This window comes from Janthinobacterium sp. PC23-8 (assembly GCF_002250505.1).
GTDB lineage: Bacteria > Pseudomonadota > Gammaproteobacteria > Burkholderiales > Burkholderiaceae_D > Janthinobacterium.
The window spans coordinates 772,078-829,050 of sequence record NZ_NJGY01000002.1; the positions used below are offsets into that span (position 1 = coordinate 772,078).

The following is a 56,973-nucleotide window of genomic DNA, read 5'->3' on the forward strand; positions in this document are numbered from 1 at the left end:
AGACCTTGATTGCGGCCGGCGCCCTGGCCGCCCTGGCGCTGTACCTGACCTTCTCGCCCGGCGAGGTGCCGCCGCCGGTCCGGAAGGAAGACCCCGACCTGTTCGCGTTCGTGCGCTCGATGGAAGGCACGCGGCCCGACGGCAATGTGACCGCATCTGCCGCCGACACCCTGGTGGTCGATGCGGAACTGGGCCATTTGTTCGACTACTACCTGGCGGGCCTCGGCGAAAAGCCGCTGGCCGCCATCCGCAGCCAGATCGAGCTGGAACTGGACCGACGCCTGGCGCCGGCGCCGGCGCGCGAAGCCAAGCGCCTGCTGGGCGCTTATCTGGCCTACAAGCAGGCGCTGGCCGGCATCGAGCAAGGCCTGGCGCCGTCCGGCAATGCGCTGCAAGCGGCGCAAGCGAGGCTGCAGGCGATGCGCGCGCTGCGCCCCAGTTACTTCACGACGCAGGAAAGCGCCGGCCTGTTCGGCGCAGACGACGCGCGCGACGACGATGCCCTGGCGCGCCTGGCGGTGCTGGCAGACAGCCAGCTGGGCGAACAGGAACGCCAGCGCAAGCTGGCCGCCCTCGACGCGGCACTGACACCAGCCCAGCGCATCGAACGCGACGCGCCGCTGAAGGTCAGCGCGCTCGACGAAGCGGTACGCACCCTGCGCGCGCAAGGCGGCGGCGACAATGAAGTCTACCAGTTGCGCGCGGCCACCTTCACCCCTGAAGCGGCGGCCCGCCTGGCCGACCTCGATCGCGAAGAAGCACAGTGGCAGCAGCGCATCAACGCCTGGCGCGCGCAAAAGGCCAGCCTGGGCGCAGGCGCGCAAGACCCGGCCAAGGTGCAGCAAGTGACCAACACCCTGTTTTCGCCGGAAGAGCAAAGGCGGCTGAGGGCATACGAGTGAAGCACGCTGCGCAAAGCCCGGGGGGGGCAGTCAGCGTCAACTGGGCCACGACGTACTGGCCGCCTCGCCCAACAGCGACACCGGCAGGCCACCGTGCTCGCTGACCGTCTGGCTCCCGTAGCCGGGCAAGCCGCGCGCCGCCACGTATGGCGAGGCAGCCCGCAATGCCGTTCTGTCAAGGCGGTGTCATGCCAACGCCGCCAGCAATTGCGCCGCTGCCGTCACGTCAAAGCTGGCATGGCCCTGCGTGTAGCGCCCATGCACGGGCAGCAGCAACGCGCGCGCTTCGTCTGGCCGCCCCTGTTCGTGCAGGACGGTCGCCAGGCTGGTGGCGCAGCGCAGCTCCCAGCCGAGCGCGCGCTGGGCGCCGGCGAGACCCAGTGCCTCTTCCAGCAGCCGGCGCACCATTTCCTGCCCTTGCGCATCGCCAGGGCGCAATGCCTGCCAGCGGCGCAGCGCGGCGCGGCGCATTACCTCCGGCGCACTCCATGGCGCGTCGCCGGCACGGGCGCGGCGTAGCGCTTCGCCATTGGCCGCCGCATCGAGCAAGGTCGCCATCAGGTCGATTTGCAGCGACCAGCCATGCGCTGCCGGCCAGGCAAAAACGCCTGGCTGGTCCACGCCGCCCAACGCAGCCCTGTAGCTGGCACCCCATTCCTGCCAGTGCGGCAAGCCGTGGCGCGCCGCATGCTCGCACAGGGAATCGATCCAGCCGCGCGCCATGTCGAGCCGGCCGCACCACAAGGCCACGGGAATCGCGCTAACGGCCAGCGCCACGCACAGCGACACGCCGTTGTGCGCGAAGCCCTCCTCGACGACCTGGCAGGCAATCGCCAGCGCATCGTCGGGGCGGCCCATCAGCCATACGCAGCGCGCCAGGTTGCCGCGCAGGCAGACCTGGTGGTCGGCCAGCAAGCCGTGGTTCAGGCTGCGCTGGCCGGTGCCATCGGGGTGGTCCATCACCAGGCGCGACAGCACGGCCGATTCTGCATGCCGTCCCTGCAGGTGTTCGCCGACGGCCAGCATACCCGCGTGTAACAACCGCATCGCGGTATCTCCTTCGGTCTCGCACAGCGCCGCAAACTGCGCCGCGCAGGCGTCAGCGGCGCGATAGTCGGCCATCACCATGCGCGCGATCCACATGCCGCAAATGGCTTCGGCGCAGCCGCCCGCCGCGCCGCGCGTGATGGCCAGGACGCAGGCGCGCTGAAATCGCGCCAGCATGGCGCCGCTCACGCCCTCGGTATGCAGCAGCAGATGTCCCAGCGAGACGCACAGCCGCATTTCACTATCGGCATCATCGACGCCATGCGCGGCCATGCGCGCCAGCGCATGTTCGAGCCGCACCCGGTATTCGTCCATCAGCGATGGCCGGTAAAACAGAATATGGCTGGACAGGGTCAGCGCCACCCCCAGCGCCAGGTCGCCGTGTGCGCCAAAAGCCCAGTCGATGGCGGCGCGCATGTCGTCCACATGGCGGCGATACGAGACGCCCCGGCTGGCCGCCGGCAAACGCTGCCAGTCGGCGGCGATACGGCGCGCCAGGGCCAGGCAATGGAGCGCATGGCGGCGGCATACCGCATCCTGCTCGCCGCTCTCGGCCAGCAGCGCGGCGGCATACGCGCGCGTGGTTTCCGGCAAACGATAATACACGCGCTCGCAGCCGGCCTCGACGCTGAGCAGCGACTTCGACGCCAGGTCGGCCACGGCGTCATACACGTCGCGGCCGGCCACGGCGATCGCCGATTCGAGCCGGAAGCGGCTCTTGAACACGCTCAGCGCCTGCAACACACAGCGCTCTTCAGCGTCGAGCAGGCCATAGCTCCAATCGAGGCTCGCGCGCAGGCTCTGGTGGCGCGGCGGCGCATTGCGCGGTCCGCGCACCAGCAGGCGGAAACGGTCATCGAGCTGGCGCCGCAAGCCGTGCAAGCCAAAATGGCCGATGCGCCCGGCCGCCAGCTCCAGCGCCAGCGGCACACCATCGAGGCGGCGGCAGATTTCGGCCACCACCGGCACGTCGGCATCGGCCAGCACGAAGCTGGCGTCGATGGCGGTGCAACGCTCACAAAACAGCTGCACCGCCGGGTGGTAGCGCAGCGCCGTATCGGGTGCCGTATCGGGTGCCGTATCGGGTGCCGCGTCCAGCGGCGGCAGCTCCAGCGCGGGCAAGCGCAGCAATTGCTCGCCCGAGATGCGCAGCGGTTCGCGGCTGGTGGCCAGCACCTGCAGCGCCGGCGCGCCCTTGAGCAGCACATCGGCCAGGACGGCGGCGGCGGCGATCACATGTTCGCAGTTATCAAACACCACCAGCATCTGACGCTGGTGCAGATAGGCCAGCAAAGCCGGCATCGGTTCGTGCGACGGCACCGCCACGCCCAGCGCCGTGGCCAGCGCCAGCGGCACCAGATGGCCTTCGGCCACGGCAGCCAGGTCGACAAAGCAGATGCCGTCGGCATGGCGGCGCAGCACGCGCATGGCCAGCGCCACGGCAACCGAGGTCTTGCCAATACCGCCGGGGCCGACGATGCTGAGCAGGCGTACATGCAGCAAGTGGCCGGCCATGGCATGCAAGATGTCGGCACGCCCCATCATGCGAGTGAGCAGTACCGGCAGGTTGTAGCGCACCTCGGTGATGGCGCTGCCCGCCGCACCGGTGGCGGCCGTTTCGCCGACGCGCGACACGGGCGCGAGAAAACCGTAACCGCGCCCCGCCACGGTGGTGATATAGCGCTGACCATCGCGTCCGTCGCCCAGCACCTTGCGCAGCGCGGCCAGATGCACGCGCAAGGTGGCGTCGTCGACCACCGCGTTGGGCCAGACAAGGGCCAGCAATTCATGTTTGTCGACGATATCGCCAGCGCGTTCCAGCAAGGCCAGCAACACGTCCATGGCGCGACTTCCCAGGCGCAAGGCCCGTTCGCCTTCCAGCAGCCGGCGTTCAAGCGGCAATAGGCGAAACGGGCCGAAAACAAAGGCCGGGACGGTGCTGTTCATCATGGGGGTGTGGAAGAGAATGGTCTCAGGACATGCGGTGTGCCAGGCATTTTACGGAAAATCCGCTTTCCCCCGGCACGCACTACTACATGTTGCACTCCGGCGACGCGCACGCATTATCGAGCAAAACCCGGACGGACGCAGCCGGCGCCGGGCGGTGCAGATAGTAGCCCTGTACCTGCTGGCAACCCAGGCTGCGCAGCATGGCCAGCTGGACGCCATCCTCGACGCCCTCGGCCAGCACCTGCAGCTCCAGGCTGCGCGCCAGCGCGATGGTCGACGCGACGATGATGGCATCCCTGGAGTCGCTGCCAATGTCGGTGATGAAACAGCGGTCGATCTTGACGGTATGGACAGGCAACATCTTGAGGTGATGCAGGCCTGCATAGCCGGTGCCATAGTCGTCGAGCGCAATGCGCACGCCCAGCGTGCGCAGCCGCGACAGCACGGCGCACGCTTGCACCATGTCGACGATCTGGCCGCTTTCCGTCACTTCCAGTTCCAGCAAGGTGGCCGGCAAATCATGCTGGCGCAGGCAAGCCTGCACCGTGTAAAACAGTTGCGGATCGCTCAGTTGCCGTACTGACAGGTTGACCGCGACCGGCACCAGCGGCAGGCCTGCCGCGCGCCACTGCGCCAGTTGCCGGCAGGCGGTGGCAATACCCCAATTGCCCAGCTCGACGATGGTGCCGCTCTGCTCGCACAGGGCGATGAACTGCTGCGGGAACCCCAGGCCACGGCCGGGCTGGCGCCACCGCAACAGCGCTTCCAGGCCCACCAGGCGCAAGTGCGAGGTATCGAACTTGCCCTGATAGTGAAAGCAGAATTCATCGTTGTGCAGGGCGCAGGCCAGGCCAGCCACTAGGCGGGCAGCCGCAGCACCGCGCGCGCCGGCGTCAAGCTGGCGTGCTCCTGCTGCAGCCGAAAGACACTGACGACCTGCTGCAGCCGCGCCGCTTCGCTTTGCAGCGACTGCGAAGCGGCCGCCGCTTCTTCCACCAGCGCCGCATTTTGCTGCGTCACTTCATCCATCTGCACCACCGCTTCGCTGACCTGGCCGATGCCCGTACTCTGCTCGGCGCTGGCGGTGGTGATGTCGCTCACCATGCGGCTGACCTTTTCCACCGCCTGCACCACGTCGGCCATGGTGGCGCCAGCCTGCGTGACGAGCGCCGAACCGTTGGACACCTGCAAGCTGGAGGCGGCGATCAGGGCGCGGATGTCGCGCGCGGCCGAGGCGCTGCGCTGGGCAAGGTTACGCACCTCGGTGGCCACCACCGCAAAACCGCGCCCCTGCTCGCCGGCGCGCGCCGCTTCCACCGCCGCATTCAAGGCCAGGATATTGGTCTGGAAGGCGATGCCGTCGATTACGCCGATGATCTCGGCGATCTGCGCCGAGGAGCTGCTGATCGCCTGCATGGTGTTGACCACCTGCCCGACCGCCTCGCCGCCACGGTTGGCGACCTGCGCCGCTGCCAAAGCCAGGGCGCTCGCTTCACGCGCATTGTCGACATTCTGCCGCACCGTGGAACTGAGTTCCTCCATCGCCGACGCCGTCTGTTCGAGCGAGCTGGCCTGCTCCTCGGTACGTGCCGACAGGTCGATATTGCCGGCCGCGATCTCGGTCGACGCGGTGGCGATGGTATCGGTGCCAGTGCGCACCTGCCGCACGATATCTTGCAGGTTGCCATTCATGGTCGACAGCGCGTCGAGCAGCTTGCCCGTTTCATCGGTGCCGTGGTGGCCAAAGGTGGAGCTGAGGTCGCCGGCAGCTACCGTCTGCGCCACGCCCAGCGCACGCTGCAGGGGACGCACGATGCTGCGCGTGACGAGCCAGGCCGTGACGACGGCAAACAAGATGGCCGCCGCGCTCAGGGCCAGCACCATCGCCCGCGCCGTCAGGTATTCGTCGTGCACGCGCTGTCCCGATTCCACCATGCGCTCGTGCTGGTGCGTGATCAGGGCTTCGAGCGCGGCCATGTAGCGCAGCTGGTCGGCGCGCACGGTTTGCAGCAGCAAGGCGCTCGCTTCGTCACGCGCTCCGTCATGGAGCAGCGCCAGCACCTTGTCACGCCCCACATTGTAGACGCTGCGCGCATCCTTCACGCCCTCGATCAATTGCTTGCCCTTGCCGGAGTCGACCAATTTGTCCAGTTCGCCCAGCTTCTGCTCGGTCACCGCGCTGGCCTTGGCAATGACGTCGCGCTCCTGCGCCACTTGTTCCAATTCGTACATCAGGAACAAATTGCGCGAGGAGCGCGCAATCACGTTGACCTGCTTGATGATGTCATTGGCCAGCACGGTTTTCGGATATTCGCGTTCGACCACGCCACGCATGCGCTCGTCCAGCAAGGACAAGCGCACCAGGCCCAGCGCGGCGACAGCCAGCAACAACACGGTCAGCACCGCGAACGACCAGCGCAAGCGCGTTCCTATATTCATATTCGCCATATTTTTGCATTCTTCAAGGTGAGGCAGATCGCCGTGGCCGCCACCACCGGCCATGGCGCATGTGTCATGGCAGAGCGAAACAGACAGCAGGATCGGCCGGCAGTGGACTAAAGCAGGAGCGAAGATGGCGTGCGCCGTCATCCGCGCCAGGGCGCATGATGCTACCGCAGCCAGTGTGAGTTATCCGACAGGCAATGTCGCGTTAAGTTTTGCAAAATTTTGCTTAGATAACAAAACGTATATTTTCGTAACGATGTTTTTTCGGCAAAACCAACCATCATCAGGCCTACCCGCCGCCATGCAAAACGGCCGCACGAGGCGGCCGTCCCGGCAGATAGTCAAATGATGGCGACCGATTGACAGTCTTCCGATTCCTGGTGCGACGCCCTGGCCTTGCGCGCCAGCTGATTGGCCTGTGCCGAGAAAATGGTTTTGACAAGCAAGGAATCGAGAGCGAACGGAGATCATCCTTGGCTGCGCCGTTGAACCTCGTATAAGATGGTCGCAAAGCACACACCGAAAGCACCATGGCCTATCTTATCGAACAAAAACTGGTGATTGGCGTCGCCTCGAGCGCGCTGTTCGACCTGTCCGACTCGCACCAGGTCTACCTCGACAGCGGCCCCGAGGAATACCGCAAGCACCAGGAAGCGCACCTCGACACGGTGCTGGGGCGCGGCGTGGCCTTTCCCTTTATCCGCCGCTTTTTAAATATCAACAAGCACCATCCGCACGAAGCGCCGGTGGAAGTGGTGCTGTTCTCGCGCAATTCGCCGGAAACGGGCTTGCGCGTGATGCGCTCGATCGCCCACTATGGGCTCGATATTTCGCGCGCCGCCTTCATGACCGGCAAGACACCCTACCCTTATCTGCCCGCCTTCAACGCCTCGCTGTTCCTGAGCGCCAATGAAGACGACGTGCGCAGCGCCCTGGCCTGCAACTACCCGGCCGGGCTGGTGCTGCCTTCGCGCACCGAGGACGACGAGGCCGACGACGAACTGCGCGTGGCCTTCGACTTCGATGGCGTGATCGCCGACGACGAGGCGGAAACCGTTTTCAAGCGCCATAACGACGTCGATGAATTCCACGCCCACGAAACGCTGAACGTGGGCAAGCCGCACCGCCCCGGCCCGCTGGCCGATTTGTTCCAGAAACTGGCGGCCATGCAGCGCCTGGAAGAGCAGGCGCAGCAGCGCGACCCGGCCTACAAAAAGATCCTGCGCATCGCCATCATCACGGCGCGCAACGCGCCTTCGCACGAACGGGTGGTGACGACCCTGAAAAGCTGGGGCGTGGCGGCCGATGAAACGTTTTTCCTCGGCGGCATGGACAAGTCGCGCGTGCTGGCCGTATTCAGGCCGCATATCTTTTTCGACGACCAACTGAGCCACTTGAAATCCAGCGGCGGCACCATCCCGATGGTGCACGTTCCCTTCGGCGTGGCCAATGTACGGGCGGGCGATGGTCTATAATCGTACCTGGCTGCCCAGCCATCCCCGTCAACTGCCTCTGCCACCTGCGCCATCGCCTGCATGTCCTTAGCCCTGAAAAAATCGCTCCCCAAGCCCGGCAACCGCTACGCGCTGCCCGCCCTGTATGGTTCATCCGACGCCTATGCGCTGGCGCTGGCCGCCTTGGCACTGAAGTCGCGCGGCCAGATGCTGGCCGTGGTGGTGGCGCAGGCCAGCGACGGCCAGCGCCTGCTCGATGAAATACCGTGGTTTGGCGGCCAGGAACTGCGCTGCCATCTGCTGCCGGACTGGGAGACCCTGCCCTACGACGCTTTTTCGCCGCACCAGGACCTGGTGTCAGAGCGCCTGGCCACCCTGCACGAAATCCAGAACCGCCAGTGCGACGTCCTGATTGTGCCGGCCACCACCGCGCTGGTGCGCCTGGCGCCGCCGTCGTTTCTGGCGGCCTACACCTTCTTTTTCAAGAAGGGCGAAACGCTGGACGAAGCGCGCCTGAAGTCGCAGCTGACCCTGGCCGGCTACAGCCATGTATCGCAAGTGATGTCGCCCGGCGAATACTCGGTGCGCGGCGGCCTGCTCGACCTGTTCCCCATGGGTTCAGCCCTGCCCTACCGGCTCGACCTGTTCGGCGACACCATCGAGACCATCCGTACCTTTGACGCCGACACCCAGCGCTCGCTGTACCCGGTGCACGAAGTGCGGCTGCTGCCGGGCCGTGAATTTCCCATGGACGAAGCGGCGCGCACCACCTTCCGCAGCCGCTGGCGCGAGCAGTTCGAAGGCGATCCGTCGCGCTCGGTGGTCTACAAGGACATCAGCAGCGGCATCGCCTCGGCCGGCATCGAATACTATCTGCCGCTGTTTTTTGAACAAACCGCCACCCTGTTCGACTACCTGCCGCCCGACGCCTCGCTGGCCCTGGTGGGCGAAATCGACGCGGCAATCGGCCGCTTCTGGACCGACACGCAGTCGCGCTACCGCTTCCTGAAAGCCGACCGCGAACGCCCGATCCTGCCGCCCGAATCGCTGTTTTTGGGCGACGAGCAGTTCTTTGCGCTGGCCAAGCCCTACGGGCGCCTGGCGATTGCCAAGTCGAACGATGCGCTGGCCTCCGAACTGTCGGCGCCGCTGCCCAATATTGCGGTGAACCGCCGCGCCGATGATCCGCTGGCCAATCTGCGCAGCTTCCTGCTGCAACCGGGGCGCAGGGTGATGGTCTGCGCCGAGTCGAACGGCCGGCGCGAAACCTTGCAGCAGTACTTTTCCGAATACGATTTGCAGCTGACGCCGGTGGAAGGCAGCGACGGCTTTTTGCAATCAAGCGCCAAGCTGATGCTGGGCGTGGCGCCGCTGCATGCCGGTTTCGAGCTGTACACGGACGCCGGCAACCTGGCGTTCATCACCGAGACCGAGCTGTATGCAGGTTCGGGCCGGCGCGTCGGCAAGAAAAAACAGGAAGGCGTCACCCAGGTCGAATCGATGGTGCGCGACCTGTCGGAGCTGAAAATCGGCGATCCGGTAGTGCATATCAACCATGGCATCGGGCGCTACATGGGCTTGACCAGCATGGACCTGGGCGAAGGCGAAACGGAGTTTCTGCACCTCGAATACGCAAAAGACACCAAGCTGTATGTGCCGGTGTCGCAGCTGCACGTGATCTCGCGCTATTCGGGCGCCTCGCCGGAAGACGCGCCGCTGCATTCGCTCGGTTCGGGCCAGTGGGAAAAAGCGAAAAAGCGCGCGGCAGACCAGGTGCGCGACACGGCCGCCGAGCTGCTCAACCTGTATGCGCGCCGCGCGCTGCGCCAGGGCCATGCCTTCGAATACTCGTCGCACGATTACGAGCGCTTTGCCGACAGCTTCGGCTTCGACGAGACGCCCGACCAGGCCGAGGCGATCCACAATGTGATCCGCGACATGACATCGGGCAAACCGATGGACCGCCTGGTGTGCGGCGATGTGGGTTTTGGCAAGACGGAAGTGGCGCTGCGCGCGGCGTTTATCGCCGTCATGGGCGGCAAGCAGGTGGCCATCCTGGCGCCGACCACCCTGCTGGCCGAGCAGCACGCGCAGACCTTTGCCGACCGCTTCGCCGACTGGCCGGTGCGCATCGCCGAACTGTCGCGCTTTCGCAGCGGCAAGGAGATCACGCAGGCCTTCAAGGGCATGGCCGACGGCACGCTCGATATCATTATCGGCACGCATAAACTGCTGTCCGATGACGTGAAGTTCACGCGCCTGGGGCTGGTCATTATCGACGAGGAACACAGATTCGGCGTGCGCCAGAAAGAAGCGTTGAAAGCGCTGCGCGCCGAAGTCGACGTGCTGACCCTGACGGCCACGCCGATCCCGCGCACCCTGGGCATGGCGCTGGAGGGTTTGCGCGACTTTTCGATCATCGCCACGGCGCCGCAAAAGCGCCTGGCCATCAAGACGTTCGTGCGCAGCGAAGGCGAAGCGATCATCCGCGAAGCGTGCCTGCGCGAGCTCAAACGCGGTGGCCAGATCTACTTCCTGCACAACGAGGTGGAAACCATCCAGAACCGCCTGGCCATGCTGACCGAACTGCTGCCCGAGGCGCGCATCGCCGTGGCGCACGGCCAGATGCACGAGCGCGACCTGGAAAAAGTGATGCGCGACTTCGTCGCCCAGCGCTACAATATTTTGCTGTGCACCACCATCATCGAGACCGGCATCGACGTGCCGACCGCGAATACCATCATCATGCACCGCGCCGACAAATTTGGTCTCGCGCAGCTGCACCAGTTGCGCGGCCGGGTCGGCCGTTCGCATCACCAGGCTTACGCCTATCTGCTGGTGAATGACGTGCAGGGTCTCACGAAACTGGCGCAGCGCCGGCTGGACGCCATTCAGCAGATGGAAGAACTGGGCAGCGGCTTTTACCTGGCCATGCACGACCTGGAAATTCGCGGCGCCGGCGAAGTGCTGGGCGAGAGCCAGTCCGGCGAGATGACGGAAATCGGCTTCCAGCTGTATTCGGACATGCTCAACGAAGCCGTGCGCTCGCTCAAAGCCGGCAAGGAGCCGGACCTGGCCGCGCCGCTGGCGTCGACCACCGAGATCAACCTGCATGTGCCGGCGCTGCTGCCGGCCGACTTCTGCGGCGATGTGCATGAACGCCTGTCGATCTACAAGCGCCTGGCCAACTGCGCCACGCAGGACAAGATCGACGATATCCAGGAAGAGCTGATCGACCGCTTCGGCAAGCTGCCCGACCCGGTGAAAGCGCTGATCGAGACGCACCGCCTGCGCATCGCCGCCAAGACTGTGGGCATCGTCAAGATCGACGTGCATGGCGAAGCGGCCACCCTGCAATTCATGGCCCAGCCACCGATCGATCCGATGCGCATCATCGACCTGATACAGAAGAACCGCCATATCAAGCTGCATGGCCAGGACAAGCTGAAAATCAGCGCCACCATGCCGGACCTGGCGGCGCGCGTGACGCAAATCAAGACCACCATCAAGCAATTGACCGTTTAGACTTTAACCGCAGGCTGACCATGACCAATACCTCCTCCGTGACCATGAACTTGATACTGCAGGGCGCCGATGGCGACCCGGCGCGCCTCGAGCGCATCGCCGCGCTGGCCGCACCCACCAGTATCACGCGCCTGGGGCCGCTTGCGCTGCGCTGCGAAAAAATCAGCTACTCGCAAGCGCTGCTGCCGACCATCGAGATGGCGGCGCAGGCGGCCCAGATCGACGCCACCTACCTCATGGGACGGCGCGCGCTGAGTGAATTCAAGCTCGTCGCCATGGACATGGATTCGACCTTGATCACCATCGAGTGCATCGATGAAATCGCCGACATGCAGGGCCTGAAACCGCAGGTGGCGGCCATTACGGAAGCGGCCATGCGCGGCGAACTCGATTTTACCGCCAGCCTCCGGCAACGCGTGGCCCTGCTCGAAGGCCTGGACGCGTCGGCGCTGCAGCGCGTCTACGACGAACGCCTGAAACTGTCGCCGGGCGCCGAAAAAATGCTGGCGGCCGTGCAAGCGGCCGGCCTGAAAACCCTGCTCGTGTCGGGCGGCTTTACCTTCTTCACCGAACGCCTGAAAGAGCGCCTGGGCCTCGATTACACCCACGCCAATGCACTGGAAATCGTCGACGGCAAGCTGACCGGCAAGGTGTTGGGCGGCATCGTCGACGCCGAGGAAAAGCAGCGCACGGTCGAACGGGTATGCAAGGAGCTGGGCATCTCGCCGTCGCAGGCGATCGTCATGGGCGACGGCGCCAACGACCTGAAAATGATGGGCATTGCGGGCCTGTCGGTGGCCTTCCGCGCCAAGCCCGTGGTGCGCGCCCAGGCCGACGTGGCGCTCAATTTCGCGGGGCTGGACGGCGTGCTGAACGTGCTGGCCTGACTATTTCGCCAGCCTGAAAAACTCGCGGATGCGCTCGATCATGCCTGGCGATTGCGGCGCGCCCGCAGCCTGGCCCGCCGGGCGCAGCAAGGCGTCTTCGTTGACGCTGCGGCGCCGCTCGATCAGTTCGGCGATGCGCCCGACCAGCATCGGGTTGCGCTCGAAAATCGCGGCCATGGTGTGCTTGGCCACTTCCAGGGTCACGCTGGCCACGCGGGCGCGCACATGGGCCGAGCGCGGCGCCCCCGTAAACAGCGACATCTCGCCGAAACAGTCGCCGGGCCACAGCCGCGCCACCTCCAGCGGGCCGTGCGGGCCGTCGATGATCACCTCGAAACTGCCCTCCAGCACCACGAACATGGTCTCGCCAGCGTCGCCGGCGTTCAGCAGCGCCTGCCCGGCGGCGGTATGCACCGTCACTGTCTCGGCCGCGATCACGGCCAGTTCCTGGGCCGACAGCGCCGACAGATAGCGCGCGCTGCCCAGCACACTGGCGCGCACCTCGGGCAGCTCCAGGTGATGCTGTCCATGGCCGCCATGGCGGCGCCATTCCACCTGCGTTCTGCTGGTCAGCGGCACGCCGGCGGCGCGCAGGAATTGCGCGCCATACTGCAGCGCCACGTGGCTGTAAGTACCTGGCGACCTGGCGCCCACCTCGACGAAATACACCAGGCGATACGTGGCCAGGCCGTCCTTCAGGGCCGCCACCTGCACGTAAGGCGCAGGCTGGGCGGCCAGCAGGCCGTCCATTACCGCGCGCGCCAGGGCGTTGTCGAGAATGGCCAGGACGCGCGCCGTATCGTGTTCGGCATCCAGTTCCAGCACGCACTCGTATTTGGACAAGGGACTCGGGCGCGAGCGGTTGGTCACCATCACGCCGGCAAATTCGCCATTCGGTATCAGCACCAGATTGTCGGCGCGGTCGGCCAGCACCACGGTGCGCCAGGCGAAATCGAGCACCTTGCCAGACAGGTCGCGGCCACGGTATTGCAGGTCGACCCAGTCGCCCACGCTGATCGAGGCGTCCAGGTGCAGCGCAATGCCGGAAAATACGTCGGCCACCAGGCCGCGCAAACCAAAACCGAGGATCAGGCCGATCACGCCGGAGGCGCCCAGCATGGCCGTCATCGACAGGCCGAAGACCTGGTTCAATATGCCGCAAAAAGACAGCGCGTAAATCAGGAAGGTGACGATCTGCAGCGCCAGCCGCGGCACCCGCATGTCGGGTGTGCGGCCGCGCGCGGCCAGCGCCCACATCAGCTGGTCCAGCAGCATGGCCAGCAGCAGCAATTGCAGCAGCGGGATGCCGTCGCCGGCCAGCAGGCCCGCCGCCGCGCGCCCGTCGGCCAGCCAGCCGAACGGCCCACCCAATACTTCCAGTGACGCCAAAGCCAGCAAGATGCTGGCCACGGCCAGTAATGCACTCCTGATCCAGTACTTGTTCATGATGCCCCATCTTGCAAAATCGTCGGCATCACTGCCCCAGTGTTCATGATAGCGGGCGATTGTGACGCCGGCATGACAAGCTGACCACGGCGCGCGCGCCGGGCACGATATTTTTGCTATATTGCAATTATGGTCGCGGTAGGGACAGAAGTCTCCTCCTGCCCCCCGCACAGATCCCTGCGAGCGGCACTACCGCACAAGGCTCCTACCTTGGGTGTGTGACGCGAAACCGTTCACTTGGATACGGATGAGTATTACGATAAGGTGGGATGTAGCGCTTCACTAACCGATTGAAACGCTCCCAAGACAGGCAATGTCGTTGGCTGCGACGCATTAATGTGTGCCGCCACGTTCGACAAATTTCCGTGCGAAAGCTGCATAGACGATGCGAGTTTCCGGGTACTGCGAAGTAGTTGAAATAGCCCTGCACGACCCGACCAAGCCATTTTCCAACAGCAGGTACATCATCGTGCATTCTTTTCCTCAACTCCGCCCGGATTGCTTTTAGCGTTGCCCGCATTCGCTTCTTCACCGTCACACGCAGGATCGCAAACCAGCCTTGGCGGGTCTTCCCGCAACAGTGCGTGAAGCCCAGAAAGTCGAATGTTTCCGGCTTTCCTTCCCCCCGCAGCTTGCGCTGCTCCTGAGCATGGCGTCCGAATTCAATGAGTCGCGTCTTGTCTGGATGGAGCGCCAGTCCGAATTTCGCCATGCGTTCCCGCAGTGCGGCCAGAAACTGCCCGGCATCGTCCTTTCGCTCGAACCCGACCACACTGTCATCGGCATACCGGACGATGATGATCCGTCCTGTCGCGTGTCGTTTTCTCCACTGATGCGCCCATAAATCGAGCACATAGTGGAGATAGATATTGGAAAGCAGCGGTGAAATCACCGCCCCTTGCGGACAGCCCTGCAAGGATTCGATACGCCTTCCATCCTCGATCACGCCCGCCTTGAGCCATTTGCCAATCAGCCGAAGTAGGCGCTGGTCAGCAATCCGATGCCCCAGAAATTGCATCATCCACTTGTGGTCGATGGTGTCAAAGAACGCCCGTATGTCCGCGTCCAGTATCCAGTTCACCCGATGGCTCTTGATCCCGACATCAAGCGCATCGAGCGCATCGTGCTGGCTGCGCCCCTGTCGGAATCCGTATGAGAATCCAAGAAATTCCTCTTCATAGATCGCGTTCAAGACCTTAACCACGGCCTGTTGCACGACCTTGTCCTCCAGTGCTGCAATTCCCAGCGGCCGCAACCTGCCGTCCGCCTTCGGGATGTACACGCGCCGCGAGGCTTGCGCACGATAGGCACCGGAATGTATTTCCCGATGCAATTCATGCACCCGTGTGTAAAGTAATTCCTCGTATTCTCCCCACGTCACTCCATCTACGCCTGCCGCCGCGTTCCGCTTCAGATCATAGAAACTTTCCACCAATAACGATGGCGTTACATGGTGGAGGAGTGCTGTGAATTTCATCCGCCCGCCCTTCTTGGCGGCTTCCCGTACGCGCTCAAGTCCCATCAACGCATTTTCCCGACTCTGAGTCCGGCATGCGGGAGGCTCTTGCGCGTTTCCCTCGGTTGCACCCCTTCCCTCCACCGTCTCCGCAGGCTTCCCCTTGTTCGACGGCTTCTTCGGTACTATGGGCATATCCGACTTCTCAACAGCGTCGATGGCGGCATTACGGCCACTGGCCTTTTCCACCCCGTCCGGCAACTTCCCGGGCACTGTTGAGATCTCCCAGCTTCTGTGCAGATTGCTTCCCGACATGCGCAGGTTCTCCGACCGCGCGGGATCAGAACATGACTTGCGATTGTCGCCATGCTCCATATTGCCTTCCGAGACAGTCAACGTCGTCGGCATCCCGATTCCTTGATTTCGCGGCTCAATGGCTGGCCTGTCGGTGTCCCCTGTCAACGCTTCGCCACACGCCTCACGACGTGTAACGCATGACTCGGGGTCAGAGTGATTCGCCATATCTTCCCTGTATTGAACTTTCATCAACTACAATCTGCCAGCTTATGCTGGCGCACTGACTGTTCAGCCGTTATGCGGCTGGCTGGATAGGATTGCCGGCGAAGGCGCGCTGCAGGACGGTGAGCATGCCGTGCCCTTGCTTGCGCAGCGTATCGAGGCAGGAACGAATGACGCAGAAATGCTCGGCGCCAGCGAGCGTGCGGAAGCAGCCGGAGATTTTCTGTTTGACCTTGGGCATGCGCACGGCGCGCTCGCCAACATTGTTGGTGAACGGCACGGCCGGGTCGCTGATGAAGAGCAGAACCGCGTCGGCGTGCTGGCGGAAGCGGCGTAGCAAATTGGCCGCGACGGTTTGTTTGCTGCGGCCGCGTTGTCCGGCTTGTTGCGTGGTTTCGGGATGGATCGCTTCCCCCTCCCGCACCAAGGCGTCGTAGACAGTACGGAAGGCGGCAACCTCATTGGCGTCAAGCGTGCGCTGTTGGTGCCGGGCCGCCGTGCAGACCCGGTTGGCGCCGAGTAGCAACTGCATCATCGACTCGGGCCATTGCTGGCCGGTGACTTCCTTCACATAGACCAGTTCGCGCAACAAGTGGGCATTGCATAAGGCATGGACCGAATCGTCAAGCCGCCAGTATGGCGCCCAGCAATCGTGCACCAGCACGCCAAGGCGGTTCGGCAGGATGCCATGCGCCTCGATGGCCGCCATCCCCCGCTTGGCGTGTACGCCATACCAGGTCAGCGTGTCGTTGGCGGCGATGTGCAACCAGTGCAGTTTGCCAGCCACGCGCAGGCCCGATTCGTCGGCGTTCAGGACCGGCGCTGCATGCAACCGGTCTGCAATGCAGTCCGCCGTCGCTTGCAGGGCCGCGCGCGCTTCGGCCACCCACGCCAGCAGCGTGGCCGGCGAGATCGTCAGGCCATACACATCGTGGATCAGTTCGGCGGCGCGCGCATACGGCAGCATTTGGCCTTGCGTCAAATGCACGCCCAAGGCGCGCACGTTGGGCCCGTATTGCACCAGTTCGGTAACGTCGTCGGGAAAGCTGCTGACATGGACCTGGCCGCAGCGGCAGGTCACTGCCAGCGTGCGGTGCTCGATGACGTCAAACACAGTGGCAGGCACGTCAATGATCTGGCGCCGCGCAGCCACCTCGGCCTGCTCCAGCGGCAGCGCGCTATAGCAACGCATGCACTGCTGCGGCAACGGATGATTGACCGTGTCGGTCGGTTTGGCAACGCGTTTGAGCGTTGTGCCCTTGTGACCGGCCTGACCGCCGGGCGGCTTGCCCGACGGCTCGCGCAACGAACTCGTCTTCTTGACCAAGCCATCGGACGATGGCGGCTTGCTCGAATTCTGGCTGGTCTTGCTGACCTTCGATTCCAGCGCATCGAGCCGTTCCCACAGCGACAACACGACGCTCTCAAGTTCACCGCGCGTGAGCGCAGAGAGGTCGGGAGGGGTGCGTTTTTTTGCCATAGCCAGCATGATGAACTTATCCGCAACTGTTTACAACTTTTTTATTGCTGCCATAGCTGCTGAACAGTCACAAGATTCTTATATTGATGGAGGTGATCGATGAATGAGCACTCAATAACCAACGGACGACGACGGGTCCTCGTGTCGGGTGCGAGCATTGCAGGTCTGACAATCGCCTGTTGGCTGAACCGCTTCGGATTCGACGTCACAGTGGTGGAGCGGGCTGCGACCGTGCGGTCGAGGTCGCCGAGCGGATGGGCATCCTGCCGATGCTGCGGAACGCGCACATTCAGTCCAGGCGCATTACTTTCCTGCATCCGGATGGAAGCGTTGCCGGTGCCATCCGGCCCGAAGAACTGACGGGTGGCGACGAACAGCGCGACATCGAACTGCCGCGTGGCGATCTCACCGATATCCTGTATGGCCTGACGCAGGACGGCTCAATCCGCTACCAGTTCAACGATTCGATTGCGTCCCTCAGCGACGACGGCACGGGCGTGAGCGTGAGCGTCGAAAGCGGCGCGGCCGGATACTACGACGTAGTCGTCGGCGCCGACGGCATCCACTCCCGTGCCCGGCGCGTGGTCTTCGGACCGGAGCAGCCCTTCAGCCATTACCTCGGCTACTGCTACAACGGCTTCTCGACGCCCAACTGGACGGCGCGAAGCAGCACCGCCTGATCACGGAGAAGTTCGCCGGCATCGGATGGGAAGTGCCAAGGCTGGTCGACGCGATGCTGCATACCGACGACCTGTACTACGACGTCGTGAGCCAGATACGACCTATATCCTTTCCGGCGAGCTGGCAACTTGCAGCTGTCCCTCTGATACATTCGCGCGCCACGAATTCTTGATGCGCCCTTATGCCGAGGCCAACCAGGATCTTGCAGCGAAGGAGGGGCATTTCTGCTGCCGCTTGCACTGGGCGATATCGACGTGCGTGATCGGGCGCTGGCCAGCTTGGGTTCGGCCGATGCCTTTCGCGGTGATCGCATTACATCCGGGCTTCCCGTATTGGACAACAGTCCCGATCGAAGCAGCAAGGCTCGGATGAGTGCTCGTGTTCCTGGCAAGCTCTTCAAGATAAGCTCGTAGCGCTTCGCCTGGCGTGAGAGCTGGGTCGCGCGAACGGCTGGTCTCCGCCAGCGACAAGAAACGCTCATTGCCCGTAGCGGCCAAAGGTGCCTCACGTGTGGGAAAGCGACGATAAAGCGTACCGATACCGACGTCTGCGCGCTTGGCAACTCCCTCCAGCGGAACACCCGCTCCTTTTTCCAGGAAAAACTCCTCGGCTATTGGCACAGGTGTATTCGAACAGATGCAAGACCGGCTGCGCGAACAATGGCGTGTACGTATTGGACGAGCAAGTACGCCAAGTGCAGCAGTACCCCGCGTGGCCAATGAAGCCAATGGCATCATTGGCCATGCGCTGCAAAACCTGGAAAAAGTGCTGGCGGCGCTTACCGAAGTCGATTTGCCGCACCGACTGGTATCCGCCGCGCAGGCGCCAGCACGGCCGCAGACGTGTCGACTACCGTGAAGCGACTCACCTGCGCCAGCAACGCCTGCGCCTGTTCGCGCATGCTGGCGGCGGCGGCGGCGGCCTGTTCGACCAGCGCGGCATTCTGCTGGGTCATCTCGTCCATCTGGCCGATGGCCATGTTGACCTGCTCGATGCCCTCGCTTTGCTGCTCGCTGGCGAGCGTGATCTCGCCCATGATCTCGGCCACCTTGCGCACGCTCTCGACCACCTCGCTCATGGTCTGGCCGGCGTGGTCGACCAGCCGGCCGCCCTCGTCAACCTTGTCGACCGAGTCGTTGATCAGCGTCTTGATCTCCTTGGCCGCCGAGGCCGAACGCTGGGCCAGGTTGCGCACCTCGGACGCCACCACCGCGAAACCGCGGCCCTGCTCGCCGGCGCGCGCCGCCTCGACGGCGGCATTGAGTGCCAGGATATTGGTCTGGAAGGCGATGCCGTCGATGACGCCGATGATGTCGGCGATCTTGCCGGAACTGGCCTTGATCGAGCCCATGGTCTCGACCACCTTGCCGACCACGGCCCCGCCGCGCACGGCGATGCCGCTGGCAGTGACCACCAGCTCGTTGGCGTGGCGGGCATTGTCGGCGTTCTGCCGCACGGTACTGGTCAGTTCCTCCATCGAACTGGCCGTTTCCTCGAGCGCGCCGGCCTGCGCTTCGGTGCGGGCCGACAGGTCGGCGTTGCCGCTGGCGATCTCCTGGGCCGCCACGGTGATGGTGTCGGTCGACAGGCGCACGTCGCCAACCAGCTGCGACAGGCTGCCGTTCATCTCGCCCAGCGCGTCGAGCAACTGGCCGGTTTCGTCGCGCGCCCGGTTCTCCACGCGCGAGGTCAGGTCGCCGGCGGCCACGCGGCGCGCCAGCGCCACCGCGCGTTCGAGCGGCTGCACGATCGAGCGGCCCAGCGCGATGGCCAGCGTGCTGCCCAGCAGCAGGATCACTGCGCCAAGTGCGAGCATCAGATTGCGGCTGGCGACGTTGATTTGCTCGATCTCCTCCGTGGCCTCATCGATCTGGCGACGCTGCTCGGCCAGCAGCGCTTCGGCCACGGCCAGGAAGGCGACGCTGACCGGGGTGTAATGGTCGCGCATTTGCCGTTGCGCCTCCTCGACCTTGCCGGCCTTCTTGAGCGCCAGGATGGCATCGCGCGCGCCCAGGAAATCCTTGCGGCGTGCGCCCAGTTCGGCGTACAACTTCTTCTCGACGTCGCTGTCCATCCTCGCCTCGACCTGCTTTTGCAGTACGCTGGAGGCGGCCGACGAAGCCTTTATGGCGGCGGCAAAATAGTCGCCCAAGCTGGCGTCGGTGCTGACGATGATGGCAGTGGTGCGCGGGACCGCCGCGTACATGTAGCGATACCATTCCTGCAGATAGCGCTCGGTGGCCATCGGCTCCTCAATCATGCGGTGGGTAGCAGCCGCCACACCGCTCAGGCGCGTGATGCTGACCGCGATCGCGATCACCGACAGTAACAGAATGCTGGCAAAACCTAAGGCGAGACGCCGTTTGACGCTGATGTTGCTGAATATTTCAATCATGCTGGAACTCCCGGGTAAAACACGCCACGCCCGCGCGGCAAGGCCATCATCTTATCTCGAAAATCAATTAAAATGAGAAATTTGTTAATTATAAATAAAAAAATGATTATTTCGTTAGCTAAAGCTAACAGATGCGGCGAAAATCACTCCGGCTCGACAGCATGCTGGTCACCTTGTTCGTGAACACTTTAGGATTTGGCAGGGGTTCGAAGCCCGGCTATGCGCTCCTCTCCAAATCGCTACGCGAAACCCCGGCCTTCGGGCCGGGCTATTCTCTGCGCTCAAGCCTGAAGGCGGGATGTCAACCGGAGTCAGATTTAAATGTGTGAATGCATATTTTCAGAAACGGGAGAGTTATAAATTAGTTATTATTTTCAACAGCTTACCGAATTTGGAAAGCAATTACGTCAACTGGGATGCAAGGAAAGGAAATGTGCCACTTCCTGGGCGCCGAAAATCGACATCAATTCGCATCGTCAGCGTCTTATCGATACGATCCGAAATACGCAAAATAGCTCCATCGCAGCCGCGTGATAGCGATGCGCGCCTGCTTGTTGAATGGCCGCTTGTGCAGCGGCGAAGCGGGCGGCGATGCGCCGTACAGGTGGCCACTGCTTACGCATCGCTAGGGCGCGTCGAGCAGGGCTACGTTGAGCCGATAGGCCACATTCGCGCCGCACATGCGACAGGCGATTTCCAGTATGTCGCCATCACCGGGCAGCATTTGTTGGCGCCGATCTGATGCACGATGCTGTGCCGCTGACAGCTTGCAATGCATCAGGGATGCACAGAGTCCCAAACCAGCTTGAGCGGTAGACCCGGGGGGAGATGTAGGCGGCACCGGTCGACCTCCGAGCGGCGTGCCGCCACGCCCTCACATGGGTCAATGTCGCACTTGGCCAACTGCGTGGTGATCGCCTGACCGGATAATCGCAAGCCTGAGCGGAATATCGAACAGGCCGCGGCAACGCCGCCAGCCCGGTAAACGCGGACGGCTTTGCGGTTCCGGCGGGATCACCCTGGAAGGGGCGCTTGCCCCTGTAGCATCGCGGCCAGTGCCACGGCTGGGGCGGCGCCGCCCAGCAGCGCGTGCAGTGCGGCCCCTTCAGCCGCAGCTGCGGCACTGCGCGGGAACATGGCTTGCTCGTACGCGGCAAGCGCCGCCTCAACGTCGTCTCGATGGGCCACCAGGGCCAGCCCGAGTTCGGCGCCATCGAGCAAGGCCAGGTTGGCGCCTTCGCCGTTGGGCATAGCCAGGTGGGCGGCGTCGCCGAGCAGCGTGACGCCCGGAACGCGCGCCCAGCGATGCTCTGCCGGCAACGCATAGATCGGGCGAAACAAAGGCGGCGTGTCACTGTCGGTGATCAGCGCCTTGAGAGCCGGTGCCCACCCGGCGAATTCCTGCGCGACGCGCGCGCACCCAGCACCCGCGTCGCTGAAATCGATGGCCGCAAACCAGGCTTCGGGCCGCGTGAGCATGACATATGTGTGCAAGGTCTCGCCACGCTCCCGGTGCGCCGCGATGGTTCCGTGCTGGCCAGGCGCGATCATCGCGCCGTTACCGACCAATGCGGCGCTGGCCGGGTGGCGGATCGCTGCATCGAACAGCCACGTCTCTATATAAGCCAGGCCTGCATAGGCTGGCGTGGCCTCGGACAGCAGCGGTCGCACACGTGACCACGCGCCGTCCGCGCCCACCAGCACGCGAGTCGCGACGGTCATACCATCGGCAAACGTGACTTCGTGTCTGCCGGCGTCGAGCGAGCGTACTGCGGTGACCTTTTGGCCCCACTGGACGGTGCCGGCCGGGAGGGAGTCGAGCAGCATCTGGCGCAGTTCGCCACGCTGCACTTCGGGCCGTCCACCTGCACCGTCGTCTGACTGGTCGAGCAGTACCGTGCCGTCATAGTCCAGCACGTAGCTTGCCTGCCGGCCGGGCAGGATCAAGTCCTGGAACGCGTCCAGCAGCCCGGCGGCCCGGAGCGCCACCTGGCCATTCTCCGCATGGATGTCGAGCATTCCGCCTTGGCTGCGCGCCGAGGGTGAAGATTCTGCTTCATACACCACGGCCACGATGCCGTGCAGGTGCAAAACGCGGGCGAGCAGCAAGCCCCCCAGGCCCGCGCCGATGATGGTGATTGGATCATGCATGTTTTCCTCTTTTATGGAACGTCGTTCCAATATCTTGGAACATTATTCCATATGTGTCAAGATGCGGCATGACTACTCCGCCAACCCGTCCCCCAACCACCCGCGTGCGCCGCACAGCGTCCCTGTCACGCGAACAGATCGTCGACGCCGCCATCCACCTGCTCGACAGGGGCGGCGAAGCCGGGCTGACATTCCGCACGCTGTCCGAGCAACTGGCCACTGGTCCCGGCGCGCTGTACGGGCACATCGCCAACAAGCATGACCTGGTCGCTGCGGCATGCGAAGCTGTGATCGCCCGCACGGTAAACGTGCAGGCAAGCGACGCGTCACCGCAGGACACCGTGCGCGCAGTCGCACTGGCCATGTTCGACGCGCTGGACGCCCACCCGTGGGTCGGCCCGGCCTTGACTTGGTCGGCAGGACAGTTGACGATGGTGCGTATCATCGAGCAAATTGGCCAGCAGGTCGTCGCATTGGGCGTGCCGGCAGCGGCGCGGTGGGCGACGGTGACCGCGCTGCTGAACTACATCCTCGGCGTGGGCGGGCAAAACGCCGGCAACAGCAAGACCGCGCAGAAGCTCGGCGCCAATCGAGAGGATCTGCTGGCGTCCCTGGCGACAGCATGGTCGGCGCTCGATGCGCACGCGTATCCGTTCGTGCGCAGCGTCGTGACGCAGATGCGCGTGCACGACGACCGCGCCGATTTCCTCTTCGGGATCAACTTGATCCTGGCAGGCATCAAGTCCCAACACTGAGCGCACCCATGGCGCCATCTTTGCCAAGCCGGGCCCCCCGGAGCGCTTCAACTTTGGCGCCGATCCAGTCGACGTTGTCTTCTATCGTTCGAGGATTTGATTACTACCTGGAAGTCGACCGGAATTCCAAACGTTGCCGTGTTTGTCAATATCAAGGAGAACTTCTGGCCGGATGCGATAGGCAACCTCGCCCATGCGTTGAGTCCAGCACGTGAACTGGGGAAGGTTTGCACAGATGCCAAGGGAGTGAGCCCCCGATGATGTGCAAGCTGGCGGAGTCCCCGTACTTCCGGGCTAAACGGACAGCAGGCGATCCCGTAGCCTACTCAAAGTGTCAGTGAAAATTTCCGTTTGATCTAAAGCCCTAGCCAAAACCAAGGCACCTTGTATACCGCCAACAACCTCTCTAGAAAGAGCTTTGGCCTCCTGCGGCTTGCGACCCGTCCGCTCCAGCGCAGCGGCAAGCGCATCGATCCAGGCTGCAAAGTAATCACGCACACGATCTGCAAAGCGATCACGCTCGCTGCCGAGCGCGAAAACTCCTACCAAACAGACGCGGCGACCAGAGAGGAAGTACCGGCCTACGTCGTCGAACATTGCCTTGATGCCTTCTACAGCATCCGCACGCTCGATCAGTGGTTCAAAAACATGCTGTTTGAACCACTCATCGACCTGAACCAGCACGGCTTCCGCCATTTCCTCTTTGCCTCCTGGGAAAAAGTGATAAATGCTGCCCTTACCCAGTTTGGTGCCTTCGCTGATGCGAGCCAAGCTCGCCCCCTCGAAGCCGTAGGTTCGGAATATTTCCCCTAGTAGCGGGATCACATCTTCCCGTTCCGCAATTATTCTAGCCATTCATCTTCCTTAAAAACCGAAACTGCTCAGCTCAGGATAATCGGCTGGGCGTGGGCCGCTATTGTCCCACAGGAACTTGCGATCTTCAGGCTTGATAGGATGCTCGTTGATGCAAGCGTGACGGTGATGCATCAGGCCGTTCTCATCGAACTCCCAGTTTTCATTGCCGTAGGCACGATACCACTGACCGGAGTCGTCATGGTATTCGTAAGCGAAACGCACTGCGATGCGCGCCCCGTCAAAGGCCCACAGCTCTTTGACCAGGCGGTAATCCAACTCGCGGGTCCACTTGCGTTTCAGCAGAACGACGATGGCTTCGCGCCCTTGCGCGAACTCGGCGCGGTTACGCCACCAGCTATCTTCGGTGTAAGCGAGGGCGACTTTTTCTGCATCGCGAGTGTTCCAGCCGTTTTCAGCGAGACGGACTTTTTCGATTGCGGTTTCACGGGTGAAGGGCGGCAAGGGTGGACGGATAGACATGTTAGTTCTCCTGGCTGTACTGATCGGAACACAATGTACCTATCAGTAAAGAGACTATAGACGGGCAAATTTTTCTTTGCAAGCTTTTTTCAAAATGAGCGTAAGCGGCCAGCGCCCCCGCCTATGAATCCGTGAAGCCCCAGGCCAAACTCCGAATTTTTACTTGGAGATGAGGATGGTGAACACCGAACGCGAAGCGGTTTGGCAAGAGCGTGTTGAGCACTGGCGAGCAAGCGGACTGTCGCAGCGCGCCTTCGCCCTGCAAGAGGGCTATCCAATACGACAGGTGGGTTACTGGGTTCGCCGACTGACCCGGTCGCCGGCAACGCCTGGGCTTTTGCCGGTGCAGGTAACGCCAGCGCCGCCGGCGCCCGTCGCCACGTTTTTGCAGCAGCCGTAGCAGGGGTAAGGGAACTGGCATCCGCAGTCCAAGCGCCGCGTACACCGATCAAGATGTGCGGTCCCGGACAGCAAATTTTGGGCATGGCGCCGGTGGGATGGCAGCTGCAGCCATGCGGATACTTGATGACGCAAACTCACACCGAGTCGGTTGCAGTATCCGTCCCACCCGGCTACCGAATCGAAGTGGCGGATGTTGGGAAGATGATCACTGCCACGATTGTGGCACCAAACGGCTCGGTTGCCACGAGCGGATTCGCAGCAGAGTATGGTCGTGCTTTCGTGTTCGACCGTATTCACACCCATCCAGCTCATCGGCGACGTGGATTGGGCTGTGCATTGATGTCGGCACTCGGGAAAATACAGTCATCGGCCACGACAAGGGTGCTTGTCACTACCGAGAACGGCCGCGCCTTGTACGCTGCCCTGGACTGTACCATGGCGTCTGTTTACTCGATGATTGTTATTCCTGATTAGATAACCCGTCCTGTGCTCTTTACGATGAGCTAGCGGTTTCCATTACTCATCAGCGCTACCCCAGCCAATACGCGCTGCATTGCGGAGGCGGGCTTTTACGATGATGTGATGAACAGGAACGATGGTGGAAATGTGTGCCCAATCGATATAACCACTCCTTACGTGACGCGGCGAAACGCTCGCCGGAGCGCCGGGGGCGCCCTCAGCGAACACGCTGCAGTCCAGCGGCGCATGGCGCGCGTCGATTCCGCCATCCTGTATTTGTCGAGCCAGCGTTCGGCCCAGACAGAAAACGGCTCCTGTGCCTTGCGCCGCCGGAGGTTCTCTTCTTTCGTGCGCGCTGGCGACACGCCTGCGGCGACGGCCTTGCGCGCCTCGGCAAGCGCTTCGCGCGCTTCACGCAAGCTCATGCCACCCACGCCATACCGGCCCAGCGTAACGGTCTCCTGGCGTCCGTTCACGCGATAGTTGTAGCGGCAGGAAATGCCGCCGGACGCCGCCACCATCGCATACAGTCCGTCCCGGTCCGCCACCTTGTAGGGCTGCCCGGTGCCCTTGATATTTTTGAGCTTTGCATCTGTCAGCATATTTGCCTCCAAACGTATACCATCACGCCAAAGAAATAATCAATAAAATCAGTAATTTGCATGCGATTTTAGACGCTGATTCCATCGCATGAATGGCACTAAAACCGGCAAAAGTACCATCAACGATTCCGGCGTTTCCCAGACTTGGAAAAACCAATAAAAACAAGGACTTATCGCGCTGTATACCATCAGGTATACCATCAAGGCCCAACTGCGCCTGATGGTATACATATCTCCACAGCATCATCCCAGGCACGCCATACCATCTTGAGTACCATCAAAAAAACCTGCTCGGCGTTACCTGAGGTTGCCTGACAATGCGCCTCAAAATGAAAAAACCCCTGAAAAATCAGGGGTTTGTCTTTATCGTCCTACCCGGCTTTGCCAGCGGCTGCCAGACGGGAGATCACTCCCACTCAATCGTCGCCGGTGGCTTGCCCGAAATATCGTACACCACGCGGTTGATGCCCCGCACTTCATTGATGATGCGGTTCGACACCTTGCCCAGCAGCGCGTGCGGCAGGTGGGCCCAGTGCGCCGTCATGAAGTCCTGGGTCTGCACCGCGCGCAGGGCTACTACCCATTCGTAGGTACGGCCGTCGCCCATCACGCCCACCGATTTGACAGGCAGGAACACGGCGAAGGCCTGGCTGGTCGCTTCGTACCAGTTGGCCGGCACGCTATCCTGATCGAAGCCTGGCACCACGACTGGCTCATACGGCGTGTTGCGCAGCTCTTCGATGAAGATGGCGTCGGCGCGGCGCAGCAGATCGGCGTAGTCTTTCTTGACTTCGCCGAGGATGCGCACGCCCAGGCCCGGGCCCGGGAACGGGTGGCGATACACCATGTCATGCGGCAGGCCCAGGGCCACGCCCAGCTTGCGCACTTCGTCCTTGAACAGTTCGCGCAAAGGCTCCAGCAGTTTGAGCTTCATCGTGTCCGGCAAGCCGCCCACATTGTGGTGGCTCTTGATGGTCTGGCCTTTTTTACCTTTGCCGGCCGACTCGATCACATCCGGATAGATGGTGCCTTGCGCCAGCCATTTGGCATTGACCAGCTTGCCGGACTCGACCTGGAACACTTCGACGAATTCGCGGCCGATGATCTTGCGTTTCTGCTCGGGATCGGTAACGCCGGCCAGGTGGCCCATGAACTGGTCTTGCGCATCGACGCGGATCACTTTCACGCCCAGGTTCTTGGCGAACATGTCCATCACCATCTTGCCTTCGTCCAGACGCAGCAGGCCGTGGTCGACGAACACGCAGGTCAGCTGGTCGCCGATGGCGCGGTGGATCAGGGCGGCGGCCACGGACGAATCGACGCCGCCGGACAGGCCCAGGATGACGTCGTCGGTACCGACTTGCGCGCGGATTTTCTCCACCGCTTCGCTGATGTAGTCGGGCATGTTCCAGTCCGATTTGCAGCCGCAGATTTCATGCACGAAACGGCCGATCATGGCCTTGCCCTGCACCGTGTGCGTCACTTCCGGGTGGAACTGCACGCCGTAGAACTGGCGCTCTTCATCAGCCATGGCGGCGATCGGGCAGCTCGGGGTATTGCCCATCAGCTTGAAGCCCGGCGGCATTTCCAGCACCTTGTCGCCGTGGCTCATCCACACTTTCAGCATGCCGTGGCCTTCGTCGGTGACGAAGTCGGCGATGCCGTTCAACAATTTGGTATGGCTGCGGGCACGCACTTCGGCATAGCCGAATTCACGCACCAGGCCGTTTTCAACCTTGCCGCCCAGCTGGGCCGCCATGGTCTGCATGCCGTAGCAGATGCCCAGCACGGGCACGCCCAGCTCGAACACGGCTTGCGGCGCGCGCGGCGAATCGCCTTCCAGGGTGGAATTGTGGCTGCCCGACAGGATCACGCCGGCGGCGCCATAGTTGCGCACGAATTCTTCGCTGACGTCGTACGGGAAGACTTCGGAAAACACGCCGGAATCGCGCACGCGGCGGGCGATCAGCTGGGTCACTTGGGAGCCGAAATCGAGAATAAGGATTTTAGAATGCATGGTGGGGGCTTTATCTGGAGTCATTGCAAAACCGGCGCACTAGGCGCCGGTTAGTCTGTCGCTATTTATTCCGAGCGGTAATTCGGCGCTTCCTTCGTGATCTGCACATCATGCACATGCGACTCGCGCATGCCGGCCGAGGTGATTTCCACGAATTCCGCTTTCTCGCGCAGCTCGTCGATGGTGGCGCAACCGCAGTAGCCCATCGATTGACGCACGCCGCCCACCAGCTGGAAGATGATCGCCAGCACGCTGCCCTTGTAGGCCACGCGGCCTTCGATACCTTCCGGCACGAACTTGTCGGCCTTCATGGTCGCGTCCTGGAAGTAGCGATCCGCCGAGCCGTCGGACATGGCGCCCAGCGAGCCCATGCCGCGATACGATTTGTACGAACGGCCCTGGTACAGGATCACTTCGCCCGGCGCTTCTTCGGTGCCGGCAAACATCGAACCCATCATGACGGTCGAGGCGCCAGCGGCCAGCGCTTTCGAGATGTCGCCCGAGAAGCGGATACCGCCGTCGGCGATACAGGGCACGCCGGTGCCGGCCAGCGCTTCAGCGACGTTCGAAATGGCGGTAATTTGCGGCACGCCGACACCGGCGACGATCCGCGTGGTGCAGATCGAGCCGGGGCCGATGCCGACCTTGACGGCGTCAGCACCGTACTCGACCAGCGCCTTGGCGGCGGCGGCGGTGGCGATATTGCCGCCAATAACATCCACTTGCGGATACTTGGTCTTGATCCAGCGTACGCGATCGAGGATGCCTTGCGAATGGCCGTGGGCGGTATCGACCACCAGCACGTCGACACCGGCGGCGACCAGCAGGTCGATGCGCTCTTCATCCTTGGCGCCCACGCCGACGGCAGCGCCGACCAGCAGTTTGCCCTGGCTGTCTTTCGACGCGAACGGGTGCGAGGTCGACTTCTGGATATCCTTGACGGTAATCAGGCCGCGCAGTTCAAACGCGTCATTGACGACCAGCACACGCTCGAGGCGGTGCTTGTTCATCAGGCGCTTGGCTTCGTCGCGGTCGGCGCCTTCGGTGACGTACACGAGTTTTTCGCGCGGGGTCATCTTGGCGCGCGCTTCGGCGTCAAGTTCCTGTTCAAAACGCAAGTCGCGGTTGGTGATGATGCCGACCACGGTCTTGCCTTCGACCACAGGGAAACCGCTGATGCCGTATTGCTCGGTCAGGGCGATCACGTCGCGGATTTTCATTTCCGGCGGAATCGTGATCGGATCGCGCAGCACGCCGGCTTCGAAACGCTTGACGCGGGCTACTTCACGTGCCTGGTCTTTCGGGTTCAAGTTCTTGTGGATGATACCGATGCCGCCTTCCTGCGCCATCGCGATCGCCAGACGGGCTTCCGTCACCGTGTCCATGGCTGCGGACAGCAGGGGGATATTCAGGGTGATATTGCGGGTCAGGCGGGTTTTGAGGGACGTATCGGCGGGCAGAACGTTGGAGTAGGCTGGGACGAGCAGCACGTCATCGAATGTGAGTGCTTTTTGAAGTAGACGCATAGCATTTCCTATTGGCGCAAAAGTGAATTATACAGAAATTATTGCACTTTGTCTCAGACTTAACTAACCCACTCCAGACCAAGTAAGCACGCGGGCAGGACATCAATATCTTGGTCTGTAGAGGGCTGCAAAGGTCTACGTTTTCGCCCAAATTTCGCCACGAGATTTAGCGAATCTTGGGGTCACAATGAGGAATTTCGTGACGACACTCAATGCAAAAATCTTGTAAATACACCACCATATACCTATTGCTTTAAAGTTGAAATCACGAGGAATTTTGCGATGAGGCATATCGTCAGCACCCTGATTTTACTACTTCTATGTAGTTGTGCTGCCGATAACCCTTCGCAGGCACTTAGCGCTGACCTTGCAGGCCAAGGCAGCCTCGCCCTCGCCGCTCGCTATGGCGCGCCGGTCAGCTACAAGCTCCAAGGCGAGTACCTTCAGCTGAACTATGGAAGCGCAGCCGCTGGCTGCCGCCTCATCGTGCTGGTCGACCAGGATCAGCGCGTGGTCGGCTGGGCCAGCACCGGCAAGGACTGCGGGACTGACCACATTAGCGCTACGGTCGCGCATTGAGGTCTAGGCGCACCAACTCCGCAATAGACGGCTCTTCGTCCAGCTCTGCACGCAACGCCTCGCGGATCATCCCGACCGCGCCGCCAGTTGGCCCGAGGCTGCGCTCAAGCTGATCCGCCCTGGATGCGATCGCGCGCAGGCGCCTGACCTCCCACAGCACGGCGCGCATGTCGGGCGAGTCGCTACGGAGCCGGATCTCCACCAGCTCGACGGTGGTAAGCGGTTTTCGAAAATTGCTCATGATTAACAATGGAATACTGTACGCACATACAGTATATCGACTTGATGCGTGTTGTACAGTAAACAAAAGTGATGACGGTCATGGCCGTTGCGTCGCGCCCGCCGCTGAAGAATTGGCGCAGCGACGACACCCTGGTGCTGGCCGGCGGCAAGAACGGCGCCTGGACGCCGCACGACTTGCGCTGCACGGGTGCGACGATGATGCAGACGCTGGGTATTTCGCTGGAGTTGATCGACCGCTGCCAGAACCACGTGCTATCAGGCAGCAAGGTGCGCCGGCATTACATGCTGCACGACTATGCGGACGAGAAGCGGGCGGCGTGGGCGGCGCTGGGCGAGAAACTGATTTCGGTGGTAGCAGCATAGCCCATCAATGACTATTTTTAAATTGGTTTAGAGTGCTCATTTACCGAGCAATTTCGGTAAATAGTCCAATGCCAATGGGTCGCGAGTCTTGAAGTAAATTGGGGCATTTTTTGGTATCCACTCATCATCAACAAATTGTATAAAAATTGGCAATACTATATTTGGATATTGGCGCGCCTCAAACTCTTGCCCAGAGGGGAATTTATGATTGTACATTTTATGTAAATCATTCATCTCTGGATGATTTTTTTTAAGATAATTTGCGAACAGTTTTCCGACACTCGTATCTGGCCGCATTTCCTTTCCATCAAAGGCTTTGTTTGGTATCTTATACCCAATGTGTTCAAATCTACCATATAACCTTACAAATAATTCACTGATCACAGAAAAGAAGCCCTTGTCCGTGCGATCCCAATTATCATTGAACCGAACAATGAAGTTTGGAGTTTCTATTCTATCAATCCCGAAGCTTCCCTTTTTCCTGATGGAAGGGATGACTTCTTTGGTTACCCATTTCCTAAACTCTTTGGCCGAGGGCTTGTTGCTCTTGAAGACAAGGGCGTACAAACCACTCTCCGAGATAAGGTTTACGCTTCGATTTTGACCTGATATCGGTAATACCGAGGTCAGCTTTTCATCATCATCAAGCCGCGAAACCGCATCAGTTGCATTTTTTATATCCAAAAGTTTGCAGACCTCTACAGCCACGAACCAGATCTCACCTTCGATTTCGATTGTGGTTAAGTTATCCAGATGTGAATCGTCCTCGGCATATTTAAATATTTGCAATTGCATTATCATTCCAATTTATTAACATCGTCCGAGACACATGCATCGGTCTAACAAATCATAGAACGTTGCGCACGAAATTGTCAAATGATATACCAAAATATACAATGCACAGTAAATTTCCAAAGTCTTGGGCCTCAGCGCCTTGATCGCCCCCCCTACGCCCCCCCCAGGAAGGCCGGGTGCCGCCTGATCCGCCGCACTTGCGCCGCGCGCCCAGTTCGCTAACTAAACTCGAGAACTCCTTGAGCGCTCATGAGGCACAGTAACCGCATCAATCGCGCGTCCGGGCCAAGAAACCACCGATCTGTGCGGCGCCATATCTCACCGCGCAGCCAGATTGCAGTTAGCACCCCCTTGCGCCTCAGCCCACGGCATTGCATTACCTCGCACCACCAGATAAGCCGACAATGCAATTTCTAGGCCGATTTATTTCCCCCACTTATTTTCTTTTGCGTGGCACCCTGCAATAGCAACTTCCAGCTCTCCCTCGTATTTCCGTCCACGCGTCCAGTCCCGCGCCAGCGCCAAGATGATCTCGCCATCAGTTGCTGTCGCCGGCAACTTGTCGAACTCGTAGGCCGGGCGCGGCGGCACCTCGCCGATGCACGGCACCATCACCGGCACCTCGACACGAACCGGCGCCGGCGGCGCGGTGGCGCAGCCGGCCAGCAGCGTGGTCAGAATAATTTTTGGAATAATTTGGTGCGCCATTTGGTGTTTCATCGCACGCTCTCCAGCATCTTCCTGACAGCCGGCATCGCCTCGTCGCAGGTCGTGGCGCTCACGCCGGCCAGCTGCGCCTGCGCCGCCTGATACCTCTTGCCAGCGGCAGCCGCGGCGGCCTGCGCTGCCTCGCCGCGCTGCTGGGCCAGCAGGGTTGCTCGGGCCATGCCGTCGACAGCACGGTTCTGCTCAGTGATCGATGCGCGCAACTCGGCGCTGACGCCTTGCTCCTTCTTCAGCGCCGCCAGCGCCAGATCTCGGTCGCCAGCGACCAGCCACCAGCCGGTGCCGACGGCGCCGGTCACCACCAGCAGCACGGCAGCCAGCACGATGGCGGCCGCCCTCCAGATGCCGCCGACTGCCACGCCGGCCAGCGCAGTGACGGCGCTCACGCCCCATTCTCCAGCAAGACCGTATCGAAATCGGGAATATCCACAGTCTGGCCGGCCAGCTCGTGCGTGCAGTCACCCAGGAACTGGATGCGACCATCGACCACGAACGAATGGCACACGAACGGAACAGGCGCTGGTAACGGCGCATCGCCGCGCATCCATGCCGCGTGCGCCTCGTCGGCCAGCGGCTGCGTGCCGCGCACCAGGATCGACGGCGAGAACGTTGGTCGTTCGGCGTTGCCGTTCCAGGTCCAGCGCGGGCCAGCGCCGGCACCAACCCACACCCGGTGCGGCACACCGCAGCCCGGGCACTCGAACATGAGGCCATCGCCCTGCACGCTTCGCAGGATGCACGACAGCGCGCTCACGCCAGCACCTTCAGCGCCGTTTTGAAATACGCCAGGCGCTCGGCCAGGCCATTCGTGCCGCCGTTGATGCGCCGCGTCACCGCCACCTGGTCGCCAGCGTCCGCCAGCGCATTGAGCCCGCGCGACTGCCAGAACCAGCCAGCCGAGCGGCAGGCGTTGACGGTTTGCTCGAGCAGCGCGGGCTGCGCCAGCAGGTCCAGGCCCAAGGCCTTGCCGCAGGCGGCGTAGTTGCTGCGGCCGGTCACCTGGATCAGGCCACGGCCACGGAACCGCACGCCGTCGCCGGGCTGCACATTGCCCAGATCCTTTCGTCCCTCGTAGGCCGCGCCGCTGGCCAGTTCGCGCACATAGACCAGCTGGCCGGATTCGTGCGCCAGCTGGGCCAGGAACGACGCCTGGCGCACCGGCGTGTTGATGCCGAACTCGGCCATGGCTGCATTCAGGGCAGGTAAAAAAATACCCGCTTTGGCGCGGGCATTGGGCATGATGGTAATGAGTTGCTGGAGCGTCAGGTTCATGGAAGGCTTTCAGGTGGAGGTGGAGGACCGCCGAAGCGGCTAAGTTTGGCCAGGCCGGCAGCCAGGTAGGCTTCGAGCACGCGCGCGCCTCCGAAGCCGGCGAGAGGGATCAGGCCCGCCTGCAGCAGGATCGGCACTTCCTGCCAGGCGCACAGGAAATACGTGACCAAGCCGGCCAGCAGCGACAGCAGCAGATCGCTGGTCACTTCCAGCGGCACGGACTTGATGGTGATGGTCGGGCTGGCGATCTTGCGCAGCGTCGCTGCGGCGCCGCCGATCAAGGCCAGCACCACGGCAACGGCAACGGCCGCCGGTGGAATGGTCGACAGGTCACTGCCGAACGTGGCTTGCGCCGCAGCAGCGCCGGCGCTCCAGAAGCAGCCGAGCCATACCCAGCAGATTTTCTTCAATTGCAGACTGTCGAGCATTGGTTGTCCTTGTTGCGTTGGTGGGCGTCGATGAACGCAATGAACATGATCGTGGCGGCATTCCACAGGTAGTAGGCCAGCAGGCCGCCGCTGCGCAGGTTGAAAAACTCGACATAGAGCTGGGCGATGTAGCAAAACGCCAGGGCGGCCAGGATGTAATGCCGCTGGCGCCGGCCAATGCGCCAATGGAAGCGATCAGGCAGGAAGTCGTTAACGACCGCGTCGAGCAACGCGGCGGCGCCGACAGCCATCAGCAGCCAGATCAGCACGGCGCCGTCGCGCGTCGAGGCCACCAGGTACATCAGCGAGCGCGGGTCGGTCATGGCCACATACCAGGTGACGATGGCATTGCCGCCGACGTACATGCGGAAGACTGAGCCGGCGCGGTCGACGCCGTTGTGCGGGGCGCCCATCACACCGCCTTGACCATCACATACGCCCGGCCATCAGGCTCGATCGAGATCACACGCCCGACCGCGCGCAGGTACTGCGGCATGGTGATATCGTCCGCGTGCACGGCGATGCCGGCAATGCCCTCGCCATCATGCACCGGCACAATGTAATCGCCAGGCTGGGCGCCCAGCACATTCACCGGCACGCGGCCGGCGATGGCGATGCGGTCCACTTTCTGGCGCTCGATCTCCAGGGCGGCCTCGAACGTGGCCATAGCCTTGGCATCCTGCTGCACAGCAGCGGCGTGCACGGCCAGCGCTGCAGCATAAGCAGCCTGTTTCACCGCCCACTCGGCGTCGGTGTCGCCAGGCGTCACTACGTCGTGATATTCCTGTGGATTGGTGCCGGGCAGCGGCTGCTGCTCGGTCACATCAAGACGACGCGGCGGCTGGACTGGCGCTGGGCCAGCTTGAGGGTCCGGGCGCGGCCCGATGCTGCTCGCCCATGTATCACCACCGACGAATGATGGCAGCGTCGATTTAATAGCGAACATGACCGCAGGCGCCCACTGATCGGTGATCGTGTTTTCTGCCGTGATTCCGACGATCTGCCCCTTTTCGACAGGGCCGCACGCCGCCGATTTGACGATATATTCGGCGTAGTCGTTGCCCATGGTATTGACGGTGCCCATCACATCAATCCCGCGATCTGTAACGGAATTTTTACCCACAGACAGCACTGTGGCCCCCTGGGATGGAATCACGCCATTCCCAGCCCATGCCACTACAGATGGGTACTCCGGACTGACGCCAGCGCGAATCAGGCGCTGGCCCTGCAGACCACCCGGGAAAAACCCGGCCATCCCCGCGACCTGCAGACGATCAGCACCACTATCGGACGATGTGCCAACGCCCAGATTACCGCTGGGGAATAATTTCATTTTTGCCCCGAAACCACCGGCGCCGAAAATCAATGTATTTTCTGCGCGGATTCCCATGTCAACGTCCACCCCACCGCCTGTAGTGGCCGTGGCCTGCCCTATAAACGCGTACGTAACAGAGCTAAACGCCATCGACAGATATGCATTTCCGGCAGCGTTGCCGTTGTACCGACCGTAAATGCTGGGCGAATTGATGTTCACAGGGCCAGTGACCGTCCCGCCCGTGAGGGGCAGCGCGTTATAGGGTCCGGCCGCAAATGCGTCCCACATCTGGTTAAGTACCTCGACCACGTTTTTCATACCGGCTGTAAATTTCAATGCCATTTTTAAATTCCTTCGATTTGGAGTGGTGCTGCATAGGTTTCGTAGTACGGCGTGCTGACCGCGTCGAGGTTGGCCACGCGCCCGTACAGCATGTGGTCCTGCTCGAGCACCGGATCTGCATGCTCAGGGAACAGGCTGAACAGCAGTGGCCGCACCGGGCCGCACTCGCGCAGGATGCGCATCAGGCGCGCCCGGTCAGGCGCCGTCAGGTGCGCCAGGTTGATTGCCAGTTTGTCGCTGGTGGTGCCCACTGCGGTTTTGGCAGTGCCAGCGGCAGTGCGATAAACCTCGGTCGTGTCCTGCAGCTGCAGGCTGGCGCCGTATTCGGCGTTGTTCTCGGGCGACCAGTAATTGCCGGCAACCAGGCGCGATATCTCGATGTAGCCGGCCGGCAGGTCCGGGCAATACACGTCGATCACCAGGCTGCGCACGAATACCGGCGCGAACCAGGCCACAGCATCGGCGCCACCACCGCGCGCCCAGGTGTTCGTGCCGCCCCATTGGTAGGCATTCCAGCCCAGCGGCAGCTCGCCGAACGGGTAGCTGTCCAGCGCCGCCTCGGGGCAAGGCATCATCCAGCCCGTGTCGATCACCGGCGCCGCATCGCCCGGCTGGCCGTAGCCGCGCACGCGCATGCGCGCGCTGCTGGTTGCGTTGGTGAAAATGAGCGCCACGCAGGCGATGCACTCCTGCGTGGGCCATGCGGCGGTGATGGTTTGCGTCGTACTGGTCGCGCGCAGTACCGCGCCCTTAGCGTCCCGCTGCAGGTTGGTCGGGCCGAGCGTGCCGGCCTGGCTCGATGCCGTCAGCGTCGCACGGTCGGAGGCGTTGTCATGGATGATGCGAAGATTCGGCATGGTGTCCTCATGGTAAAAACTGGCCGTCGACGACAAAAAACGGGGATTTCTCGGTGAATGTCGAGTCCGCCGGCGGCGCGCCACTGCTGCTGCCGGACCGAAACATCAGACCCGGCGAGTAGGCGACGACGTTATCGCTGGATCGCAACGCAAACTGGCGCCGATCTGTTTTTATGTAGCCTGGCTCCAGGTCGGTATAGGTAACGTCGTAATACGGACTGCTGCCAATGACAACTGGGCGCCCAATGCCAGGCGGCACGACTGCGGCAATGGACAAATCGCCTGCTGCGATGGGCAGCGTAATATTTGGCGCCATAAAATCGTGAGTGATAATGCCGGCACTGTTTCTCAGCCTCAGTCCTGAGGTGCTGCCCGTGCTCGCTGCAGTAATCATGGAAAACGCCCAGATATCGACAGGAAACTGCTGGTCGAATCCGAGAGAATTTGGATTGTCGCCACAATAGGCGCCGATTGTGTACACGCCGTTGGCGTAGCCAGTATCGATAATGCCTACACGTCGCCCCACTGGTAGATCGATTGCCCAGATGATCGGGAGGTCGGACGCGAACGTGTGGCGAGAATAGCCGGCAATATTGGCGCCACCGGATGTAGATGGCTGCACCACAGCAACGAGCGACGCGCGGCCGATACAGGCGGTGCCGCGCGCCTCGCTGTGGACAACTAGCTCCCGGGCGCCGTTTCTAATTTTGAGGCCCCTCATTTGAGATAGATTCCTGCGCTGGTTCGTGTGTTCGGCGCAACTGCTGTGGCAGGGAACGTAAATCGCGGATATCCCATTACCTCGTCGTATTGCCAGGTGCTGCGCACCGCACCATCGCTGAACAGCACAATTGGCGTGTGCCCAGTCGAGAACGCTGGGAATGAATACACACTCGCCGTACCTGTTATCGCAACGATGCCGAGGCAGACACCGCCGACAGCCAACGTCGAGTCAAACACCACGCGCCCCGATTTTCTAATTTTCAGTCCCTTGGTCATGTGATGTACTCTCCTAACTCGACACACGGCAGTGCGTTCACGCCATCGTAGAAATACAATCCGGTACCGGTAAGGTCATACCCTGAGCCGCTGCCCGCGTTGCCGGCCGGACCGGAACGAGTAGGGCTGCGAACCAGATGGAACGATCCTGTGACGCCAGACAACTCGCCACCGAATCGAGCAACGCCGTTGGTAATATCAAATCCCGGCGCATGCACATCACCCGACGGATATACCTCGAAATATTTTCCGGTCGGGTAACTCCCCATCCGGAAAACGTCCGGACCCAGGTAAAACCCGCCTCCAGTCGCCGGCCAGTTCACATCGGTAAATGATCCTCCGCGAATCGATACGCCATACATATCGCCAGCATTGACATTGCCCAGGTTCGCAGACAAGGCGGACAGTCGATCGACGGACATCGCTGCGGCGGCAACCGTGCCACTGACCAGCAGTCCGCCATCGATATGCGTACCCATCAGGAGCCAGCTCCCGTTATCGAAAAACTTGGTCAGGGTAAATGTCGGCGCCGAGATGATCGGACCGTACAGCGTGACCACATCTCGATTGATGGGCGCACCGAAGCCGGCGGCGGTCAGTTCAGCGGCGGCCGACGCATCGGACCAGGTCGAGTACCCGCCAGCCACCACCGTCTTGGTGCCGCGCTGTCCCTGCGGGCCGGTGGTGCCAGGAACTCCTTGATCGCCCCGGAATTTCGACCAGACGTAATCTTCCTTGTTGCCGCTTTCTGACTGCACCGCCCGATTTACAGACAGACCGATATACATCGTGGTCGGGCCTGGAATATCGTATAGGCCGGCGCCATCGGCATAATCAGCGTATTTAATCCAGGTATAGAGCGATAGCCCGTCCGCGCCTGGTGCGCCAGGCACTCCATCGACACCCTTGATCAGCGACCAGGTGTACTGCGCAGGATCTGTGCCTTCAATTGCAGTCGTCTGGTTGTAGGCCAGTCCGATGAATGCCTTTCCAGCAGGGTTATCGGTCAGGCCCGCACCAGCGGCGCTGTCCGCGTACTTTACCCACGTGTACAGCGCCGGCGCCGCCGTGCCGGGTACGCCCTGGTCACCCTTGAATTTCGACCACACGTAATCGGCCGGGTTACTGCCCTCGACTTGGCTGGTGCGATTGGTCGAGAGGCCCAAGTACAGCGTATTGGCGTTCGGTGTGTCGTACATGCCGGCACCGTCCGCGACGTCCGCATACTTGATCCACGTGTAGAAGGTCTGGCCGTCGGCACCTTTCACGCCAGGCAGGCCATTTGCACCGTCGGTGCCCGGCACGCCATCAGCGCCACGAATCAGTGACCATGCGTAATCGCCTGCAGACAGGCTCTCCACTGGCGTCAGTTTGTTATAGGCAAGCCCGATCCAGGCCTTGCCGGTAGGATCGTCGACCAGGCCAGCGCCTGCGGCCGTATCGGCATACTTCACCCATGTATAAAGTGTCGGCGCAGCCAAGCCTGGGGTACCAGGCACACCTTGATCGCCCCGGAATTTCGACCAGACGTAGTCCGTCTTCACCAGGCTTTCAACGGCCGTCGGCCGATTGGTTGCCAAGCCGATATACAGCGTGCCGTCGTTTGGCACGTCATACAAGCCGGCGCCATCAGCCTGGTCGGCGTACTTGATCCACGTGTAAAGGGTGGCTCCATCGGCACCCTTGGTGCCGGGAATGCCATCCGTTCCTTTGATCAGCGACCAGGCATAGTCACCAGGCGCTGAACTTTCAACGGGCGTCGTTTTATTGTAGGCCAGACCAATATATGCTTTACCGGATGGATCATCAGATAACCCAGCACCAGCGGCGCCGTCAGCGTATTTGAGCCAAGTGTAATAAGTTGTCGCTGCAGCACCAGGCACGCCTTGGTCGCCCTTGAATTTCGACCAGGTGTAGTCCGCCTTGTTGTCACTCTCCACCGAAGTAGTCTTGTTGGTCGCCAGTCCCAGATACAGCGTGGCGACCGTTGGCACATCGTACAGCCCGGTACCATCCGGAAGATCCGAATATTTGATCCACGTGTAAGTCGTCAGCCCATCGGCGCCTGGCGCACCCGGTACGCCGTCCGTACCTTTGATCAGCGACCAGGTGTAATCCGCTGGGTTCGTCCCCTCGACCGGTGTTGTTTTGTTGTAGGCCAAACCGATAAACGCTTTGCCCGCAGGGCTATCCGACAGTCCTGCGCCTGCTGCGCTGTCGCCGTATTTGACCCAAGTGTAGTACGTTGCGCCATCGACACCGGCGGCGCCATTGACACCGTCGAACACCTTGCTGACCACGGCCGAGCGCAGAAACTCGACGCCGGACTCGGCGTCTTTGACCTTGGCCTGCACGAAGGCCACATCGACCGACATATCCACAAACCGCAAGGTGGCCACTTTGCCGTCGACGGCCAGCGCCGCGCCGGCAGACACGCTGAATTCCACAGTGCCGGTAATGCTCACCAGTTCCGCAGTGATCGTGATCGCTGCCGGCGTAGGGTTGCCGGTCCGGCTGACGGCAAACACCGGTGTACTCGCCTGCAGCAGCAATGTTTTCTCCACCACCGACACAAAATAACGCGGCACCGTATTCATGATCAGGCGGTCGCGCTCGCCCAGCAGCGCGCTCAAACCATCACCCCGACGGTCACGCGGCCGGTCAGCCAGTAGCGCGACAGCAGCACCACCACGCCAGCGGCGCCATCTTGCAGGCCATAGCGCGCATCGGTCAGGGTCACGGCCTGTCCCAGTTCCAGCATCATCATCTCGGGTTCTCCATCAAATTCGTAGATCGTGCGCGGCACGCTGTTCAATGCCAGGCGGCGGGCCGCTTCGGCATGCGCGTCGGCGCGGGTTTTCAGGCAGGTTTCGACCTGCACCGGGTCGTCGCTGATGCGGTACCGCGCACGCACGGCCTCGTCGGTGACGGTCTCGGTCAACCACTCGGTGGCGTACAGGTCGGCGTGCTCTGGCGGGATGCTGGTCGTCAGGCTGGCCTGCACGGTGTAGTTGCGGTCAAAGGCAATTTTCACAGCAGCCGCCACCGGCAGGCGCTGCACCGGGTGCAGGCTGCGCTCGCGCATGTGGTCCGGCCCGATCTGCACCGGCACGCCCAGGCCCGGCAACGCGACCTGCACCAGGCGCAGCTGGCCGGTGCGCGACATGATCGCCTGCGCGCCCACGCTGGCCGCCAGCTGCTGGATGGCCTGCGCCTGGTTGGTCCGGTCAGCCACGTACAGGCCCACCAGCTGCGGGTGCGCCGCGTCGAATGCGGCCAGGTTGGCCAGGTCCAGATCGGTGGCGGTGAAGCGATCAGCCGCCTTGCCGTAGCCGGTGGCGATGCGCTGCACCAGCGGCGCGATGCGCGGCGCGTAGCCGGCCACGTTGTCGCCCTGCACGCTGACGGTGATCACTTGGGCCAGCGGGTTGGTGATCAGCGTGAAGCGGCCTGCCGCATTATTGATCGTCGCGCCCACCGGCTTGCCGTTGGCGCGCACCTCGGCAATCGACTCGACCGCGCCGAGGAATCCGTATTCCAAGGTGGCCGGGTTGGTGGCCAGCGGCGAAACGTTGTGGCATTCGCCGAACGGCACCGGCAACACCGCGTCCTTGTTCTGCGTGGCGCCGCCCAGCTTGGCCTCGGTGATCGGCGTATTGAGGCGCTGGAGCTTGTCGCGCAGCGCCAGGTTGATCGATTCGCGGCCCGACACGCCCACGTCGGCGATGATGCCGTCGAACACCAGGCGGAAGTCGGCGCGCGCCCAGGCCGGATCGCCGACCCAGACTCGGATCGCCCGATTGGACCACACGTCGACCAGCCAGCCGTCCAGCGCGCCGTCGGCGTTGTCCAGCTCGATGTCGCCGCCGGACAACCCGGCCTCACCGGTCAGGCTGACCTGCTCGGTGAAGGCCAGACCGCCGGTGACCAGCGGCTGGTACTCGACGTTGGCCGGCGTGTCGGCCGGGCCGGTGGTGTACAGGCGCGACGCGAGGTAACGCGTTACCTCGACGCCGGCCACGTTCACCTGGGCCTCGATCAGCACCATGCGCGTGGCGGCGCTCTCCTGCAGCCACGCCAAAAACTGTGCATCTGTCATTTTTGATACTCCACTGGTTTTCCCCAGGCCGATGTCTTGGCCGATTTTTCAACGCCAGCAACGACCGTTTTTGCGGCGCTGGCGTTCGACTCGACCGTGGCCTGAATAGTGGCGCCGGTCTGCTTTTTCTGGTCTTCACGCAAGCCCTTGATTTCGACGGTTTGAGCATCGAGACGTGAGTTCAATGCGCGGATCTCAGCGACCAGCGCATCGGAGCCAACATTGGAACCGGCCGAATAGCGCGTGGCATCGAATACCACCGGCACCGGCGCGCTGGTCATGGCGGCCTGCACGGCGACGGCTGGTGCATTCGTGAATTCCACGCCCAGCCCATTCGATACGCCCATCGCCACTTGCAGGTTGGCGATCGCCTGCGCCACCGTCAGCACGCTGTCGTTGATGGTGATCAGACCCAACACCTGAGCCGTCAGCGCATCCAGGCTGGCCTGCGCCACATCGACCTGCGTCGATGCCCAGCGCATGGCCTCGTCGTTGGCAGCCATCACGCGCGCGTAATCGGCCACGTAGCGCGCATCGGATGCATTGACCACCTGCGAGGCCGACAGGAAAGCCTGCTCGGCGGCGGACAGGCCGGACTGCGCCGTGCTGTCACCGGCGTTTGCTGCCGCCAGGGTTTTCTCGAACTGGGCTCGTGCCTCGGCATATTTCTGCTCCGGCGTCAGGGTCGACTGGGCGCCCAAGGCCATGCTGGCGTTCAAGCCGTTGAGGGTGACAACCCACGATTTCGACTTATCCAGTGCAGTCTTGGCAGCCGTCGATTCCGTTTCGTATGCCTTGGCGAGCGCATCCTTGGCTGTCACCACGGCCTTGGCAGCCTGCACCTGGTCGAACAGCGCCCGGTTGACGGAAGCCAGGCCGGCACGCTGGATAGCCAACAGTTCGTTTTCGCTTTTCGTCAGCTGGTTCAACTGCTGCTGCAGGTCACGGTGCTCGCTGGCGATCTCTGAAGCGGTTTTCGCTGCAACGGCGAACTCGCCCGTCGCAGCTGCCAACTCGGCCGCGTAGTCGGCCGCCTTCTTGAACGGCTCGGCGATCGCGATCAGCTGCGCATACATGGACTGGCCCGCCGTCGTGCTGAGGTCCTGCGCCAGCACCAAGGCCTTGAACTGGTCGACCGTGGTCACGCCCGATGCGCCCAACTTGCCCATGGCATCGTTCGCCGATTTGGTGATCGGTGCCATGCGCTCAGCTTCAGTCAGGAAGTTTTCGACAAAGTAGCTGGTACCGCTGGTCAGCTTGTCGAGGCCGCCGGCCGCATTGATCAGCCCCTCGCTCAGCGACACGGCGGCCAGGCCGGTGACGCCGAACGATTTATTCAACACGGAAAGGACATCGCTGACCTGCATATAGTCGTTCGACACGCGCGCCAGCGTTTCAAGATAACCCTCGCCGACGGCCTGGTATTGCTCCAGGCCAGCCACGCCGAAGCTGGCCATGTCATCACCCAATTTGCTGAACGCGGCTTCGAGCGCTTTCTGCAGATCGTCACCACTCAGCCCCTTGAGCGACACATCCAGGCCGACCACAAACGAATTTAATTTCGCGGAGAATGCATCGCCGCCCAGGCCCAGCGCCGACGCCGCAGAACGCACGGTATCGCTCAGACCCATGATGATTTTGGCAAACTGGCCGTTTGCCTCGGCGCCGAGGCCGGACAGTGCGCGATGATATTTATCGCTTGAGAACCAGCCGCCGGAAGTCTTCGTGTCCGTGTACTGGCTGGCCGAGACCCCGCCCGCCTGAATACTGGCCAGCGACGTTTTCCCGAAAGTGACGCCAGTATCGAGCGTCGTCGTTTTCCCGCCGAAAATCGAGCCGATCAGGCCGCCGACGGTTTTGCCCAGCAGCCCACCGATCAGCGGAATTTTCCCGAGCACGCTATCCGCGAATTTCTGCGCGGCACCGAGCGAATCCGGCGCCGTGGCGCCAGTCACGCCCGCATTGCGCACCAGCAGACTGCCCAGCCCGCCGATGCCCTGCACGATCTGGTGCAGCGAGCCGACCATCTGTGCGCCCTGGGCCAGGCCCAGGCCGGAGTTTTTCTCCATGATGGCCAGGCTGTGAGCGATCGATTCGGACTTCGCGGACGAATTGCCCAGCACCGAGCCGGTACCGGTGGCGGCCTGCCGGTCTTTGGCGGTCGTGTCAGCACCCCCACCGCCTCCAGCAACAGCAAAGCCCAACGCCGCCATCACGGCCGCCATCGCTGCCATGCGCGCCCAGGCAGAATACGGATCGCCCTGTGCCTGGGTTGCCACGCCCACGGCTGCGGCGGCAGCGCCCTTGGCCGCAGATGCAGCCAGGTCCGGTGCCACGCTGGCCACCGTCGCCGCTGTTTCAGTTGCTTTAGCAGTCACAAACAGGCCCGTGAATGCCGTAAGCAGTCCGCTTTTGGTGACCATGCTCTGGATGGCCATGGCCATTTCGAACGCGCGGTAAGCTTTCTCTGCGCCTTCCAAAGCCCTGTAGCCGGCGCTGTTTTCCTTGAAAAATCCCTTGGCGGCGCTGGCCATGTCGCCATAGCTCTTGATCTGCGCCTGGGCGCCCTGCTGTGCCGCCATGCCCTGGGCTTTGGCAACCTTGTCGCGATCGCCGTGAGCGTCTTGGATCGATGACTTTAATTGCGCAGCGACGGCCGCTTGCGTGCGCTCGTAGCCCGTCAGTGCAGTAGTCAAACTGCCGATGGCTTTGCCGACGGCTCCGAATGATTCGGCCATGCCGGTGGCAGCAGCCTGCGCCGCCGTGTCGACGGCCGTCAGAATATCCAGCAGTTCCTTGGCCTTGGCGACGTCGGTGCCTGCCTCCTGGGCCTGGGAGATGCCTTGCACGGCACGAAGGCGTTTCAGACCATCAATTTTCAAATTGTTCAGTTCAATGGTTTTTTCAGCGCCGGCGATGCCAGCCAATGCTGCGTTCTTTTCCGCGATATCAGCGATCATCACGGCCGTCTTGGCCGCTGGCAGCATGCCGTAGGTTCGTATCTGCATTTCAACGGCCGCCACTTGGTCATTGATCGACGCGATTTCCTTGTTCGCGGCATCGGTGGCAGCCGTCGCAGTTGCCGCCTGGCGCAGGCGCTCTTCCTCGTCGCGCATAAAGCTCGCGTCGAAAAAGGCCTTCTCGGCCGCGTCGCGTTTGCCCAGGATCTCGTTCAGCTCCTTCTGGTGCTTGGCCGCCTCGGCTTTGGTCGCGCTGTTGTGCCCTTGTAGTGCGCCGATCTCCTGGTCAAAAGCATCGATCTCGGCCTCGTAGGTTTTCAGGGCGTAGTCGCGCTTGTTCTGGTAGGCCTGCTGTACGGACAGCTCGCCACCCTTGAGGTACATGTCATCGAGCTTGCCCAGGGCGTCGTAGTGCGCTTTGGCAGTTGCCGCTTCCTTCGCGTATTGCTTGATTTGATCGGCGAGTTCAGTGTTTTCGACCTGATCAGCTTTCGGTTTGGTCTGCTCTGTGTGCGCCTTCGTTCGGGCAGCGATACCGGCGGCAACAGCTTCAGGCGTGAGTAGTGGCGAATCCGGGTCGACAGCCCTGATTGCCTCGCGATTCTGCTTGTAAGCATCCAGGGCAACCGCCAACTCACTCATTCCCTTCTTCTGCATGCGGATATCTTCGGCGTGGATCATTGCGGCAGCATGAACAGCGCGAGAATTATTTTCCACGGTCTTGCCTTGTGCAATTGCGGCAGCATCGGCTTGATTCAGCCGGTCAACAGCATCAACCAATTTAAGAACAACTTCAGCGCGCTTTTCCTGAAATGCAGGAATAGGGAAATCAGCAGCGCGGCCATATTGTTTATTCTCAATAGCCATTTTCGTATCAAGATCCGCCAGCCATCCGCTATAAGCCTTTACATCACGCCCTGGAGTATCTTTTTTTCCATATTCGCCAATTGCGTCCATCGCCTTGCCAATTGCCGCAGTAATCCCATGCCATGCCTTTGCTACACTGCCGAGATTTTCGATCATTTGATCAGCGCCATCCTTGGTGGCCCTTGCAAATTCGGCGGTGGCTACTGCTGATGCGGCCTTTGCATCGCCATCCTTCTCCAGTGCTCGAATCTGCTCATAAACAGAGAGCGTCAAAAAGTGATACGTATCGTCAAGCTTGACGGTCGCACGAGTGATCACCTCCGTAGCGCGATTGGTGCTACCAGTCGACTGAACGGCCAGGGATTCGAATTCTTTGATGGTTTTTTTGACAGAGGTTCCAGTCGCATATTCAAGAGCGATGACAGCATCGGTGATGTATGCGATCTGGTCGCCGGTAAATTTACCCGTGCCAGTCAACTCCGTAACAACCTTTTTAGCCTCGCCAATACTCCCATGCGCAGCAGTCGCGGCATGCGCCAGTTCATTCAGCTTGTCACTGGTGACGCCTGCATAGTTGTTGGTCGAGATCAGGGCGTTATTCATCTCACGCTGCTCGCTGGCACCTTTGATCATCGCGTACGCTACCGTGCCCAGGGCGGCGGCGAAACCCAGCACGGCCAGGCCGGTGCTGCTGAACAGCAGCCCGGCAGCGCCGGTTTGTTCGCCGAGAACCATCATCGAACCGCCGAAGCGCTGGAATTGGCCCTGGCTCAGTTCGTGGGCCAGTACCAGCAATTCGCGCTTGGCGCTGGCCGACTGGAAGCTGAAGCCTTCCATGTGTCCGCCGGCCTTCTTGGCCCCCTCTCCCGTCTCGGCCAGCTTATTGATCAGCGGCGCTGCAGCGTCGGAAACTCCCAGCTGGGCTGCGCGGTACGTTTGCAGTTGCTGTGTCGTCATGCCCAGCGTGGCCACCTGATCTTGTAAGCTTTTGATAAAGCGATCGCCGGCGGCAGCTGCGCGATCCTGCGCGCCAGCGGCATCACGCGCGGCCCGCTCTTCACGGTGCATCGCATCGATGCTATTGCCCAGAGCTGCCGCTTTGGTCTGGGCTGCACTACCCAGGCCCAGCTCGGCAGCACGATAACGCTCCAGTTCGCCGCGCGCCATGCCGAAGGTGTCAATCTCGCGCTGCAGCTGCACCAGCATCTTGTGATTCGACTCTTCGAGAGTGCGCGCGGCTTCGGCAGCCTGGCGCATGAGGCGGCTCGTGTCGGCCATCGCGCCGTTGTAGTCGGCCTGCTTTTTCCATGTACGCTCCGTAGAGGCACCGAGGCTGTCGATGCCAGCGGCGGCGGCCTCGCTGCTGCGCCAGACGCCCATTGAGGAACCCATGAAGCCATCAAGCGTGTTACTGCCGCCGAGGAAGACAGTTCGAATACGGGTAGCGGTGGCGCCCATAGCGTCAATGGAGGTGGTCGCCGCATCGACTTTTGGCACCAAGCGCGCGCCGGCCTCGCCGATGGCGTCCACGGCCGCAGCGCCTTCGGCAGTTTTCCCCTTCGCGTCAGTACTGGCTTTGCCAAGTTTGTCAATGGCCGTCGTCGCGCTATCAACCTTCTTCTCGACACCCTCACTTGCGGCACCGAGGCGGTCCATAGCCTGGGCGCCTTGCTCCAGTTGGCGCGTATCAATCGAAAGTCTTAGTTCAGCAATGTCTGGCATAGATCGCCCATAAAAAAAGCCACCCGAAGGTGGCTATGCACGAAAAAAAAGCCAGCAAAAGCTGGCTCGGAAAATTATTAGGGCTTTTCTTTGATTCCCCACTCGACTAATGTCCAGTAGTTATGATCACTGCGCTTCATATCGGTTTGCGCTTGCACTGCCGTCGATAGTGAAATTTGCATGACATTGTCTTTCACTTGTAAAACGGTCCATTTCTGATTTGCTTTCAAGTTTCCGCCATGAAAACAGAATGGATCGTTGTTTACGATCGTAGCCCAAGCGGTAAGTTCGCCAGCATCCCGATGCTGCAATGCTTTGGAAAAGGCGGATGGAAATTCACAGCCATACGACGATTCCATCATCGATACCACATCGTCGGCATGAATCGCATTTGGGTCGTTTGCAATAGCTTTCCGCTTATTCGAATCCGCAATGCCGAAAATGATCGCACTGCCCAAAAAAAGAACGACCAAGACCGCAACTGCCCATGCAACATAGTAGAAAATCCCACGGGACTTCCTTGCAGGCAATCCGTCGGGCGACGCGACCGGAGTAGAAAACTGCGCCTCCACGCCGGCTACTTGCGGGTGGCCACATTTCGGACAGGCATTTGCCAAGTTACTTATTTTGCTCCCGCACTCAGTACAGTCGATTAATGCCACAACACCTCCTCGTTTATCAAGGGGCAATGTTACACCAATGCCATCAAGCAATATAACCTGACCATACCAAATCTCGCATGTTGTGTCATTTTTCTGACGATGGCTTTTGCATCTGTGGCAACTAAGGCTCGTTTTGGTGGTACATGAACAGCGCATCCAGGCGATCAATCACGCCTTCCTCGAACGGATCGAAGCGAATGCCGTGGCGCGCCTGCCAGGCCAATATCTCGGCGCTGGACAGCGCATTGACTGCCATACCGCACTGTCGTTTCTGGTTCAGCTGGGTGAACCAAGTCCAGAGGTATGCCAGCTCGGGCGGAAGTTGCGGCACTGCCGGCGCCTCGGGTGCGCGGTACAGCGGGTTTTGTCTGGCAGTATCCAGGTGATCGCCCTTGGCGTTGCCATCGCCTGCCACTGTCGCGCGATCGAACAGGTGATCGGCGTACAGCAGCAGGGCCTGGATCAGACCTTCAAAAAATTGGCGTCGTTTTCCAGGGCGGCCGTTACGCGCTCTTGCCAGGTCGGGTATTTGTCGAACGCCGCGGCGATCATCGACTTGTCGAACGCAACCGGTGCGCCGTTGCTGGTGAAACCGTACCAGTCGACGGCCACTGCCAGCGCCAGGCGCTTCTGGTTGTCATCGATGACGGTCACCAACTGGTTAGAGCCTTCGTCGGTCGAGGCATCGATGGCGGTCTTGCGCTTGGCCGACTTCTTGTAGCCTTCGGCGCGCAAGGCGTGGTTTTCCTTGCGGTATTCGTCGGAATTCTTGCCGACGATCTTGATGCCGGCCACGGGCTCGCCGTCGGCGTCAAAGATCACGGGCACGTCGAAGGTGACGCGCGCGGCCGGCGCGGACAGGTTGGCGATGTCGAAGCCGGCGACTGCCAGGGCTTGAGCGGTGTTCAAGGAAGCGATGGTATTCATGGATATTGCCTTTTCGTGGGATGGAGAATAAGTGCCCGTGCCGGCCGCCGCGCCCACGAAGGCGACAGCGACCGGTCGGTGCTGGGGTGGCGCATGCGCCAAAAGAAAGCCCGGCGCTTGACCGGGTCAGGAAAGAAGTGATGGTTGAATCTGGTTACTGATCTGATTCAGTCGTTCGGTGAGCGGCGGCTTGCGCGTCTTGTGCTCGCTCAGGCCTTTGCCGCACATGCTGGCAAAACGGTCTTGGTCATCGGCAGCAGCCTTTGCCTTGAACCACTCAACCATCAGCGAGTGCTGCGGCACACCCTGGCGCTCCGCATGCTCGAGCTGATCGAGCACCCAGCGGCGGAATGCCACGCCATTCGATGTTCGTGCAAACATGCCGACAAGGTGCGCGCCACGCAGGCTAAAGAGCCGAATATCGGATGGCGGCGCGCCACGTCCCAAACTGACGGCCTGAAAAACTGTCGTCATCGAGGTGGAAAATTCACGCTCGTGACGCTCAAAAATCCGCGAGACCTGGTCGCTTCGCTTGTAACCCAGTGCCACGGCGATATCGGCAGCGCTAAGCCATGTTTTGCCGTCGTGTTCGACCAAGGAAAAGTTGTGGTTATTGAATTTCAATTCATGCATGGCAGAGCCTTTCATTGAACGCCCGGCGCGCAGCCGGGCAAAGGGTTACACCAGGCTCGTATCCTGGAACGCCACGGTCGTGGCCTCGTGTTGCGCATCAGTGCCCTGGTAGCGGAGGATGTCAAAAGCGCACGTGACGATCTTGTTCTTCTCGCCGTCATCGACCTTGGCGCTGGTGATCTTGATGCGGCCCATGGCGATGGTCATCACCTCGGCCAGCGGCGCCGTGCTAGCCGCCATGGCGTAGGCCAGCGGCAGCTCGACTTCCTGCTTGAAGTAGTCGATGTATGCCGAATCCTGCATCAGCACCGTGAACTGCCCCGAGCCCAGCACCTTGCCGCGCGAGGCGGCGGTAGCAAACTTGGAGCCGATCACGGGATCGATCTTGACCTGGCCGTCCAGCGACAGCGACATGCCAGTGCAGATTTGCGACGGGATGCCGGCGACCGACAGCATCGCTGTGGCGCCGGAGAACTTGCCGGTACCAGGCGTGGCGGCAGGCGCATTGAAGTAGGCGGCCGGTGTCGTCGCGCCTTCCAGCTTGCCCATCAGGGTGAAGTCCATGCTGGTGATGCCGTTCGGCTGCACAGCAATATCGACCTTGCTCACCAGCTGGTCGATGAAGCAGCGATTCACCGCGATGCCCGGATCCTGCACTTCTGCAGTGAACCAGTCGGTGGTGTGGCCGGTCAGCGGCGTGAAGGAGCGCTTGCCGGTCGCGGTTACGGTCACCGGGTCGCCGGCGGCTTTGACCGTCATCGCCGAGCCGTCCATGAACTGACCTGCCAACACCAAGGCAGTCACCGAGGTAACGAAGAAGTTCTTGCCGTTGTTGGTGGTGGCAGTGGTGGCAAAGCCGCCGATGCGCACGACGGTACCGGCGCGGTGGCCGTCGGCGAGCCAGGAGCCAGCACTGCGCGTCAGGCCCGTCGCACCCGATGCGATGGTGGTTTGCGCCGTGGTCAGGCCGCCAGCCGTGAAGTCGCGGCGCAGCAGCGCGGCCAGCAGCACGGCGTAGGTACCGCACGAGGCCTCGCCCTTGATGGCGCCGGAGGTGCGGAAGTTGCCCAGGCGGGTGTCGCCCTGTTGCTGGCTCGGGTCGATCTCGTTGCTCGAGTACTTGTCGGCGTCCGTGTCGAACGTCGCGGTCACACGCGGGTAGAGCCGGCCGTTGGCGGCCAGGGCCTTGCTGCCTTCCGCTGGTTGCTTGCCGATAACGAGCAGGCTGTCGATGCCGTTTGCAGTGGTCATGGTGGGGATTGCCTTTCTTTGGTCGAAAAAAAAGACCGCCGAGGCGATCTGTGTGGGGTGATGCGGGTTACAGGTTGCAGAAATACCGGATCTTCACTGGCACCATCCAGCGGTCGCCATCCTCGCGACCATCGGCAATTTCCGGCGTGCGCTCGATCTGCACGGTCACGTCGTTCTTGGTGAAGCTGGCACCGCGGTGAAACAGAGCCGCGATCATCTCGGCGCGCGCACCTGCGGTAGCAGTACCCTGCCCTGGCGGATACATCAGGCTAACTTGGAAGATGCCGCGCTCCTGGCGCGAGCCATCGCCCATGGAATAGTTGTGCGGCGCAGCTGGTAGCAGGTAGGCCGCCTGGTATGGCCGGCCGGTGACTGGCGTGTACGGCACGTTCTGCCATGCGGTATCGATTGCCGGCGCGAGGCTGGCCAGGGCCGCCTCCAGCGCAGCGCGGATTGTTGGTTGGCTCATAATTTGTATGTCGAATAGCCTTGGGCGAAGTCACTTTCACTCGTACCGCCACGCAGTTCGAGCACCGACTTATCGACTATTTTTTGAAAATTCAGCACAGTCAACATGACAACACCTATCGGCGCCCGGCGCGCCCATCCATCCTCTATTCGCTTAGCATAAGGTAAATTATTGACGAGATAAATGACATCCCCTGCTTTCGCAGCCCTCATCGCATCGCCATGGGCTGCTATCGTGGCTGCACCATCTTTATCGATACGATCAAGGACGGCAGTAGCCGGTGAGCCAAGCGATAATTGCCAATTGCCCCTAAATCTGCCGCCAGCGTAACCAGGAGGCGGCTTGCGCTTCCAATATATGGCATCGCCAACAGGCGACCTACTGTCGATTTCTTTAGAAATCCCCATCGTAATGGAGCGTACAAGCAGATCTTGACTCGCCTTGGTCTTGGCGATGAACTCGCCGATCTGCATGGAAAATGAACCCTTAGCCATCAAATCCCCCTGAGTTGCAGCGTGTGCAGCACGGCCACGTCGACCGGTTCGGTCTTGCCCGCGTTCTGGATCGTGTAGCTGACGTCGCCGAACAGCACCAGGTCAGCCGTGGTCGGCGCCGGCATTGGTAAGCCGTTGCGCTGCAGCGCCGACAGCAGCAGCTTCTGGTCGCCCGCCTGAATCAGCGTGCCGTCGATGTTTTCGGCCTCGTAGGCGATTTTCACGCCCGTGCCTTCGTAGTCGGTCGTGGTGCTGGGCGCTGCGCCCACGTCGGGATCGTACACGCCAGTCACGACTCGGCGCAGCACCACGATGCCGCCCTTGCGGCGCAGCGACTGGTCAGCGCGCGCGGCGGTTTTGACGTAGTCGGTCATAAGCTATGGCACTTTCACGTAGTCATACGGCGGCGTCTCAGCGAAGCGCACCGCCCTGATCGTGGTCTTGCCGTCGATCAGCGCGCGCAGCACCCGGTGCCAGCCGTCCATAATGAAGCCCTGCTGGCACATGATGATCGGGTAGCTGGTGTCGACGTCGAGCGCGCGGCGCACGTGGTGCGCGATGCCGTAGGCCGATCCGACAGGGGTCCAGACCTCGCTGCCGGAGTAGATCGCCGACAGCGGCAGGTCGAACGGGACGAGATCCTTGGCGCGTGCGATCAGGTTGGTGACGATCCACACCTTGTCGCCCTCGCGGTAGGTGTTATCAGCGACGAAACAGCCGTCGATCTTCACTGCCGGATATGCGCTCATGCTCGTGTCACCTTCATCGAATTGCCACCACCGGTTGCGCCAAAGTACGGCACAAGGAGCGCGTCCACGGCCACGAAGCGCTCGCGCGCGTCCGTGGTGTTCTGGAAGTACTCCGTTTCCAGCGGCCCGGTCTTATCCTTCTTAATGGCGTTCGAACCGGTGTCGAGGTCTGGCAGCAGATCCTCGCCGTTACCGGCGCGCACGGCCAGGTCGATGCAGGCATTGATCACGTCGACCGGCACCGTGGTGCTTGGCACGGTGAAGCCGTCCACTGCCACGTTGTAGCGCGGCCAGTCCAGCGCCTGGCGCTGATATACGCGGCGGCCGGCCCAGCGCGTGCGGTAGGTGGCCATGAACAGCGTCGCCTTGCGCAAGGCGATCTCTTTGGAGGACTCGGCCAGCGCCGCCCAGGCGATCAGGCCCAGGCTGGCGCAGCGCGCATCAGCTGCGGCGACGCTGGCATAGGATTCGGCATTGGCCAGGCCGGCGCCGGTTTCAGTGATGAGCATGATGATCCTGATATGGAAAGCCCGCGCGCGGCAGGAGGTGCTGCATTTATGCCTTGGCGGCTTTTGCTGGCTTTTCGGTCGAGGCGGCCACCGCTGCGGCGGATGCCGCTGCAGCGGCTGCGACCGCAGTGCTCCGCTCGGCTTGGATGGTTACAAGCTCGGCGCTCAAGCGCTGCGCCTCGACTTCGTTGACCCGCGCCTGCTCGGCAACGCGCTCCTCCGCTTCGGTCAGGCGCTGGGAGCGCTCGTCCAGCGCGCGCTCGCGCTCCAGCATCTGGTCGCGGGCAGCGAGCAATTCGACCTTGGTCGGGACGTACTCAGCAACCATCGCCTCTCCTGGCGGCGCCATAGTGAAGCCGTTATGCAGGCACGCCTCACGCGCGTCGATCGGTTCCTTCTGATGCGGACTTCCGTCCGGATCGTAGCAAGTTACTAATGCCATGTGATTCTCCAGGTAAAACGAGCCGGATTTCTCCGGCCCTTGAGTTGTTTGACGGCTTAGCGCTTCGCCAGGAATGCCGAAAAGTTGATACCGGTAGCGACGGTACCAGCCACCAGCGTGCTCAGGCGGATGTAGCGTTTCAGCACGCCATTCTCTTCATTGCGGAAGGGGACGACGAAGCGACCAATGCCGGTGGGGTTATCCATCGGCACAACCAGGTTGCCCAGCACCTTCTTGGCCAGGCAAACACCCAGCGAGGTCATTGCCGCAACGCTCGATCCCTCCACCGATACGGTGTAGATTTCGTCGCCACTTGCCACCTCGATCGCCGAGACGTCCAGTACCAGGAAGCCGTCGAACAGGCCTTCGCCAAGATCGAGGATGGCGCCATCGGTGGACGCCGCGATCAGACCAGCCGCTTTCAACACGGTGGCCGCGTCGAAGGTGAGCATCGAATATTGATTTGCCATGATGTTTAATCCTTATCTTTGGCGGTAATTAGGCGACGACAGGAGCGTCGGCAATGGACCACAGGCGAGTGGCGGCGCGGCCGTTGAACACGGCGAAGCCGTTGTACCACTCGACGCGGGTGCGCAGCACTGGCGAGGTTTGCAGCTCGCCCAGGTCGCGCACGTCGACGCCACCGTTCTGAATACCTTGCACGCCACCTTCACCCAGCGAAACGACGTAGATCGAAGTCGCCGTCGCAGTGCCGGAAGTGGCCGCTTCGGTGAATGGCAGGATCGGATTTCCCAGGTGGTCCAGGTCGACCACGATAAACGGCAGGCCGTTGTACATCTCGACTGGCTTGCCGAAGGCGTCGACACCGTAGGTCAGGAAGCCGCCCACGCTGGTATTGCGCGCGGCCTGGGTCAGACGGCGGCGCATGGCCTTCGACATGACCAGATGGGTCGGATTCAATGTCTGGTCGATCGCTTCGTCCAGCTTCGACAGCGACAGCGCCGTACCGCCGGCCGTCGAGCCGGCAGCGATCATCTGGCCGCCCGTGATGCGCACCTGCAAGCCATCGAATTCACGCGGATCGGACTGGCTGTCGCCCTTGATGAATTTCTGCGTCCAGGCCAGCGACAATGCGCGCACCTTCATCGCCTCGTGCACTGAGCGCTGCTGGGCGCCCATGGTGTCGATGATGAACTTGTCGACGTCGAGGTCGCCGCCAGCGATCACCAGCGATTCGGTGATCGGGTTCAGGATGCCGGTCGACGCCGTGTAGGCTTCGTTGACGCCACGGAAGCCGACGCCAGGAAGCGATGCCTCGCGGTTGTATTTCATCGCATTACCGCTGATGGTATCGAATGGCAGGTTCATCAGGACGCCCGACGATCCGGCGTACAACTCAATAATTGCCTGGCGGATAACGTCGCCAGTTTCCAGTTTGGCCGCCTCCACCAGCGTCAGCGCACACTTGATCAGCCCTTGCCGGTACATGAACTGGCTGACCTGTACGTATGCGATTTCGCGGAGGTCATGGACGATCGCGGCCATGATGGCCGCAGCCACCAGGAAGAGTTTTTTGAACATGGAATTACCCTTTATTTTGCCCCCGCGCGTGCAGCGGTCAGCCGCTCCGTCGGGGAAAGTTTTGAGAGGTCAGCGCCACCGGCGCCGGCCTTGCCACCTGCAGCACCACCGCCGGAAGCACCCGTACCCTTGAGGATTTTGTCCTTGTTCGGGTACTGGTTGACGATAACCTGCAGCGCTTCTTCGAAATCAGCGTGCTCACCATGCCGGGTTGCGGAGAAAATCGGGTTGCCGCTGTGATCCAGTGGCACCAACTTCCCGCCTTCGACCTTGAAGCGATCGCCGAACACCTTCTGCGCGATGTCAGCGGGGATGGCCAGCTTGTCGGCAATGAACGCCGAGCTGGAGAAACTGCCCCCGATGATGTGGTCGTTCAGATTGGAAGTGAGCTTGGCGTTCTCGTCAGCCAGCGATTTCTCGCGGGCCTCAGCTGCTCGCGTGGCATCCGCCACAGCCTGTTTTGCAGACGCTGCTGCTGCGTCCTTGATCTCTTGCACCTTACCGGCTGCGATCAGGTCGCCTTCCTTGATGTTCTTGGCCAGTTCCAGCGCCTTGCGGGCCGCCTCGCCGTCTTCAATGCCGTCGAAAGCCTTCAGCTTGCCTTCGGCCAGCTCGGCACGCTCACGGTGACCTTTTGCTTCACCGTTCAGGCGCGAGATGGACGCAATCGTGCTGTCAGCGTCGAATGGAGCCTCACGGCCGTCGCCATAAACAAAGATGGGTTGCTTCTTATCACCTTCGCCGGTGGTGACGATATTGCCGTTGGCGTCGAATTTGAATGGCATGGTTGTTTCTTTCTGGGCATCCGCCCTATCAATGACCTTCCGGCCGTGCACCGCGTCGCGTCCGCTTGCGGCAATAAAAATGCCGCCTCAGTAGGCGGCACGGTAAATCGTTGGTCATAAAATGCCCGCCGGAGCGGGCTTCATGGATTCAGATATAGGGGTGGAAGCTGGATTCACTCAGCCAGTCGAAGTAAGCGCCCCGGGGAGTTCTCCCGTTTCCTTCTTTGCCGAGGCCGATACACGACCAGCCTAATGCGTTGCGCACGATGAGCGGTTTAATGATCATTTCATCTGATTCCATTGAATGTCCTTGTTCTGGCGCGCGACTTGCGACCGTTATTTGTACTTCGCCTGCAGTTCCTCCAAGGTCAGCTTGCGCCCCTTGAGGTTCATCAGGTCATTCAAGGTGATCTTGCCCGCCTCGTACATCTCGGCGCGACCCGGCCCCAGGTATTCGGCCCGCCAGGCCTTGTCCTTGCTGGCCAGAAAGTCTTTGAAGTTCATCTTGCTGCTAACCGGGCCGCCATCACTGGGGCGCGTGCTCTCGCCGGGCTCGTCCAGATCGATGCCTAAGTCCTTGAAAGACTTGGTGCGCGTGCTGAGCACACAGCGGCAGCTGAAATGAATGGCGCCCGGCCCTCCTGCCCACTCGTGTGTGTGATTAATCGGCTCCTGCCCATCCAGCGTGTACTCCTGCAGGTCACGCATGGCGCACAGCAGGCAGGTATGCGAGTCGAGCGTCGACAGCCAGACCAGGCACTCGATCAGATCGACGTTTTGCTGGAACGATGCGAGCCGCGCAGCATTGGCCACGGCCTGCACCGAACTGTGCACCAGCGCGCGCGCATTTGCGGCTGACGTTTTCAGGATGCCCTGCTCGCCCGGCGCAACAGGATCCGGCGCGGCGCCAGGCGCCGTTTGCGGGGGCGCTGGCGGTGCGCGCAACAAAGCTGCCACCTTGCTCGTTGGCGGCGCTGCAGGCGCACCAGCCTTGCCAGCCCCCAGGTCAGCAGCCTTCACGCTCTTGCCCAACACGCGCGACACGATCTGCGACGTCGTTTCACCCTGCGCCGCACCGAGGCGCACCTGGCTGGCGAAGCGGAATTGCGTATCGAGCGCCTGGCGCTTCCACCAGTCCGCCGACGGCGCGCCCTTAATCAGCGTGTCGCCGACCAGCTTTTCGAGGTAATTCGCCGGCGGCAGCTTGGCGCCCAGTTCGATCTTCAAGGCCTGCGTCAGCACCTTTGCCGTGTAATCGGCCTCGATGCGCACCATGCCGGTCAGGTTCCGGGTCATTTCGGCCTGCATGCCAGTGTAATGCGATGCGATCACCGCATTCGACTCGCGCAGCAGCGCGCCCAGGCGCTGCTTGCCATACGTGGATAACTCGCCCTCGTTCAGCTTGGCCGTGAGCTCCTTCGACATAGCTGCCATCAGCAGCAGGATCTTCTCTTGCGTGCCGGCAGAAAAGCGCAGCAGATTCAGGGAATGCACGAGGAACATCTCGGC

General features: G+C 61.7%; 56 protein-coding genes (2 of these 56 cut by a window edge). 10 read left to right on the forward strand and 46 right to left on the reverse strand.

The features are described 5' to 3' along the window. Positions 1-902, forward strand: the 3' portion of a protein-coding gene (locus tag CD932_RS18570) for a lipase secretion chaperone (RefSeq protein WP_094444241.1). 13 nt of this gene lie to the left of the window's left edge; the window shows 902 of its 915 coding nt (coding positions 14-915); the start codon falls outside the window, past its left edge; it ends in the stop codon at positions 900-902. Positions 903-1,088: 186 nt separating this feature from the next. Here the strand turns inward: CD932_RS18570 and CD932_RS18575 are convergent, their stop codons facing one another. From CD932_RS18575 to CD932_RS29675, 3 genes are all read right to left on the reverse strand, one after another. Continuing rightward, on the reverse strand, positions 1,089-3,899 hold the full coding sequence (locus CD932_RS18575) for a winged helix-turn-helix domain-containing protein (protein ID WP_094444242.1): 2,811 nt from the start codon (positions 3,897-3,899) through the stop codon (positions 1,089-1,091). Positions 3,900-3,981: 82 nt separating this feature from the next. Beyond that, positions 3,982-4,758, reverse strand: coding sequence for a bifunctional diguanylate cyclase/phosphodiesterase (locus CD932_RS18580; protein WP_094444243.1), 777 nt, complete (start codon positions 4,756-4,758; stop codon positions 3,982-3,984). After that, positions 4,758-6,338 carry a methyl-accepting chemotaxis protein gene (locus CD932_RS29675; protein WP_303396096.1) on the reverse strand — a complete coding sequence of 527 codons (1,581 nt, stop codon included), beginning with the start codon at positions 6,336-6,338 and terminating at the stop codon, positions 4,758-4,760. The genes CD932_RS18580 and CD932_RS29675 overlap by 1 nt, the downstream gene beginning before the upstream one ends. 536 nt (positions 6,339-6,874) lie before the next feature. Here CD932_RS29675 and CD932_RS18590 point away from each other — a divergent pair. Genes CD932_RS18590 through serB form a run of 3 tightly spaced genes read left to right on the forward strand, consistent with a single transcriptional unit; the run spans position 6,875 to position 12,210 of the window. Continuing rightward, the gene (locus tag CD932_RS18590) at positions 6,875-7,819 is read left to right on the forward strand and encodes a 5'-nucleotidase (protein ID WP_094444244.1); all 945 of its coding nucleotides are present in this window, start codon (positions 6,875-6,877) and stop codon (positions 7,817-7,819) included. Between the two features lie 60 nt (positions 7,820-7,879). Then, the gene (mfd, locus tag CD932_RS18595; RefSeq protein ID WP_094444245.1) at positions 7,880-11,323 is read left to right on the forward strand and encodes a transcription-repair coupling factor; all 3,444 of its coding nucleotides are present in this window, start codon (positions 7,880-7,882) and stop codon (positions 11,321-11,323) included. A gap of 44 nt (positions 11,324-11,367) precedes the next feature. Then, positions 11,368-12,210, forward strand: coding sequence for a phosphoserine phosphatase SerB (gene serB, locus CD932_RS18600; protein ID WP_094444486.1), 843 nt, complete (start codon positions 11,368-11,370; stop codon positions 12,208-12,210). On the opposite strand, the gene CD932_RS18605 is transcribed toward serB, so the two are convergent. The 3 genes from CD932_RS18605 to CD932_RS18615 form a co-directional block, all read right to left on the reverse strand. Beyond that, complete coding sequence (locus CD932_RS18605; RefSeq protein WP_094444246.1) at positions 12,211-13,656, reverse strand: mechanosensitive ion channel family protein; 1,446 nt, start codon at positions 13,654-13,656, stop codon at positions 12,211-12,213. It lies immediately after the preceding gene. 205 nt (positions 13,657-13,861) lie between these two features. Continuing rightward, positions 13,862-15,331, reverse strand: a complete 1,470-nt coding sequence (gene ltrA, locus CD932_RS18610) for a group II intron reverse transcriptase/maturase (protein WP_254926684.1) — start codon at positions 15,329-15,331, stop codon at positions 13,862-13,864. A 373-nt stretch (positions 15,332-15,704) separates the two neighbouring features. Beyond that, entirely contained in the window at positions 15,705-17,120 is a 1,416-nt protein-coding gene (locus CD932_RS18615) for an IS66 family transposase (RefSeq protein WP_254926661.1), read from the reverse strand. Between the two features lie 90 nt (positions 17,121-17,210). On the opposite strand from CD932_RS18615, the gene CD932_RS29785 reads away from it, so the two are divergent. Continuing rightward, positions 17,211-17,471 (forward strand): NAD-binding protein, encoded by a 261-nt coding sequence (locus tag CD932_RS29785; RefSeq protein ID WP_176461049.1) that lies wholly within the window; start codon positions 17,211-17,213, stop codon positions 17,469-17,471. Next, positions 17,366-17,791 (forward strand): hypothetical protein, encoded by a 426-nt coding sequence (locus tag CD932_RS18620; RefSeq protein ID WP_094444248.1) that lies wholly within the window; start codon positions 17,366-17,368, stop codon positions 17,789-17,791. The genes CD932_RS29785 and CD932_RS18620 overlap by 106 nt, the downstream gene beginning before the upstream one ends. 180 nt (positions 17,792-17,971) lie before the next feature. Here the strand turns inward: CD932_RS18620 and CD932_RS18625 are convergent, their stop codons facing one another. Both CD932_RS18625 and CD932_RS18630 read right to left on the reverse strand, forming a co-directional pair. After that, positions 17,972-18,529 carry a TetR/AcrR family transcriptional regulator gene (locus tag CD932_RS18625; protein ID WP_369679844.1) on the reverse strand — a complete coding sequence of 186 codons (558 nt, stop codon included), beginning with the start codon at positions 18,527-18,529 and terminating at the stop codon, positions 17,972-17,974. Positions 18,530-18,570: 41 nt separating this feature from the next. Continuing rightward, positions 18,571-20,187: a methyl-accepting chemotaxis protein gene (locus CD932_RS18630; RefSeq protein ID WP_094444249.1), complete on the reverse strand. Its 1,617-nt coding sequence runs from the start codon at positions 20,185-20,187 to the stop codon at positions 18,571-18,573. 298 nt (positions 20,188-20,485) lie between these two features. Here CD932_RS18630 and CD932_RS28355 point away from each other — a divergent pair, with 298 nt between their 5' ends. Then, positions 20,486-20,929, forward strand: a complete 444-nt coding sequence (locus CD932_RS28355; protein ID WP_141213301.1) for a hypothetical protein — start codon at positions 20,486-20,488, stop codon at positions 20,927-20,929. 272 nt (positions 20,930-21,201) lie between these two features. Here CD932_RS28355 and CD932_RS18635 read toward each other — a convergent pair whose 3' ends face one another. Next, positions 21,202-22,338, reverse strand: coding sequence for an NAD(P)/FAD-dependent oxidoreductase (locus CD932_RS18635; protein WP_094444250.1), 1,137 nt, complete (start codon positions 22,336-22,338; stop codon positions 21,202-21,204). 68 nt (positions 22,339-22,406) lie between these two features. Here CD932_RS18635 and CD932_RS18640 point away from each other — a divergent pair, with 68 nt between their 5' ends. After that, positions 22,407-23,093 carry a TetR family transcriptional regulator gene (locus tag CD932_RS18640; protein ID WP_094444251.1) on the forward strand — a complete coding sequence of 229 codons (687 nt, stop codon included), beginning with the start codon at positions 22,407-22,409 and terminating at the stop codon, positions 23,091-23,093. 294 nt (positions 23,094-23,387) lie between these two features. On the opposite strand, the gene CD932_RS18645 is transcribed toward CD932_RS18640, so the two are convergent. From CD932_RS18645 to guaB, 6 genes are all read right to left on the reverse strand, one after another. Next, positions 23,388-23,948 (reverse strand): TetR/AcrR family transcriptional regulator, encoded by a 561-nt coding sequence (locus CD932_RS18645; protein ID WP_094444252.1) that lies wholly within the window; start codon positions 23,946-23,948, stop codon positions 23,388-23,390. A 9-nt stretch (positions 23,949-23,957) separates the two neighbouring features. Then, complete coding sequence (locus CD932_RS18650; RefSeq protein ID WP_094444253.1) at positions 23,958-24,428, reverse strand: nuclear transport factor 2 family protein; 471 nt, start codon at positions 24,426-24,428, stop codon at positions 23,958-23,960. 1,034 nt (positions 24,429-25,462) lie between these two features. Further along, on the reverse strand, positions 25,463-25,891 hold the full coding sequence (locus CD932_RS18655; protein WP_094444254.1) for an Arm DNA-binding domain-containing protein: 429 nt from the start codon (positions 25,889-25,891) through the stop codon (positions 25,463-25,465). 22 nt (positions 25,892-25,913) lie between these two features. Continuing rightward, a complete protein-coding gene (locus tag CD932_RS28360) occupies positions 25,914-26,138 on the reverse strand; it encodes a hypothetical protein (protein ID WP_141213302.1) in 225 nt (74 codons plus the stop codon). A gap of 159 nt (positions 26,139-26,297) precedes the next feature. Beyond that, complete coding sequence (gene guaA / locus CD932_RS18660) at positions 26,298-27,908, reverse strand: glutamine-hydrolyzing GMP synthase (RefSeq protein ID WP_094444255.1); 1,611 nt, start codon at positions 27,906-27,908, stop codon at positions 26,298-26,300. A 65-nt stretch (positions 27,909-27,973) separates the two neighbouring features. Then, positions 27,974-29,434, reverse strand: a complete 1,461-nt coding sequence (gene guaB / locus CD932_RS18665; protein WP_094444256.1) for an IMP dehydrogenase — start codon at positions 29,432-29,434, stop codon at positions 27,974-27,976. Positions 29,435-29,716: 282 nt separating this feature from the next. Here guaB and CD932_RS18670 point away from each other — a divergent pair, with 282 nt between their 5' ends. Beyond that, positions 29,717-30,013 (forward strand): hypothetical protein, encoded by a 297-nt coding sequence (locus CD932_RS18670; protein ID WP_094444257.1) that lies wholly within the window; start codon positions 29,717-29,719, stop codon positions 30,011-30,013. Here the strand turns inward: CD932_RS18670 and CD932_RS18675 are convergent. Next, positions 29,997-30,254: a hypothetical protein gene (locus CD932_RS18675; protein ID WP_094444258.1), complete on the reverse strand. Its 258-nt coding sequence runs from the start codon at positions 30,252-30,254 to the stop codon at positions 29,997-29,999. The two genes, CD932_RS18670 and CD932_RS18675, sit on opposite strands and share 17 nt — an antisense overlap. 71 nt (positions 30,255-30,325) lie before the next feature. Between CD932_RS18675 and CD932_RS18680 the strand changes: the two genes are divergently transcribed. Next, positions 30,326-30,619: a hypothetical protein gene (locus CD932_RS18680; RefSeq protein WP_217907313.1), complete on the forward strand. Its 294-nt coding sequence runs from the start codon at positions 30,326-30,328 to the stop codon at positions 30,617-30,619. A gap of 36 nt (positions 30,620-30,655) precedes the next feature. Here the strand turns inward: CD932_RS18680 and CD932_RS18685 are convergent, their stop codons facing one another. The 30 genes from CD932_RS18685 to CD932_RS18815 form a co-directional block, all read right to left on the reverse strand. After that, the gene (locus CD932_RS18685; RefSeq protein WP_094444259.1) at positions 30,656-31,414 is read right to left on the reverse strand and encodes a Bro-N domain-containing protein; all 759 of its coding nucleotides are present in this window, start codon (positions 31,412-31,414) and stop codon (positions 30,656-30,658) included. 423 nt (positions 31,415-31,837) lie between these two features. Beyond that, entirely contained in the window at positions 31,838-32,134 is a 297-nt protein-coding gene (locus tag CD932_RS18690) for a hypothetical protein (protein ID WP_094444260.1), read from the reverse strand. Then, positions 32,131-32,526, reverse strand: coding sequence for a hypothetical protein (locus tag CD932_RS18695; RefSeq protein ID WP_094444261.1), 396 nt, complete (start codon positions 32,524-32,526; stop codon positions 32,131-32,133). The genes CD932_RS18690 and CD932_RS18695 overlap by 4 nt, the downstream gene beginning before the upstream one ends. Further along, positions 32,523-32,894, reverse strand: coding sequence for a DUF6527 family protein (locus CD932_RS18700; protein WP_094444262.1), 372 nt, complete (start codon positions 32,892-32,894; stop codon positions 32,523-32,525). The genes CD932_RS18695 and CD932_RS18700 overlap by 4 nt, the downstream gene beginning before the upstream one ends. Next, complete coding sequence (locus tag CD932_RS18705; RefSeq protein WP_094444263.1) at positions 32,891-33,412, reverse strand: glycoside hydrolase family 19 protein; 522 nt, start codon at positions 33,410-33,412, stop codon at positions 32,891-32,893. The genes CD932_RS18700 and CD932_RS18705 overlap by 4 nt, the downstream gene beginning before the upstream one ends. Then, positions 33,409-33,840, reverse strand: coding sequence for a phage holin family protein (locus tag CD932_RS18710; protein WP_094444264.1), 432 nt, complete (start codon positions 33,838-33,840; stop codon positions 33,409-33,411). The genes CD932_RS18705 and CD932_RS18710 overlap by 4 nt, the downstream gene beginning before the upstream one ends. Further along, entirely contained in the window at positions 33,819-34,253 is a 435-nt protein-coding gene (locus tag CD932_RS18715; protein ID WP_094444265.1) for a hypothetical protein, read from the reverse strand. Before CD932_RS18715 ends, CD932_RS18710 begins: the two co-directional genes overlap by 22 nt. Continuing rightward, entirely contained in the window at positions 34,253-35,497 is a 1,245-nt protein-coding gene (locus CD932_RS28365) for a hypothetical protein (protein ID WP_141213303.1), read from the reverse strand. Before CD932_RS28365 ends, CD932_RS18715 begins: the two co-directional genes overlap by 1 nt. Before the next feature lie 2 nt (positions 35,498-35,499). After that, entirely contained in the window at positions 35,500-36,354 is an 855-nt protein-coding gene (locus CD932_RS18725; RefSeq protein WP_094444267.1) for a hypothetical protein, read from the reverse strand. 7 nt (positions 36,355-36,361) lie between these two features. Continuing rightward, positions 36,362-37,075, reverse strand: a complete 714-nt coding sequence (locus CD932_RS18730; RefSeq protein WP_094444268.1) for a hypothetical protein — start codon at positions 37,073-37,075, stop codon at positions 36,362-36,364. Continuing rightward, positions 37,072-37,353 carry a hypothetical protein gene (locus CD932_RS28370; protein WP_141213304.1) on the reverse strand — a complete coding sequence of 94 codons (282 nt, stop codon included), beginning with the start codon at positions 37,351-37,353 and terminating at the stop codon, positions 37,072-37,074. Before CD932_RS28370 ends, CD932_RS18730 begins: the two co-directional genes overlap by 4 nt. Beyond that, positions 37,350-39,986, reverse strand: a complete 2,637-nt coding sequence (locus CD932_RS18735) for a hypothetical protein (RefSeq protein ID WP_094444269.1) — start codon at positions 39,984-39,986, stop codon at positions 37,350-37,352. The genes CD932_RS28370 and CD932_RS18735 overlap by 4 nt, the downstream gene beginning before the upstream one ends. After that, positions 39,983-41,452: a hypothetical protein gene (locus tag CD932_RS18740; protein ID WP_094444270.1), complete on the reverse strand. Its 1,470-nt coding sequence runs from the start codon at positions 41,450-41,452 to the stop codon at positions 39,983-39,985. Before CD932_RS18740 ends, CD932_RS18735 begins: the two co-directional genes overlap by 4 nt. Then, positions 41,449-47,001 (reverse strand): phage tail length tape measure family protein, encoded by a 5,553-nt coding sequence (locus CD932_RS18745; protein ID WP_094444271.1) that lies wholly within the window; start codon positions 46,999-47,001, stop codon positions 41,449-41,451. Before CD932_RS18745 ends, CD932_RS18740 begins: the two co-directional genes overlap by 4 nt. A 77-nt stretch (positions 47,002-47,078) precedes the next feature. Then, positions 47,079-47,663 (reverse strand): zinc ribbon domain-containing protein, encoded by a 585-nt coding sequence (locus CD932_RS28970; RefSeq protein ID WP_176461050.1) that lies wholly within the window; start codon positions 47,661-47,663, stop codon positions 47,079-47,081. 121 nt (positions 47,664-47,784) lie between these two features. Beyond that, positions 47,785-48,078 (reverse strand): hypothetical protein, encoded by a 294-nt coding sequence (locus CD932_RS18750; protein WP_094444272.1) that lies wholly within the window; start codon positions 48,076-48,078, stop codon positions 47,785-47,787. Positions 48,079-48,125: 47 nt separating this feature from the next. Further along, the gene (locus CD932_RS18755) at positions 48,126-48,590 is read right to left on the reverse strand and encodes a hypothetical protein (protein ID WP_094444273.1); all 465 of its coding nucleotides are present in this window, start codon (positions 48,588-48,590) and stop codon (positions 48,126-48,128) included. A gap of 126 nt (positions 48,591-48,716) precedes the next feature. Further along, positions 48,717-49,223, reverse strand: a complete 507-nt coding sequence (locus CD932_RS18760; RefSeq protein ID WP_094444274.1) for a BRO family protein — start codon at positions 49,221-49,223, stop codon at positions 48,717-48,719. Positions 49,224-49,268: 45 nt separating this feature from the next. After that, positions 49,269-50,474: a phage tail tube protein gene (locus tag CD932_RS18765; protein WP_094444275.1), complete on the reverse strand. Its 1,206-nt coding sequence runs from the start codon at positions 50,472-50,474 to the stop codon at positions 49,269-49,271. Between the two features lie 67 nt (positions 50,475-50,541). Then, positions 50,542-50,943, reverse strand: coding sequence for a phage tail terminator-like protein (locus CD932_RS18770; RefSeq protein ID WP_094444276.1), 402 nt, complete (start codon positions 50,941-50,943; stop codon positions 50,542-50,544). Then, complete coding sequence (locus CD932_RS18775; RefSeq protein ID WP_094444277.1) at positions 50,940-51,437, reverse strand: hypothetical protein; 498 nt, start codon at positions 51,435-51,437, stop codon at positions 50,940-50,942. Before CD932_RS18775 ends, CD932_RS18770 begins: the two co-directional genes overlap by 4 nt. After that, positions 51,437-51,811, reverse strand: coding sequence for a hypothetical protein (locus tag CD932_RS18780; RefSeq protein WP_094444278.1), 375 nt, complete (start codon positions 51,809-51,811; stop codon positions 51,437-51,439). Before CD932_RS18780 ends, CD932_RS18775 begins: the two co-directional genes overlap by 1 nt. A gap of 3 nt (positions 51,812-51,814) precedes the next feature. Then, positions 51,815-52,186, reverse strand: a complete 372-nt coding sequence (locus tag CD932_RS18785; RefSeq protein WP_094444279.1) for a hypothetical protein — start codon at positions 52,184-52,186, stop codon at positions 51,815-51,817. Further along, positions 52,183-52,695 carry a DnaT-like ssDNA-binding protein gene (locus CD932_RS18790; RefSeq protein WP_094444280.1) on the reverse strand — a complete coding sequence of 171 codons (513 nt, stop codon included), beginning with the start codon at positions 52,693-52,695 and terminating at the stop codon, positions 52,183-52,185. The genes CD932_RS18785 and CD932_RS18790 overlap by 4 nt, the downstream gene beginning before the upstream one ends. A 46-nt stretch (positions 52,696-52,741) precedes the next feature. Then, a complete protein-coding gene (locus tag CD932_RS18795) occupies positions 52,742-53,137 on the reverse strand; it encodes a hypothetical protein (protein ID WP_094444281.1) in 396 nt (131 codons plus the stop codon). A gap of 56 nt (positions 53,138-53,193) precedes the next feature. Then, on the reverse strand, positions 53,194-53,607 hold the full coding sequence (locus CD932_RS18800) for a hypothetical protein (RefSeq protein ID WP_141213305.1): 414 nt from the start codon (positions 53,605-53,607) through the stop codon (positions 53,194-53,196). A 28-nt stretch (positions 53,608-53,635) separates the two neighbouring features. Continuing rightward, positions 53,636-54,679: a major capsid protein gene (locus CD932_RS18805; protein WP_217907315.1), complete on the reverse strand. Its 1,044-nt coding sequence runs from the start codon at positions 54,677-54,679 to the stop codon at positions 53,636-53,638. Positions 54,680-54,690: 11 nt separating this feature from the next. Further along, a complete protein-coding gene (locus tag CD932_RS18810) occupies positions 54,691-55,464 on the reverse strand; it encodes a DUF6651 domain-containing protein (RefSeq protein WP_094444283.1) in 774 nt (257 codons plus the stop codon). A gap of 148 nt (positions 55,465-55,612) precedes the next feature. Further along, entirely contained in the window at positions 55,613-55,765 is a 153-nt protein-coding gene (locus tag CD932_RS28975) for a hypothetical protein (protein WP_176461051.1), read from the reverse strand. 35 nt (positions 55,766-55,800) lie between these two features. Further along, positions 55,801-56,973 carry the 3' portion of a hypothetical protein gene (locus CD932_RS18815; protein ID WP_094444284.1) on the reverse strand. It continues 24 nt past the right edge of the window, so 1,173 of the gene's 1,197 nt are visible here — the last part of the coding sequence; its start codon lies off the right edge, out of view; its stop codon occupies positions 55,801-55,803.

What these genes read in the sequence shown, in the direction of transcription:
- CD932_RS18575 (WP_094444242.1), bottom strand. Translation starts at nt 3,899, where the DNA reads ATGATGAACAGCACCGTCCCGGCCTTTGTTTTCGGCCCGTTTCGCCTA.
- CD932_RS29675 (WP_303396096.1), bottom strand. Translation starts at nt 6,338, where the DNA reads ATGAATATAGGAACGCGCTTGCGCTGGTCGTTCGCGGTGCTGACCGTG.
- CD932_RS18590 (WP_094444244.1), top strand. Translation starts at nt 6,875, where the DNA reads ATGGCCTATCTTATCGAACAAAAACTGGTGATTGGCGTCGCCTCGAGC.
- mfd (WP_094444245.1), top strand. Translation starts at nt 7,880, where the DNA reads ATGTCCTTAGCCCTGAAAAAATCGCTCCCCAAGCCCGGCAACCGCTAC.
- serB (WP_094444486.1), top strand. Translation starts at nt 11,368, where the DNA reads ATGAACTTGATACTGCAGGGCGCCGATGGCGACCCGGCGCGCCTCGAG.
- CD932_RS18605 (WP_094444246.1), bottom strand. Translation starts at nt 13,656, where the DNA reads ATGAACAAGTACTGGATCAGGAGTGCATTACTGGCCGTGGCCAGCATC.
- CD932_RS18615 (WP_254926661.1), bottom strand. Translation starts at nt 17,120, where the DNA reads ATGCTGGCTATGGCAAAAAAACGCACCCCTCCCGACCTCTCTGCGCTC.
- CD932_RS29785 (WP_176461049.1), top strand. Translation starts at nt 17,211, where the DNA reads ATGAATGAGCACTCAATAACCAACGGACGACGACGGGTCCTCGTGTCG.
- CD932_RS18620 (WP_094444248.1), top strand. Translation starts at nt 17,366, where the DNA reads ATGGGCATCCTGCCGATGCTGCGGAACGCGCACATTCAGTCCAGGCGC.
- CD932_RS18625 (WP_369679844.1), bottom strand. Translation starts at nt 18,529, where the DNA reads ATGATGCCATTGGCTTCATTGGCCACGCGGGGTACTGCTGCACTTGGC.
- CD932_RS18630 (WP_094444249.1), bottom strand. Translation starts at nt 20,187, where the DNA reads ATGATTGAAATATTCAGCAACATCAGCGTCAAACGGCGTCTCGCCTTA.
- CD932_RS28355 (WP_141213301.1), top strand. Translation starts at nt 20,486, where the DNA reads ATGTCAACCGGAGTCAGATTTAAATGTGTGAATGCATATTTTCAGAAA.
- CD932_RS18635 (WP_094444250.1), bottom strand. Translation starts at nt 22,338, where the DNA reads ATGCATGATCCAATCACCATCATCGGCGCGGGCCTGGGGGGCTTGCTG.
- CD932_RS18640 (WP_094444251.1), top strand. Translation starts at nt 22,407, where the DNA reads ATGACTACTCCGCCAACCCGTCCCCCAACCACCCGCGTGCGCCGCACA.
- CD932_RS18645 (WP_094444252.1), bottom strand. Translation starts at nt 23,948, where the DNA reads ATGGCTAGAATAATTGCGGAACGGGAAGATGTGATCCCGCTACTAGGG.
- CD932_RS18650 (WP_094444253.1), bottom strand. Translation starts at nt 24,428, where the DNA reads ATGTCTATCCGTCCACCCTTGCCGCCCTTCACCCGTGAAACCGCAATC.
- CD932_RS18655 (WP_094444254.1), bottom strand. Translation starts at nt 25,891, where the DNA reads ATGCTGACAGATGCAAAGCTCAAAAATATCAAGGGCACCGGGCAGCCC.
- CD932_RS28360 (WP_141213302.1), bottom strand. Translation starts at nt 26,138, where the DNA reads ATGATGCTGTGGAGATATGTATACCATCAGGCGCAGTTGGGCCTTGAT.
- guaA (WP_094444255.1), bottom strand. Translation starts at nt 27,908, where the DNA reads ATGCATTCTAAAATCCTTATTCTCGATTTCGGCTCCCAAGTGACCCAG.
- guaB (WP_094444256.1), bottom strand. Translation starts at nt 29,434, where the DNA reads ATGCGTCTACTTCAAAAAGCACTCACATTCGATGACGTGCTGCTCGTC.
- CD932_RS18670 (WP_094444257.1), top strand. Translation starts at nt 29,717, where the DNA reads ATGAGGCATATCGTCAGCACCCTGATTTTACTACTTCTATGTAGTTGT.
- CD932_RS18675 (WP_094444258.1), bottom strand. Translation starts at nt 30,254, where the DNA reads ATGAGCAATTTTCGAAAACCGCTTACCACCGTCGAGCTGGTGGAGATC.
- CD932_RS18680 (WP_217907313.1), top strand. Translation starts at nt 30,326, where the DNA reads ATGACGGTCATGGCCGTTGCGTCGCGCCCGCCGCTGAAGAATTGGCGC.
- CD932_RS18685 (WP_094444259.1), bottom strand. Translation starts at nt 31,414, where the DNA reads ATGCAATTGCAAATATTTAAATATGCCGAGGACGATTCACATCTGGAT.
- CD932_RS18690 (WP_094444260.1), bottom strand. Translation starts at nt 32,134, where the DNA reads ATGAAACACCAAATGGCGCACCAAATTATTCCAAAAATTATTCTGACC.
- CD932_RS18705 (WP_094444263.1), bottom strand. Translation starts at nt 33,412, where the DNA reads ATGAACCTGACGCTCCAGCAACTCATTACCATCATGCCCAATGCCCGC.
- CD932_RS18710 (WP_094444264.1), bottom strand. Translation starts at nt 33,840, where the DNA reads ATGCTCGACAGTCTGCAATTGAAGAAAATCTGCTGGGTATGGCTCGGC.
- CD932_RS18715 (WP_094444265.1), bottom strand. Translation starts at nt 34,253, where the DNA reads ATGGGCGCCCCGCACAACGGCGTCGACCGCGCCGGCTCAGTCTTCCGC.
- CD932_RS28365 (WP_141213303.1), bottom strand. Translation starts at nt 35,497, where the DNA reads ATGGCATTGAAATTTACAGCCGGTATGAAAAACGTGGTCGAGGTACTT.
- CD932_RS18725 (WP_094444267.1), bottom strand. Translation starts at nt 36,354, where the DNA reads ATGCCGAATCTTCGCATCATCCATGACAACGCCTCCGACCGTGCGACG.
- CD932_RS18730 (WP_094444268.1), bottom strand. Translation starts at nt 37,075, where the DNA reads ATGAGGGGCCTCAAAATTAGAAACGGCGCCCGGGAGCTAGTTGTCCAC.
- CD932_RS28370 (WP_141213304.1), bottom strand. Translation starts at nt 37,353, where the DNA reads ATGACCAAGGGACTGAAAATTAGAAAATCGGGGCGCGTGGTGTTTGAC.
- CD932_RS18740 (WP_094444270.1), bottom strand. Translation starts at nt 41,452, where the DNA reads ATGACAGATGCACAGTTTTTGGCGTGGCTGCAGGAGAGCGCCGCCACG.
- CD932_RS18745 (WP_094444271.1), bottom strand. Translation starts at nt 47,001, where the DNA reads ATGCCAGACATTGCTGAACTAAGACTTTCGATTGATACGCGCCAACTG.
- CD932_RS18755 (WP_094444273.1), bottom strand. Translation starts at nt 48,590, where the DNA reads ATGAATACCATCGCTTCCTTGAACACCGCTCAAGCCCTGGCAGTCGCC.
- CD932_RS18760 (WP_094444274.1), bottom strand. Translation starts at nt 49,223, where the DNA reads ATGCATGAATTGAAATTCAATAACCACAACTTTTCCTTGGTCGAACAC.
- CD932_RS18765 (WP_094444275.1), bottom strand. Translation starts at nt 50,474, where the DNA reads ATGACCACTGCAAACGGCATCGACAGCCTGCTCGTTATCGGCAAGCAA.
- CD932_RS18770 (WP_094444276.1), bottom strand. Translation starts at nt 50,943, where the DNA reads ATGAGCCAACCAACAATCCGCGCTGCGCTGGAGGCGGCCCTGGCCAGC.
- CD932_RS18775 (WP_094444277.1), bottom strand. Translation starts at nt 51,437, where the DNA reads ATGGCTAAGGGTTCATTTTCCATGCAGATCGGCGAGTTCATCGCCAAG.
- CD932_RS18780 (WP_094444278.1), bottom strand. Translation starts at nt 51,811, where the DNA reads ATGACCGACTACGTCAAAACCGCCGCGCGCGCTGACCAGTCGCTGCGC.
- CD932_RS18785 (WP_094444279.1), bottom strand. Translation starts at nt 52,186, where the DNA reads ATGAGCGCATATCCGGCAGTGAAGATCGACGGCTGTTTCGTCGCTGAT.
- CD932_RS18790 (WP_094444280.1), bottom strand. Translation starts at nt 52,695, where the DNA reads ATGCTCATCACTGAAACCGGCGCCGGCCTGGCCAATGCCGAATCCTAT.
- CD932_RS18795 (WP_094444281.1), bottom strand. Translation starts at nt 53,137, where the DNA reads ATGGCATTAGTAACTTGCTACGATCCGGACGGAAGTCCGCATCAGAAG.
- CD932_RS18800 (WP_141213305.1), bottom strand. Translation starts at nt 53,607, where the DNA reads ATGGCAAATCAATATTCGATGCTCACCTTCGACGCGGCCACCGTGTTG.
- CD932_RS18805 (WP_217907315.1), bottom strand. Translation starts at nt 54,679, where the DNA reads ATGTTCAAAAAACTCTTCCTGGTGGCTGCGGCCATCATGGCCGCGATC.
- CD932_RS18810 (WP_094444283.1), bottom strand. Translation starts at nt 55,464, where the DNA reads ATGCCATTCAAATTCGACGCCAACGGCAATATCGTCACCACCGGCGAA.
- CD932_RS28975 (WP_176461051.1), bottom strand. Translation starts at nt 55,765, where the DNA reads ATGGAATCAGATGAAATGATCATTAAACCGCTCATCGTGCGCAACGCA.